This is a genomic window from Meiothermus sp., assembly GCF_025056915.1.
In the GTDB taxonomy this organism is placed as follows: domain Bacteria; phylum Deinococcota; class Deinococci; order Deinococcales; family Thermaceae; genus Meiothermus.
Window position 1 is genome coordinate 1 of the sequence record NZ_JANWVH010000002.1, and the last position, 57671, is coordinate 57671.

A 57671-nucleotide genomic window follows, 5' to 3' on the forward strand; every position below is an offset into this window, starting at 1 on the left:
GGGGTTCTGCGGCTTCTCCACCAGCCGAACCACCTGACCGGCTTCGTTCAGCACCGCCACCCCAAAGGCCCGGGGGTCTTCGACCGGGGTCAAGAGCACAATGGCCTCGGGGCGGGTCTGGCGGTACTCGGCCACCAGGTGCTTGATGCCGCCTGAAAGCAGGTTGTCGCCCAGGTAGAGCACGAAGGGGCTCTCGCCCAGGAAGGGCTCGGCGGTCTTGACGGCATGGGCAATGCCCAGGGGGGCCTCCTGCACGATGTAGGTGAGGCACACCCCCCAGCTCGAGCCATCGCCCAGGGCCGCGCGTACCTCGTCGCCGGTCTCGGGGCTCAAAATCACCCCTATCTCGCGGATACCGGCGGCCACCAGGTCTTCCAGGGCATAAAACAGGTTGGGCTTGCCTGCAATAGGAATGAGCTGCTTGGCGCGGGTGTGGGTTAGCGGGCGTAAGCGGGTGCCTTTACCGCCTGAGAGAATAAGGCCTTTGAGATTCATCCCCCACAAGTTTAGCAGGGGGGGCTATGGTGTAGAATCCCTCTGAAGCGTTGCAGGAGGGTTTTTTATGGTGCAGTCTCACCGCGACACGCGCTTTGCTCAGGCACAAACCCCGCCCAGCTTTATCCTGTTCGGCGAACCCACCCAGGGTTTGCGGCGTATCGCTCAGGAGCTTCCCCTGGTTCTGGAGTCCCAGGGCTACCGTTTTGAGCCGGCTGCGGAAGCCCCCCGGGCGGTGCTCAACTTCATCCAGCCCGAGCGCCCTGTCCCCTACCGACGCAAGGCCCAGGGCACCATGGTGGTCTCGTTTCTTGAGCTGCCCAAGATGCCTGCCGACCCCATCGCGGCCTTGTACGGCTACCTGGTCCGGGCGCTTTCCAACATGCTGGTGGTCTATGTGCCGGGCCAGGGGGCTTACTTCCTCACCCTGGAACTCGGCCAGTACCACGAGCCCGAGGGCCCTGGCTTTACCGAACGGCTGGCAGGGCGCATTCATCCCATTGCCTCTTCAGTGCTGGTGGTCAACAACCTTTTCGAGCCTGACCTCGAGCCCGAACTCTGGCAAGGCGACGCCCTGACCCAGAGCCTGGGCGCCGCCGGGCGCAAGCTGGCCGAGTGGGATCTGCTACCCACGGCCTTCCCCATCGAGGAAATTTTGCCGCCCGAGGACCTGCGCCACGTCAAACGGCTGTATGGCATCGGGGGGCTCTCGTATGGCAACCTTTCAGTGCGCAAGGACGAAAGACGCTTCTGGATGTCGGCCAGCGGGGTGGACAAGGCCAACCTGCGCGAGGTGGGGCGCGACATTCTGCTGGTCACCGACTACGACCCCACCCAAAACGCCATGCGCCTCTCGGTGCCCCCCCACGTGGAGCCCCGCCGGGTGAGTGTGGACGCCATCGAGCACTGGATGATTTACCGCGAACACCCCCAGGTGGGGGCCATCCTGCACGTGCACGCCTGGATGGAGAACATCGGCTCGACCCAGTTCAACTACCCCTGCGGCACCTACCAGCTGGCCGAGGCCGTGGCCGAAAAGGTGCGCGAGGCCCCCGACCCCAGCCGGGCGGTGGTGGGCCTCAAGAACCACGGCCTGACCATCACCGGCCACAGCCTGGAGGAGATTCTGGAGCGCATCGAGGGGCGGCTGTTGCGCCAGGTGCCCATGAGCTAATCGGCGCTGGCCCCGGAAAAACACCGATTCAGCAGCAGACGCCGCTCAGCCGGGCTCTGGCAGGTCTTGGGCAGGAGTCTCCCTAAGGCCCACCTGGCCTCTCCTTGTGGAGCGGGGTGGCAGAAGCTACCTGCTCCGAAGTTTCACCCTCGAGTCCCTCAAAAGCCTGGGCCCGTAATGTTCCGGGCAGTCGAGCATGAAGCGGGCCAGGGTTAGCTTGACTGCCAAAAATACGTGGCACCTGGATTTTGCTGGCCTGGTGGGTTATACCTCGCCCTGCATGGCTTCTAGGCCGGAAGTCCGACCGGCCTGTTCGAGCCGGTCTCTCAGGCGCCTGGCCCGCTCTAAAAGCGGCTCGGCTTTGCCGGCGAGCTGGGCCTGGAATTCCAGTGCGACCACCTTACCGGGGGTAAAGGCCCGTCCGTCGGGGTTGGGAAACAGGCTGTTGAGCAGGGAAAAATCTTCATCGGAGCGCCAGTCTGCTTCCTTTTTGAGCCGATCCAGGTAGCCCCACTGGAAGCGCTCCTCGCTGAGGGCTCCGGCGATAAAGCGATCCAGTAAATCTCGGTAGAAGTGAAGCCCCACCACGGCGGGGTTGTGCACCGGACGGCCAACCTGTACCGGCAGCGCCTGAAGCAGAAGGGGCTCGAGGTGTTCGGGGTTGATTTTCCAGTTGTCGAGGTCGAAGAGGGGCCGGGCCTGCCGGAAGACGATCAACTGCGGGCTCTGGTGCTGAATGCCGGTGCGGGCCTCCACATGGTTGGAAGCCGGGCGGTCTTCGGGGATGCGAATAATCCCGATGGCTACGTCCGGGCGGGGCTCCAGGTACTTCTGGACGTACTGCATGGCCTCGAGGGTCTTGTCGCTGGTGCTGGCCTTGAAAATGGCTGCTAGCTCGTAGCGCTCCAGAAAGGCATCCACATCCTCGGGTGTCTTGAGCGAGAAAACCCGTTCGCGCAGGCTCATGGCCCTATCAAAATAGGCTCTTTTGGGTCAGGTCTCCGTGAGATACACCCCGATTTGCCCTGTGAACCGGTGCCTTGCTGCTCTCTGGACCTGGTCACTGGGCTGGGCCTGGGGCCACGATGGAACTGTGACCGATGGCAAGGGTGATGCACACTCGGTGCGCTACCCTGGGTTGTGGAATGGAACGACTGCTTGCGTTGAGGTCTTTGCCCATCCTGCCCATACTGCTTTTCTTGCTTCTGCTGGCCAGCGCCCTGGTGGGCTCGTATTTTTTGTTTCCGGGCTTCAAAGCGCGCATAGATGCGGCCTATGGCTTGCTTTCCAGCGGCAACCCCCAGGCTCTTCAGGCCTGGGTCGCCGGTCTGGGCTTCTGGGGCCCTTTGAGCATCATCGGTCTGATGATTGCCCAGACCCTGGTCTCGGTGGTGCCGATGACCCTGGTCATGCTCATCTCGGTGCTGGCTTTTGGGCCGGTGATGGGCGGCATTCTGGGCTGGGTGGGGGCCATTATTGCCGCCATGCTGGGCTACAGCCTGGCCCGGATGCTGGGGCCGGTGCTGGTCGACCGCTTTGTGAGCGAGAAAATTCGACGCAGGGTGGAAGAACAGGTTGAACGCTACGGCCCCTGGGCCATCATCGCGCTGCGCTTGTCTTTCGTGGTACCCACCGACAGCGTGAACTTTGTGGCCGGACTGGTGCGGATGCACCCCCTCAAGTTCCTGCTGGCCACCTCGGTGGGGGCAGCCCCGGTGGCGGTGGTGGTGGCCTGGCTGGGCGCCGATTTCTCCCGCCTGGGGCCCTTTCTACTGGTGGCCACCCTGGTGGGCCTTGCCGCGCTGGGCGGCTGGATTCTCTACGACCAGTCCCGCTTGCGTCGCAAGACCCTCTCCGGCGAGAGCGAGGGGTCGGGTTAGCCAATCCCGGTGTCGGTGCGAACAGCTCGAGGTGTCTGGCACGTCTGTAACTCCTTGTGTTGACCGCTCCTCTTCAGCAGCAGACTCCCCGGTGTACTCTGAATGACTCGGAGTTAGAGCCTCTTCGTGTATTTTGTGCCTTGCGACCTCGAGAAAGGTTTGGCCTGGAGGGGCAGCCGCGTTGCGAAGGGCGCAATGGAGCGGGCGGTCAAAGAGCGGCTCAGCCGATTACGGGGTTCTTCCATCCTTGCATGAACACCGGTCAGGGTGTAGCAGGGGCTGGAGACCTTCCCCCGACCGCACAGCCGCACGTTTGCATGATTGAACGCTGGCTGAATGCCTCAGGGTGGCATCAGTTCAAACCAGCCATCAGGGCTTCCATTCCCTCCACCGCGCCCATTCTGAGGATGCAGTCGGCCCAGCTCGAGAGTGGGGTGGGGTCGGGGTTAATCTCTATCAGATAGGCTCCGCTCAGGCGGGCCAGGCGCCCCAGGCTGGCGGCAGGTTCAACCTCAGCGCTGGTGCCTATGACCAGCGCCACCTCGGCCTGGACAAAGGCCTGCTCGGCCTGTTCGAAGGCCCCGAGGGGCAACATCTCCCCAAACCAGACCACATCCGGGCGGCCCCGACCCCCACAACCGGGGCAGTAGGGCGGGGGAACGAACTCGGCGGGGTCGGGGAGGGAGAATCGCTGTCCGCAGCCCTCGCAACGGCCCCTGGCAAGGTTCCCATGCAGCTCGACCAGCTGGCTCGAGCCGGCCCGGCGGTGCAGGCCGTCCACATTCTGGGTTACCAACAAAAAGCCCTCCCCCACCCGCTTTTCGAGCGCTGCCAATAGAGCGTGGGCCCGGTTGGGCTGGGCCTGCATCACGTTCTGGTAGCGCCAGGCGTACCACTCCCAGACTTTTTGGGGATTGCGGGCGTAGGCGCCAGGGGTGGCGTATTCCTCCAGGTCGAAGTCCTTCCACAAGCCCGCCGCATCGCGGAAGGTAGGAATGCCCGAGGGCTTGGAGATGCCCGCACCGGTCAGCACCGCAACCCGCCGAGCCCCGGCCAGGCGTTCTTGAGCAGAGGTCAGGTGGCTCATGTGCTTTTAGTATGACCCGGTTTTTCACTTCCTTCCTAGGGTGAGGGCGCCGCCCGTTCCATTGGTGGAGGCCAAAGACCCGAAGCAACGGAGGGGAAGGGCCGTTGGGCGCGGGGGTGCTGGGTCAGGGCTTGCCGGGCCCATGCGTCTGGTGTGCGCCTTGGCTGCAAACTCAATAGAATAGACGGGATTCGGTTTGAGTTGGAAACCCGAATCGCAGAGATTTGAACGTTCTCCATGCGACTCTTTACTGCCCAGGCTATGCGCGAGGCCGACCAGCGGGCCGTAGCCCTGGGCTACCCCAGCCTGGTGTTGATGGATGCCGCCGGCAGGCGCACGGCCAAGCGGCTGTTGCAGCACTTTCCGGGCCGCAAAATTGTGGTGCTGTGCGGGAAGGGCAACAACGGAGGAGACGGGCTGGTGGCCGCCCGCTGGCTGGCCCACTGGGGCCACGAGGTTTCGGTCTATGCAGCCGACGGCCAGGAGGGCGATGCGGCCATTGCCCGGCAAGCCCTGAGGGCCCACGGCCTGAACCTCGAGGCCCTTGCAGCCTGGAGGCCCGAGGCCCATACCGTGGTGCTGGATGCACTGTTTGGCACCGGGCTGCGGGGGCCCTTGGAAGGCTTTTACGCAGAGCTGGTCGAGCGCATCAACCAATCGGGCCTGCCGGTGGTGGCGGTGGATCTCCCTTCGGGGCTGCCCTACCAACCCCACGTACGCGCCGACCTGACCGTGGCGCTGGCGGGCCTCAAGCACGAGCATCTGTTTTACCCGCACCGGGCTGCGTGCGGGCGCATCCTGCTCGACTCGATTGGGATGCCGCCGCAGGCCCTGGAAAACCCCCAGCTACCGGAACTGTTGGCACACAACAGCCTCAGCCCTCTGCTCCCGGTTCGTCCCGGTAACGCACACAAGGGCTCGGTGGGGCGGGTGCTGGTGGTGGGGGGGTACCACAGCTATACAGGTGCGCCCAGCCTGGCGGCCCTGGGGGCCTACCGAAGCGGAGCCGGACTGGTCACGGTGGCCTACCCCGCCGACTGCGACCTGCAGCCCCCGCTGGAAGCAGTGCGGCTGCCCCTGTTCGAATGGAACACCGCCAACCTCCAGACGGCCCGGGCCGAAGCGGTGGCGGTCGGGATGGGGGCCGGGGAAGGCGGGGTCGAGGCGGCCCTGGCGGCCCTGGGGCTGGCCCTTCCCACCGTGCTCGATGCGGATGCCCTGCATGAGCGGGTGCTGCAAGCCTACGCCCGGGCGGGGCGGCCCACCATCCTCACCCCTCATCCCGGTGAGGCCAGCCGGCTGATGGGGGTTCCAAGCGAGCAGATTGCCCGGTTTCCCCTCGAGGCCGCCCAAAGCCTGGCGCAGCGCTATCCGGGGCTGGTGGTGGTGCTCAAAGGGGGGCCCACGGTGCTGGCCTGGAGGCCCCCCGGCTCGTCCGAGGCCCGGCTGGCCGTCAACAGCACCGGCAACCCCCAGATGGCCACGGGCGGGATGGGCGATGTGCTGGCCGGGGTGATGGCTGCTCTGCTGGCCGCAGGTTTATCGGCCTGGGACGCCGCCCGGCTGGGGGTGTACCTGCATGGGCTGGCCGGAGACCTGGCCCGCAAAACCGGCCTCCTGGCGCACGAGGTTGCCCATGCCCTGCCCACCGCCCTCGAGCAGCTACAAGGGGCGCAGGTCAGGGACTTCTGGGAGCCGGGGTATGACGGGCCCCCAGCCACAGCACGCTCATCGCCAGCATCCACAGAAGGTCATAGGCCACAATAGACCAGTGCGCGGGGGGCGCACCCCCCAGTACATAGACCACTCGAGCCAGGCTGCCCAAAACGAGGGCCCAGACCACCCCTTGCAGGTACCGCCCAATGCGCCCTCCGGCCAGCACCGGGGTCTGCTGGAGGAAAAGCAGGGTCAGGTAAAACGCCACCCCGGCATAAATCAGTTCAACGACCCGCAGGGGACGAATCAGGGTGGTGAGGGCCGCCAGCAGCAGGCCCCCCAGCACCGCCAGAAGCGCCAGACGGGATGCAAACCCCAGCGCATACAAACCCTGGCGCTCCATGCTCAGGGGTAGAAGGGTTCCCATAGCCAGAAACAAGGCCACCCCTGCCAGATAGATTCCCTCACGCACAGCCTGGGTGCTGACGCCGGTGGCCACGTTGTATGTAAAAAGCAGATCGCCCAGCCCTAAAAAAAGCAGCCCCGTTGCCAGACCCCCCAGGGCCCGCTTCAGGATTCCAGGAGAGCGGGCCGCCGCCTGCCAGAGCGCATAGGCCCCCACAAAGTTAGAAAGGCTGACGGCCAGGCTGCGCACAAAGGTGTCGGTGAGCAGCCCTCCCAACCACATCAACCACAGCAAGCCCAGCAGTCCCGTAATCACCATGAACCCCGTTATCATACGCCTCCGGTGCGAGCTACCTGTCAAGAGCAGCAACCCGGCGACTTCGTGTTGCCAGGCTCGCGGTCTGGTTCATCCGCAGGCCGCCTCGTTGGGCCTTTTACAGAACTGGCCGCCTTCCTTCTGTTCAGGACAAAGCCCTCCCGCAGTCGAATGGCCGATAACAGGTGGAAAGCGCTCTATCGCGCTCTTCACAGATGTGGCCGCCCATCCAGGCGGCCATTGCTCTGTTTAGAAACAGGCTTTCTCGAACTCGAATGGTTCATGATATGTGAAGAGCGCTCTAAACTGTGTCGCACAAAAGCCCGTACAACATACACCCGCACGGCGAGCGGATTAAGTCAATCCTGGCCGCGACTCGCCCCCTCCCGACCCCGTACGACTTTGCACTAAAGCGTTGGACGGAGCAGCCGGTCAAAAAGGGTGGCCGCGTTGGGCTCGAGGCTCTCGTTCATCCAGCGGCGCAGGTCTTTCTCCAGCAGGGCGGGGTCGTCGGTGGTGTGGATTCTTTGGAGGCGCTCGAGGGCAGCGGGCGCACCGCGTCCCATGTATTCCCGCAGGACTTCCTGGGTCGCGTTCCACACGACATTCAGGCGGGCCCTGCGCTGCTCCTGGTCCTCCTGCCGGGCCTGCTCGAGCAAGTCGGGTGGCGCCTTGCTGGGGGCCTGCACCAAATGCAGTCGGCCCTCACGAAACTGGGAGGGCAACACCCCACCAAAAAGGTGCTTCCCTCGAGCAAAAAACCAGGCCCGTCCCACCAGGCCATCCTCCAGGATCAGCGCACCGGTAAACTGTTCGCGCACCAACAAGTCCACCAGGTCGGCCACTATAGCGCTGGCGGCCCCGTCCGTCCTGCGCAGGTACCCCTGGGTGAGGGCCACCACCGGGGGCAGGTCGTCGGGTTGAAGGCGGTAGAGCGAGAGCGTTCCCTGTCCCAGCTCACGCTGCAAGGCTCGGTAGGCGGTGGTGCCGGAAAGGTGGCCGTAGGTGGTCTGTCGCCAGGCCTCCAGGAGCCGCCCTCGGTAAAACGCCAGCCAGCCCCGCTCCTCCCCTGGAAAACGGACCAATGCATAGCCGCAAAAATTGTCCTTGCGCAGCCGCTCGACGAGTTCAGAAGTCAACAGGCCCCCCGGCACACTCTCGGCCAGGGGGTCTTGCTGAGGCAAAAAGCTAAGCAAGTAGCCCATCAGCGCCGGCGAGATGTGCTCGAGCAAGCCCCGGTTTGCGCTCACACGGCCCCCTGCAGCGATGCTCGACTTGGCGAGGAAGTACAAATTGCCCCTCGGTAGGAGACCCAATACCAGCGGAGCGCTACCGTCCACATACCGAACAAAACCAGGCCACTACCCTGCTTAAGGTGCTTCATACTCGCCCTGGTTCTGGTGAAAAGGTCTCGGTCTTGAGGCCATTTCTTGGCCCGCAACCAGGCGCACGCAATGTGAAAGGGGCTTTGGCGTCCACAGTAAGCTAACTGGCAGTGTACCACGTGGGCCGATGGGATTATGACCGGAGCACGGCTTTGGCTGTAGAGAACTTCGTCCCCATTTTTTGAGCATTCCACAGGTCGTTCAGAGGTTATGATGTCAGGAGTCGCCCTGGGCGGGAGAAATATGTCCGACGAAACTTTGTACGTCCAAGTTCCGGCCACCCTGGCCAACCTGGGTTCTGGCTTCGACGCCCTGGGGGTCGCACTTGACCTGTACCTCGAGGTCAGCGCCTCGCCAGCCTCCACCGACCAGCTGCACTACACCGGCCAGGGGCAGGTGCCCAATACCCCCGACAACCTGATCCACCAGGGCTACCGGGCCGCCTGGCAGGCCCTGGGCGAACCCAATCCGCCCTCGCTTGTTGTTCACGCCCACAACCCCATCCCGCTGGCGCGGGGCATGGGCAGCAGTTCGGCGGCCCTGGTGGCCGGAGCCGCACTGGCCGATGCCCTATCGGGTCGGCAGCTGGGCCTGGATGGGGTCTTTCGGGTGACAGCGGCGCTGGAGGGTCATCCGGACAATGTGGCCCCGGCAGTATATGGGGGCTTTGTGGCCGCACTGGCCGAACCCCCCCTGGCCTTGCCCCTGCCCGCCCCCAAAGGGCTGCTGTTTGTGCTGGGGGTGCCCGCGTACGAGGTGCCGACTCCGTTGGCCAGGGCGGCGTTGCCAAAAACCATTCCCCATGCGGATGCGGTCTTTAATCTGGCCCGCAGCGCCCTCTGGCCGGCAGCCCTGTACGCGGGGCGCTGGGAGGCCTTGCGCGAGGCTGCACGGGATCGCCTGCACCAGCCCTACCGGGCGCACCTGATGCCGGGCCTCGAGGCGACCCTCGAAGAGGTCTATGCGGCGGGTGCGCTGGCGGCCTTCGTGGGGGGGGCCGGCCCAACCCTGGCGGCCCTGACCGAACCCCGCCATATCGAGGCCATTCGCCGGGCCATGCAGGGCTATGTGGGCCAGGGCTCCACCCTGGTGCTAGGACTAGGAGAGGGGTTGCGGTGGAAGGCAGTTTCAGTACCATCCCACTGAGCGATGTCCTGGAGATGGTTCACGCCAACCGTGGAACCGGGGTCTTGCACCTGACCAGCGGCAAACTCCCCTTGCAGCTGCAATTCGAGGAGGGCGAGGTGGTGGGGGGAGGCATCCTGGACTGGGAGGGCTTCGAGGCCATCTCAACCTTTCCGCTGCACCCCGAGCAGGGCCGCTTCAGGTTCGAGGCGGGCCAGGTCAAGGGTCTGCCCTTGATGCCCTTCAAGGCCTTTATGGGCGAGTGGGCCCGGATGAACGACCAGTGGGCCCGTTTTCGCAGCGTCCTGGACTCCCCCAGCCGGGTGCTGGAGACCCCCCGGGCGGTGGAGCCGTTTGCGGTGTTTGTGGGGGGCAAAAGCGTGCGCGCAGCGGCCAAGAGCTGGGGGGTTCCGCTGATTATCGCCACCGAGCGGGCCTGGCGCGGGCTGCGCGAGGGCGACCTGACCAGGCTGCGCAAGTATGCCTGGTTTGCCCTGCGCATCCGCCACCCCTCGGCCCGCCGCACGCAAGCTGGCATTCGAGACCCCAAGGACCTGACGGTATTGCTCGATGGCAGCCGTAATCTGGGTGAGCTGATCCAGGCCGGTCTACCGATTGCCAGGGTGCGGGACTATTTGATTGAGCGCATCAGCAGCGGCGAGTTGCAAGCCGCTGGCAGGGGCTGGATCTTACGCGATTTGCTGTGGGAACTCGAGGCCGAGCAGCACCCCCCGAAGTGAAGCCCGCGAGGCTTTACCCAACGCCCCGTACGGGGCAAAAAACCTGACGAGAACGGTGCTCTGACCAGCGCAGGCCCCCGTTGATTCGCACAGGCTCGAGTGACCCCGGACAGCATTCTTCGCGGGCGCCGCTGGACTTGCACAAGCCAAGCGCGCCTTGCACTGGGCGGAAACCCGGCGCGCGCGGGCTTTTGACCCTGGTATACCATGCCCTACAATGGCCCTTGTGAGTGTGAGCGCACCGCGTGACTTCTTCGCCGAGCAAGGACTCGAGCCCCTCACCGCCCAGGGCTACCAGCGCGCCGCCCGGGCCGAGGCTTTCCCCTACCTGAAAGCCCTCTCCGAGCGGGTGCTGGTCTTCGACGGGGCCATGGGCACCGAGATTTTCAAATACAGCCTGAGCGACGCCGACTATGGGGGCGAGCAGTACAGCGGCTGCCCCGAGATTCTGAACCGCACCCGGCCCGATGTGATTGCGGCCATTCACCGGAGCTACCTCGAGGCCGGCGCCGACGTCATCGAGACCAACACCTTCGGCTGCCTGCCCCACGTGCTCTCGGAATACGGCCTGGAGGCCGAGGCCGAAGACCTGGCCTATGCGGCGGCCCAAATCGCCCGGCAAGTGGCAGAAGCCCACGGCCAGCAGCCCCGCTTCGTGGCCGGGGCGCTGGGGCCGGGTACCAAGCTCATCTCCCTGGGGCAGATTGGCTGGCGGGAGCTTTTTGAGTCGTACCGCACCGGGGCCAGGGGCCTGGTGCGCGGGGGGGTGGATCTGCTCCTCATCGAGACCTGCCAGGACATCCTGCAGGTGCGCTGTGCGGTGCTGGCCGCCCGGCAGGCCATGCAGGATGTGGGCCGGGAGGTGCCCTTGCAGGTGCAGGTCACCATCGAGGCCACCGGCACCATGCTGGTCGGCACCGACGACAGCGCAGCTTTGACCGTGCTGGAAAACCTGCCGGTGGATGTGGTGGGCATCAACTGCGCCGTGGGGCCCGACCTGATGGACTCCCACATCCGCCACTTCTGCCAAAACAGCACCCGCTGGGTTAGCTGCCTGCCCAACGCGGGCCTGCCCCGCAACGAGGGGGGCCGGGCGGTGTTCGACCTGACCCCCGCCGAGCTGGCCCGCTGGCAGCTCAAGTTTGTGCAGGAGTACGGCCTGAACGCGGTGGGCGGCTGCTGCGGCACCGCCCCTGAACACATCGCGGCGCTGGCTCGGGCCGTGGAGGGCCTGAAAAAGCCCGCCGCGCCCGCCCCCGCAGCCCGGCCCGCCGGGCTGGTGGCCAGCCTTTACCAGAGCGTGCCGCTGCGGCAGGAGACCGGCATTTTGATTGTCGGGGAGCGCACCAACGCCACCGGCAGCAAGAAGTTTCGGGAGCTTCTGTTTGCGGGCGACTTCGACGGGATGAGCGAGCTGGCCGCCGAGCAGGTGGCCGAAGGGGCCCATGTGCTGGATGTCTCGGTGGCCTGGACGGGGCGCGACGAGGTGCGCGACATGCGCGAGGTGCTCAAGCGCTTTGCGACCAGCGTGCCCATTCCCATCATGATTGACTCCACCCAGCCCGAGGTGATGGAGGAGGCCCTGAAGCACCTGGGCGGGCGGGCCATTCTGAACTCGGTCAACCTCGAGGATGGCCTGGAGAAGTTCGACCGGGTGGCGGCCTTAGCCAAGCGCCACGGGGCCGCGCTGGTGGCATTGACCATTGACGAAGACAAGGAAGCCGGCATGGCCAAAACGGTCGAGCGCAAGGTGGAGATTGCCCTCCGCATGTACGAGCGCCTGACCCAGGTGCACGGCATTCCGGGGGAGTCGCTTTTGTTCGACCTGCTCACCTTTCCCATCACCCAGGGCGACGAGGACACCCGCAAGCTGGCCCTCTGGACCATCGAGGGCATCCGCCGCCTGCGCCAGGAGCTGCCCGAGGTGGGCTTTATCCTGGGCGTCTCCAACGTTTCGTTCGGGCTTTCGCCCCAGGCCCGGGTGGTGCTCAACTCGGTTTTTCTGGATGAGTGCATCCAGGCCGGTCTGACCGCCGCCATCCTCAATGCGGGCAAGATTCTGCCCATCCACCAAATCCCGCAGGAGCCCTACCGGCTGGCCCTCGACCTGATTTACGACCGCCGGCAGTGGGGGCCTGCGGGCGAGGTGACCCACGACCCCCTGTTTGCCTTCGTGGACTATTTCGCCAAGCACAAGAGCGACCGGGCCCAGACCCGCGACCCCCTGGCCGGGCTGCCGCTGGAGGAGCGGCTGCAAAAGCGGATTATTGAGGGTCGCAAGGTGGGCCTCGAGGCCGACCTCGAGCAGGCCTTGGCCCGGTACAGCCCCGTCGAAATCATCAACAAAATTCTGCTGGAGGGGATGAAGGTGGTGGGCGATTTGTTCGGCGCGGGCAAGATGCAGCTGCCCTTCGTGCTTCAGGCCGCCGAGACCATGAAGGCTGCGGTCAGCTACCTCGAGCCCCGCATGGAGAAGCTCGAGGGCGTCCACAAGGGCACCATGGTGCTGGCTACGGTCAAGGGCGATGTGCACGACATCGGCAAGAACTTAGTGGACATCATCCTCTCCAACAACGGCTACAAGGTGGTGAACCTGGGCATCAAGAAGCCCATCGAGGAGATTCTGGCCGCCGTGGAGGCGCACCGGCCCGACGCGGTGGGCATGAGCGGGCTGCTGGTCAAGAGCACCGTGGTCATGAAGGAAAACCTCGAGTACATGGCCGCGCGGGGCTACCAGATCCCGGTGGTGCTGGGCGGGGCCGCGCTCAACCGGCACTATGTGGAAAACGACCTGCGCCAGACCTACACCACCGGCCAGGTCTACTACGCCTCCGACGCCTTCGACGGGCTGCAAATCATGGAGGAGCTGACCGGTCATGCCCCGCCCCGCCTGACCAGCCGCGAGGTGAGCGGACACAAATACAAAACCGCCTACGAGATTCTGCAGGAGAAGCTGATGGCCGGTTCGGAGTACATCCCTTCCAACATCCCCCCCGCCCCCCGCATCCCCAGGCCACCCTTCTGGGGCCGGCGGGTGGTGGACGCAGGCGAACTCGAGATTGGGGTTATCTCGCGCTACGTGAACAAAAACGCCCTCTTCCGGGGACAGTGGGGTTTCCGCCGGGGCGAGATGAGCCAGCCGGAGTACGAGGCCTACCTCGAGCGGCTGGCCGAGCCCATGTTCGAGGAGATGGTGCTGCAAGCCATGGGCGAGGGCTGGCTCGAGCCCGCCGTGGTCTATGGCTACTGGCCGGTGGCCTCGGACAAAAACGACCTGATTGTCTTCGACCCGGACACAGGTCTAGAACTCTTCCGCTTCAACTTTCCCCGTCAGATGGGCGCGGGCTCCCGCCACCTCTGCATCGCCGACTTCTTCCGCCCCCGCCACGCCGAGCCCATCGGAGACGAGCCCTCGTGGTTTCCCCCGGCGGCCTGGGCCAACGGCGCGCGGGACGTGCTGGCCGCGCAGGTGGTCACCATGGGGCGCAAGGTTTCGCAGGTGGCCCAGGAGCTATTCAAGGCCGATGCCTACCAGGATTACCTCTACCTGCACGGCTTCTCGGTGGAGATGGCCGAGGCCTTGGCCGAGTACTGGCACAAGCGCATCCGCCAGCAGCTAGGCATCGCCCAGGACGACGCCACCAGCCTGGAAGAACTCTTCCGCCAGGGCTACCAGGGCAGCCGCTACAGCTTTGGCTACCCGGCCTGCCCCCGCCTGGAGGACCAGAAACACCTCCAGGATTTGCTCCAGTGGCAGGAGATTGGCGTGGAACTGAGCGAGGAGTACCAGCTCCACCCCGAGCAGTCCACCAGCGCCATCGTGGCCCATCACCCCTCGGCGCGCTACTTCAACCTCTGACCAGAGTGCTCTTCGGCGGTGGTCTGCATCGCCGCACCGTGCCTGCCCATCCAGCGGCCATTGTTCAGGAAACCGCTCACTCCCCAGTAACGTCCGTCATTATGGCCTCGAGCCGGCCCAGGTGGGCCTCGAGCGCCTCGGGGGTATCGGCGCGCAGGGTGATGTGCCCCACCTTTCTGCCGGGACGGGGTTCCTTGCCGTACAGGTGGAGGTGCGCCCCTGGAACCGCCAGCACCTTTGCTGCTTCGGGCCGCTCTCCAATCAGGTTGAGCATGGCCGCGTGCCCCCTGGCCGCAGTGGAACCTAAGGGCCAGCCCAGCACCGCCCGCAGGTGGTTTTCAAACTGGCTGGTCTCGGCCCCCTCGATCGTCCAGTGGCCGGAGTTGTGCACCCGGGGGGCCATCTCGTTGGCCCAGAGCGCACCCTCGACCTCGAACAGCTCGATAGCCAGTACCCCCACGTAGTCCAGTTTCTCCATCACCCGAAGGGCGATGCTTTCGGCTTCGTGTTGCAGGCGGGCCGGGGTCGCCGGGGCGGGCGCCAGGCTTTTGCGCAGGATGCCCCCGGCGTGGTGGTTTTCCACCAGCGGATAAAACCCCACCTGGCCGCTTCGGCTCCGCACCGACAGGATCGAAAGCTCACGCTCAAACGGCACGAAGGCTTCCAGAATAAGGGGCTGCCCCCCCAGCTGGGCCCAGGCCGCTTCCACCTCGGCAGGCGAACGCAGGAGCTGTTGGCCTTTGCCGTCATAGCCCAGCCGACGGGTTTTGAGCAGGGCCGGAAAGCCGGTGCGCTCCAGGCCATCCAGCAGGTCGTTGTGGGTCTGTACCGGGTAGAACAGCGGGGTCGGAATGCCCAGGCCCTGAAAAAAGGTCTTTTCGGCAACCCGATCCTGGGCAACCTCGAGCGCCCTGGGCGGCGGGTAGACCGGCAGGCGCTCGGCCAGCCAGGTCGCTGCGGCCAGCGGCACGTTCTCGAACTCGTAGGTTACAAGCTCGAGGCCCTCGGCAAAGCGCGCCAGCAAGCTCTCGTCGGTATAATCGCCTACCAGCAGCTCGGCCAGCGGCCCCGCCGGGGCCTCGGCCACCGAATCCAGAAACCGAAAGCGAAGCCCCAGGGGATACCCGGCCAACGCCAGCATTCGCCCCAGCTGTCCACCTCCCAAAACGCCTACTCGCACGCCAATAGCCTACTCGAGGTTGGTTCAAGAGCCCAATAGCACAGCCAGGCATGGTCGGAGGGGTTTGTGCTCCGGCGCTGGCCTGGTGCGCCCGGAGCCCGGTGGGGCCCCAGGTTGCAGGTCCTTTGGCAACCCGACCGCAGCAGCGAGAATATAGCCTGGAATAGGCCCACCGTCCGGCCCCTAGCGATCCGGCCCGAGCGAGGTGAGCAGCAGTCGCTCGTTGGGCTCCGCCGGCGGCCAATGCTCAATCGGGACGGGGTGGCCCACCAGATACCCCTGAACCAGATCGCAGTCGTTCTCGTGCAGCCACTCGAGCTGCTGGAAGGTCTCTACACCCTCGGCCACCACATCGGCCTCGAGGCTATGCGCCAGGTCTATGGCCGCCCGAACCAGTTTCTCATCCCGCACACTGCTGCCCAGATAGCTTATGAAGCTGCGGTCTATTTTGAGCCGATCCAGGGGTAGCTGGCGCAGGTAGCCCAGCGATGCGTAGCCGCTGCCAAAATCGTCAATCGCCACCCGAACCCCCAGGGCCTTGAATACGCTGAGCACCCTGCGGGCCTGGTCGGGGTCGCGCAGCAGGACACTCTCGGTAATTTCCAGGGTGAGCCACTGGGGGTCTACCTGGGCCTCGGTCAGTTGCTGCAACAGTTCCCGAACCACCTCCGGCTGCACCAGCGACTGGGTGGAGATGTTGAGCGACAGGCGATACGGTTGTTTGCGCTGATGCCACTGCCTTAGCTGCTTTAAACCTTTTCGCAAAGCCAGCAGATCCATCTGCTCGACCAGATGAACCTCCTCGGCCAGGGGTACAAACTCCGAGGCGCTCAACACTTTTTCCTGATATGGCCAGCACAAAAGCGCTTCCGCTCCCTCGATGCAGCGCTTCTTGAGGTGCCAGATTGGCTGATATAGCATCTGGAGCTGTTGCTCCTGGGTGGCTTTGCGCAAATCCCCCTCAAATTGCAGTCGCTCATCGGTGTAAGGGCTTTTGGAAGGGTCGTAGATCACCACCCGGCTGCCGGAGTCCTTGGCCTGGTACATGGCGATATCGGCGACCTTGAGCAGTTCGACAAACGAACGTCCATCCTTGGGGAAGCTGGCAATGCCCACGCTCACCCCCAGGCTGGGCAGGTTGAGCGAGGAGTTGCCCACACCCAGGGTGCTGCGAATTGCCTTGGACATACGAAAGGCGACTTGCTGGGCCTGCTCTGCGTCGGTGTTGTACAGAATACAAGCAAACTCATCGCCTCCCAGCCGGGCCAGCACATCGTCGGAACGAAGCTGTTTGCTCAGAATCTGCGAGACCTCCACCAGCAGCTCGTCGCCCACATCGTGCCCCAGGGTATCGTTGACGGTTTTGAAATTGTCCAGATCGAGATAGAGCAGGCTTACCGGGGTTTCCTGCAAGGCCGCTCTGGTCAGCGACTCCTCGGCTGCCCGCCGCAAGGCCCGGCGGTTGGGTAGCTTGGTCAGCTCATCGTGGTAGGCCATATATTCGACATAGGCCTGTTGCCGCTTTCGTTCGCTGATATCGCGCATCCCGACCACAATTCCCTGCAATGCCTCGGTGTCGTCCCAAACAAAGTTGATCAGCGCCTCAATCCAGATGGGGTGTTTGTCTTTATGCAGGCATTCATACTCCACCTTGAAAGCACGTCGCTCTCGTATGGCCTGAAAGGCCTCCTGCCTCAAGCGGCCCCAATCCTTGGCTGCAACCAGGGTTGAGACACGCCGTCCCATCAGCTCCTCGGGCGTGTAGCCCAAGACCTGCCTCACGGATGGCGTGATGTATTGAATGGTTGCTTTCGGGTCCAGCAACAACACCACATCCTGGATGGAGTTGGTGATCTGGCGCAGGCGGTACTCCCGTTCCCGCAGGGTTTCTTCAGCCTGGCGCCGCTCGGTGACATCGCGGCCACTGACCACGCTGCCAATGGGGTTTCCCTGCCCATCGAAGATAAAGTTGACCAGGGTGTCAATCCAGAGGTAATGACCCTCCGCGTGCAAATAGCGAGCCTCGAGGCGGTACGATCTCTCCCCCGCAAGGCTTCGCTCAGCCAGAAGCATGGCCTTGGCCCGGTCTTCGGGAACCAGGTAATCGAAGGCCAGGCGGCCCAGCATCTCTTCCGGCCTGTAGCCCAGCAAGCGCTCCACCGAGGGCGTAACGTAGCGAAAATAACCCGACAGATCGGTCAAGGCCACCACATCCTGCATGGCATCGGTAATTTGCCGCAGCATCTGTTCGCTCTGGCGCACCGCCTGCTCGGCCTGGTAGCGTTCGGTGACATCTCGAATCCCCGTCACCGCACCCCGGTCGCGGCCCTGGGCGTCGAACAGGAAGTTGATTGAGGCTTCCATATGGAGTTCGCGGCCATCGGGTCGCACAAAAGTGAAGCTGGACTGGGCGTGGGGTTGTTCAGGGGTTGCGGCTGCCGACAGATCCCGAAAGCGCTGCGACTGTTCGGCATCCAGCAGGTCATAAGCCGAGCGACCCAGGATGGCCTCAGGAGCCATGCCCACCACTTTCTGCACCGAGGGGGTAATGTAGCGAACGATGGCGTTTTCGTCGGTCAGCATTACGATATCCTGAATGGCGTCGGTAATCTGCCGCAGCATCTGCTCGCTTCGCCGCAGTTGTTCCTCAGCCTCGCGGCGGTCTTGAATCTGGCGAGCACCCAGTACCATCCGCACGGGCCGGCCCTCCGGGTCGTGGATGAAATCGAGGTTGGTCTCGAGCCAGACCCTGAAGCCCTCCCGGTGGCAATGTTGATACTCCAGCCGCAACGAGCGTCTTTCCTCGCGTGCAGCCCGCACCGCCTCCAACACCCATGGTTGGTCTTCTGTGTCGAAGAAGTCAAACGCACTGCGGCCCAGGAGTTCCTCGGGGTCGTAGCCGAGCGCGGCCTTGACTGAAGGCGTGACGTATTCAATCCTGCCGTCCAGGTCGAGCAGCAAAACTACGTCGCGCATGGAGTTGGTCAGCTCGCGTAGCCGCTGTTCACTCTGACGCACGGCCTGCTCGGCCTGATAGCGCGTGGTCACATCACGCACGCCCACGACCGCCCCCTGAAACACATCCTCCGGCCCAAAGAGAAAATTAATGGAAGCCTCCAAAACCCGCGGTCGGCCGTCGGGATGCTGATACACAAAACCCGCCTGCGCCGTGTGCTTTTGTGGCGTGGCGTCACGAATCATCTGCTCAAAAATGCGGGCTTGCTCGGGGTCTAGCACACTGTAAGCTGAACAACCTATCAAATCCTCTGGCTTCAGACCCGCCACAGGGAAAATCGAGGGAGTCGCGTACTGAATGATGGCCTCAGCGTCGGTTAGCAGCACCACATCCTGCACCGTCTCGGCAATCTGGCGGAGTATCCTCTCACTTCTCAGGCGGTCTTCTTCGGCCCGTTCATAGGCCGAAATTTCCTGCCCGATGGCGGTGGTTCCGACCACCCGGCCCTGCTCATCTCGCAGCAGGGAGATATTCCACAAAACCTGCCTTTGTTCGCCCTGCCGGGTCAAAATGTGGGTCTTGTGCTGGGGCGCGACTTCGGCCTGGGCTATGACCTTCGCATAACCCTCCTGGCCGCGCTCCTGGGGTGGAACGAACACCTCGAACCAGTTGCGTCCGGCGACTTCGGGCCATGTCCAGCCGGTGAGCTCGAGCAAATACCGGTTGCAAAAAATGATCCGGCCCTCTCGATCCAGTTTCACAACCAGCAGATCTACATTTTGAAAAACTTCCTCCGACTGTCGCTCGGAAAGGCGGTACTTGCGCTCGAGCCCTCTCAACTGCAAGTACAAAAGCGCTACCAGAACAAAAAAAAGCGAAATCGCCAGCAACAAGTCCCAGGGATGGGGGAGCTGTAGAAATCCCGCAAACAAAAGCCCTGCCGGCACAACTGCCATTGGTGCCCACCGGTAGGCTTGTTTGCTCATGTTCACCCTGCTCATTTTAAGACAACACCTATGCAGGCTTTGCTAAAAACTGCCTGTTGCTGGCAATATCACCCTCCTGGACGGGGGTCTGGCTCGGCCAAAACGGACTCGGTCTGGGTTTTGCGGTACTGCTCCAGGGCGCGCTTGCATTGAGGATATTTGTTACCCAGGATACTAACGGCCAGCAGGGCCGCATTGACCGCACCTGCCCGACCGATGGCCAGGGTGCCTACGGGCACTCCAGCCGGCATCTGCACGATAGACAATAGGGAATCTAGCCCCTTCAGGCTTCTGGATTCCACCGGAACCCCCAGCACCGGAAGGCTGGTTTTGGCAGCGGTCATGCCCGGCAGGTGAGCGGCCCCACCGGCCCCGGCGATGATCACCTCGAGGCCCCGCGCGGCAGCTTCTTCGGCATACCTGAACAGCAGATCCGGCGTTCGGTGGGCCGAAACCACCCGCACTTCGTAAGGAACCTCGAGTTCCTCTAAGGTTTGTGCAGCATGCTGCATGGTCTCCCAGTCCGACTTAGAACCCATAATGATTCCAACCAGGGGATAATCGGGCAGGTTCATTGCATAGCAGTTTAGCGCAAAGGGCTTGGTGCCCCGTCTATCCTGTGCCCCGAATCCAGGTAACAGCCTTCACACCCCATCGCCAATCCTTTTGCCCCAAACCCCTTCGGCGCCTGCTTCCAGAAAAGGGCCCTTCGCCGGCCATCAACCCTGCAGGACGCCCCTTGCGAAGCGGCCCCCCGGGATGGGGGCAGCGGGTTCACCCCTCACAGCCAACTCTCGGGGCCATAGGGGGAACGTCTGTGGAACAGGCGCTCCGCAAAAATGCTGTTATTTCCCAGGATAAATGGAGTTTAGCAGAAATTGACCATAACACAACCCGATTTTTCTTGAACCGGGTTGACCTAGATTGACGGCAAGCGCCCAACGGCGCAAGGAGAAAAAATGAGCAAGACACCCATCACAGTCGCTTTTGGCGATGGCATCGGCCCGGAAATCATGCGGGCGGTGCTGCAAATTCTGGAGGCCGGAGGGGCACAGCTAGAGCCCGAAATCATCGAGATTGGCGAGAGCGTCTATCGCCGTGGGCACACCAGCGGCATCGAGGAGAGCGCCTGGGAGAGCCTGCGGCGCACCAAGGTTTTCCTCAAGGCCCCCATCACCACCCCTCAGGGCGGGGGTTACAAAAGCCTCAACGTGACCGTGCGCAAAACCCTGGGGCTATACGCCAACGTGCGCCCGGTGCAGAGCTACGAGCCCTTTGTGACCACCAAGCACAAGTCCATTGACCTGGTGATTGTGCGCGAGAACGAGGAAGACCTCTACGCTGGCATCGAGTACCAGCAGACCGACGAGGTCACCATGGCCCTCAAGCTCATCTCCAAGCCGGGCACCGAGCGCATCGTGCGCTACGCCTTCGAGTTCGCCCGGCGCAACGGGCGCAAAAAGGTTACCTGCATCTCCAAAGACAACATCATGAAGATTACCGACGGTCTCTTTCACAGGATGTTCGATGAGATTGGGGCCGAATACCCGGAGTTGCAAAAGGAACACATGATCGTGGACATCGGCGCGGCCCGCCTGGCCGAGATGCCCGAGCGCTTTGATGTGATTCTGGCGCCCAACTTGTATGGCGACATCCTTTCCGACATCGCTGCAGAGGTCGCGGGTTCGGTGGGGCTGGCCGGCTCGGCCAACGTGGGCGACGACTGCGCCATGTTCGAGGCTGTCCACGGCAGCGCGCCGGATATTGCCGGCAAAGGCATCGCCAACCCTTCCGGGCTTTTGCAGGGCGCAATCTTAATGCTCGTGCACATTGGGCAGCCCGAGGCCGCCGCCCGCATCAAGAACGCCTGGCTCAAAACCCTGGAAGACGGCATCCACACCGCCGACATCTACGACGAACGGGTGAGCGAGCAAAAGGTGGGCACCGAGGCTTTCGCCCAGGCCGTCATTGAGCGGCTGGGCCAGCTGCCCGAACGCCTGCGCCCGGCTCGGTTTGGCGAGGCCAGCAAGGAGCCCATGGTGCCGCTGATGGTGCGCAACCCCAAACCGGCCCGCAAGGAGCTGGTGGGCATTGACGTTTTCTTCAACTGGCGCGGCACCAAGCCGGAGGAGCTGGCCCGGCTTTTGGAACCCCTTTCTACCGAGAAGCTCAAGCTCCAGCTCATCACCAACCGGGGGGTGAAGGTATGGCCGGGAGGCTTCCCCGAGACCTTCCGCACCGACCACTGGCGCGGGCGCTTTATGGCCCAGAACGATACCCCCACCCACCACGACATTGTGGAACTGATGGGCAAAATTGCCGCAGCCGGAATGGACTTCATCAAAACTGAACACCTCTACAACTTCGATGGCAAGCCGGGGTATTCGCTGGGCCAGGGGCAGTAAAACCAACCAGGGCGTTATTCACTGCCCAGCCGTAAAGATACCCCTGCTCGCCCACAGATTCCAAAGAGCGATAGCCCACAAGCCCCACCCGACCGCGTTGGGGAGGGTATCGGACAAGACCCTCCATCTGCTGGTGGCGTGAAAGGCCAGGCCCGCAACCCCACCTGGCCTACCCTGCGAGGTCGGGGAGGAACCGAGCGAGTCCAGGCGAGGATTGACTTAGAGCGCACTTCACATATTAGGAGCCACTCGAGTTCGAGAAAGGCTGGTTCTGAACAGAACCGTGGCGGCCTGGAAACTCGAAAACATGGGTCGGCCCGGACGCAACGCAGACAGACGTGCCTCACCGAGGTGAGGCACGTCTGCTTGTCCCTTTTTCGTGGGCGGCCACGTCTGGGAAGAGCGCGATGATTCGCTCAGCGTGCGGTGTGGTTGCATGGGCTTTCATGGAACACAGTATCCACCGACCCCGCAAGGAAAGGAGTAGAATCCTGGACAGTGGACACGCTGGAACTGCTTCGCATCAACCTGCTCTCCCCTGCCGTGCTGGCTTTTGCCCTGGGCATCACCGCCACCCTGGTCAAGTCCGACCTCAAAATCCCGGATGCCCTCTACACCACCCTCTCGATCTATCTGCTGCTGGCCATCGGCCTCAAAGGCGGGGCCGCCCTTTCCACCACGCCCTTGGCCGAGTTGTGGAAACCGGCCCTGGCTACGCTGCTGTTGAGTGTTCTTACCCCCCTCCTCTCCTACGCTGTGCTAAGGCGCCTGGGGCGTTTTGATGTGGTCAATGCGGCGGCCATAGCAGCCCACTATGGCTCGGTCTCGGCGGTGACTTTCATTGCGGCCACCACCTTTATGCAGGCAGCCCAGCAACCGGTGGAGGGCTTTATGCCTACGCTGGTGGCCATTTTGGAAGTCCCGGCCATTGTGATTGCCTTGCTGATTGCCCGCCGAAGCCTGGGCGAAGGCTCGCTGGGCGAGGCGGTGCGGGAGATTTTCGCCGGCAAAAGCATTCTGCTGCTCGTGGGGGGCTCTTTGATGGGCTTTCTGGCGGGCCCGGAGGGCCTCAAGCAAATTGCTCCGGTGTTCGTAGACCCCTTTCGCGGCGTGCTGGTGTTGTTTTTGCTCGAGCTTGGCATGGTGGCGGCCAAGCGCCTGCGTGATTTGCAAAAGGTGGGGGTTTTCCTGATTGGTTTTGGCATAGGCATGCCCCTCGTACAGGGGTTTTTGGGCGTGTGGTTGGGGAGCCTGGCCGGCATGTCGGTGGGGGGCGCGATGGTCTTGGGCACCATGGCGGCCAGCGCCTCGTACATTGCGGCCCCTGCCGCCGTGCGCATCGCCCTGCCCCAGGCCAATCCCAGCTACTACCTCACTGCCTCGCTGGGTGTTACCTTTCCCTTCAACCTGACGCTGGGCATCCCCCTCTACTTCGCCCTTTCCCGCTGGCTGCACGGAGGTAGCTAATGGCCCTGGTCTCACTTAAACTGGTCACCATCATTGCGGAAGGCTTTCTGGAAGAGAAGCTCGTCCGGGAGGTCAAGAAGCTCGGCGCCAAAGGCTATACCATCACCCCTGCCAGGGGTGAGGGCAGCCGGGGGGTGCGGGCCAGCGAGTGGGAGGGAAACAACATCCGCCTCGAGACCATCGTGAGCCCTGCCGTGGCCGAAAAAATCCTGAACCGCCTGGCTGAGGTGTATTTTCCCAACTACGCCGTGATTGCGTTCGTGGAGAACGTAGAGGTGGTTCGCGGCGAAAAATACACTTGATGGCCTCCAATCAACCTTCAAGAATACACAAGGTGGTGGGTGGGACGTGAACACCTGCCCCGACTCCCAAACCCCTGCTTTCTGCCTCACCGCTCCCAATAGCGTGCAAAGTGGCCGCCCGCGAAAACCTGAAGGGACAAGCAAACAGGCCTCACGGAGGTCAGGCACGCTCGTCTGCGTTGCGCCTGGGCCGAGCCGCAGGTTACGCACCCAAGCGGGGGCTGGGCCCGGCCCACAGGTGCCTGGGTTTCGAGTATCCAGAAAGCCAAGGCTCTGCCACAAAGCTTTCTTGAACTGGGTAAGCGGAGGGCGCTCAGAGCTTGGGGCCTCTGGTGTAGCACCGGGTTTCAGCCAATGGGCTGGGGCAGGCCCGCGGAGTGAAACACCTGGCCTGCTTTCATCACCAGCTTCAGGTGGCGCTCGGGGCGGGCGAGAATCCGGATGTCCTCGAGGGGATTCCCCTCCACCGCTATCAGGTCGGCATAGGCTCCTGGAGCCACTTCCCCCAACTGACCCTCAGCCCGGAGCAGTCGGGCGGCGTACAGGGTGGCGGCCCGGATGACCTCGAGGTTGGGTTGCACCTGCGCCCGAATGGTGAACTCCTCGAGCTGCCGCCGGTGCATGGCCCCCAGCAGGTCGGTTCCATAGGCCAGGTTCACCCCGGCCCTGGAAGCCATCTCCAGCGCGGCCAGACCCTTGTCCAGAACCAGGTAAATTTTGTGCTCCACCTCTTTGGGCAAGCCCGCCGCGACCCCCTCCTCGGCCAGCGCCTGATAGGTGACCAGGGTGGGTACCATCCAGGCTTTGTGCTTCAAGAACAGCTCCACACTGTGCTCGTCAATCAGGTTGCAGTGCTCGAGGCTGCGCACCCCGCACTCTAGCGCCCGGTTGACGGTGCGGGCCGTATAGGTGTGGGCCATCACGTAAAGGTCGGCCATCTCGGCCTCCTCAACCGCCGCAAGGATTTCCTCCCTGGAAAACTGGTCGTTGGTCAGGCGGTCGGTCGGCGAGGCAACCCCTCCCCCCAGCATCAGCTTGAGGTGGTCGGCCCCCCGGCGAATCTCCTCCCGGGCTGCCCGCCGCACTTCGGGCACCCCGTCCACCACCGTTCCGAAGGCCACAGGCGAGCTCACCGTCTCAACCCGGGTCTCCCCCGCCGCCCGGCTGTCGGCATGGCCCCCGGTCTGGCTCAGGGCGCGCCCGCAGATGTAGAGCCGGGGCCCCACTACAAGCCCTTCCTCCACAGCCCGCTTGAGGCCAAAGTCGGCCCCGGCAGCGTCGCGCACAGTGGTGAAGCCCCGCAGCAGCATCTCGTGCATGATTCTGGCCGCTTGCAGGGCGTTGTAGTGCGGCGAAGCGTTGGAGAGCTCACGCAGATTGGCCGTCCAGGCCATCACATGTACGTGAGCGTCCATCAAACCGGGTAGCAGGGTCAGGCCCCTCAGGTCGAGCGTCACCGCTTCGGCTGCCCGGGCCTCAGGGGCCTCAAGCTGCATGGGCTCGAGGCGCTCAATCTTGCCGTCTTTGATGACCACCCGACGACCCGGCAAAAGCTGACCCGAACGAACATCCAGAACCGTCGCATTTTGGAGCAGCGTGATGGAAGGCATGCGTCAGTCTATCGCTCGGAGCGTGCAGAAACCATCCCTCTGGCCGTTGTTGGTCGCGCCGCTGGGAAGGCATCGGAGGAAAAAGATGCAATCTATCCTGAACCCATCCATCTTGTGCCACATTTCCCATGAAATAGGGCCTAAAGTCACTCAAGCACCCGCCCAAATTCCGATAGGATAGTGAAGCAGACCAATGCTGGCCTGACCAAGCACTAGGAGGTGCCATGAGCGTTCTGGAACGACAGCAAGAGGCGGGCTATGCCACGCGCTCACCGGTGATCAACGACTTCTCCCTGGTTGTGGCAACCGCCAACGGTACCGGCAGTCAGACCGCCAACCTCACCCTGTTGCGGTCTTTTTTTAAGCTGGGCATTCCGGTACACGGCAAGAACATTTTTCCCTCGAATATTCAGGGCCTGCCCACCTGGTACCACATCCGGGTCAGCCACAAGGGCTACATCGCCCGTAAAACCTCTGAAATTCTGGTGGCCTTCAACCCGGCCACCGCTGCCGAGGACGTAAGGGAGCTTCCGGCTGGGGGGGTCTGCGTTTACAATGCCGACCTGAAGAACCTGCCCCAACGCGATGACCTGATCTACTACCCCGTTCCGGTCAACGAGCTGATCGCCGGGGTAGAAGTGCCGGTCAAGCGCAAGCCCTACATTGCCAACATGGCCTACGTGGGGGTGCTGGCCTGGATGCTGGCGTTGCCCCTGGAGGTGGTGGAAGAAGCCCTGGGGGCGCAGTTTGGCTACCGCCAGAAGCTCATCGAGAGCAACCTGCAGGTGGTGCGGAGGGCTCATGAATGGGCCACCCAGAACCTCCGCAAGCAAGACCCCTATCGCCTCGAGCCCATGAACAAAACCGAGGGGCTCATCATCATGACCGGCAACGAGGCCGGGGCTTTAGGGGCGGTGTTTGGCGGGGTGAGCGTGGCGGCCTGGTATCCCATCACCCCTTCCACCAGCTTCATGGACGCTTTGCGCGAGTTTTTGCCCAAGCTACGTAAAGACCCTGGCGGCCACCCCACCTACGCCGTGATTCAGGCCGAGGACGAACTCGCCGCTGCCGGCATCGTGATGGGCGCGGGTTGGGCAGGGGCCCGGGCCCTGACCGCCACCAGCGGCCCTGGCATCAGCCTGATGGCCGAATTCGTGAGCTATGGCTACTTCGCCGAGATTCCCGCGGTGATCTGGGATATCCAGCGGGTCGGCCCCAGCACCGGTCTGCCCACCCGCACCAGCCAGGGCGATGTGTCGTTTGCCTACACCCTGGGCCACGGCGACACCAAGCACCCGGTCTTGTTCCCCTCCTCGATTGAGGAGTGCTTCGAGTTTGGCTGGAAGTCGCTCGACTTAGCCGAGCAGTTGCAAACCCCGGTGTTTGTGCTCTCCGACCTCGACCTGGGCATGAACAACTGGATGGGACGGCCCTTCGACTACCCCGACCGGCCCCTGGAGCGGGGCAAGGTGCTCGATGCGGCGCAGCTCGAGGCCCTGGGGGGCTTCGCCCGTTACAAGGATGTGGACGGCGATGGCATCCCCTACCGCACGCTGCCCGGCACCCCCCACCCCCTGGCCGCCTACTTCACGAGGGGCAGCGGCCACAACGAACAGGCCCAGTACAGCGAACGGGCCCAGGATTACGAACGCCTGATGGCCCGACTGGCCCACAAATTCACCACCGCCCGCTCCCTGGTGCCCGAACCCGCCGTCGAGCTGCACCCCTCGGCCAAGGTTGGCATCATTGCCTACGGCACCACCCGCTACGCCATCGAGGAGGCCCGCGACCGCCTGGCAAGGCAGCTCCCCACCAGCTTCCTGCGTCTGCGGGCCCTGCCCATGGGCCAGGCCGTGCGGGAGTTTGTGGCGGCCCACGAACGGGTGTACGTCATCGAGCTCAACCGCGACGGCCAGCTGCACAGCATCCTGCAAAACGAGATGCCGGAGTATGCTGCCCGGCTCTTCTCGGTAGCCCACCTCGACGGCCTGCCCCTCACCGCCGAGTGGGTGCAGAAGCGCTTGCTACAGGAAGAGGCCCGTCTCAGATAGGAAATCGCCATGGAAAACCCGTTGACCTCCGAACGCACCCCGCTCAAGCTCAACACCGTGGGCCTGAGCAAGAAAGACTACGACGGCGCCCCCAGCACCCTTTGCAAGGGCTGTGGGCACAACAGCATCTCCAGCCAGATCGTGCAGGTCGGCTACGAGCTGAACCTCCGGCCCCACGAACTCATCAAGCTCTCGGGCATTGGCTGCTCGTCCAAATCGCCCGCCTACTTTTTGGGCATGTCCCACGGCTTCAACGCCCTGCATGGCCGGATGCCCAGCGTGGCCACGGGCGCGCTGCTGGCCAACCATACCCTCAAAGCCATTGGGGTTTCGGGCGATGGCGACACCGGCAGCATTGGAATGGGCCAGTTCAAGCACCTCATGCGCCGCAATGTGCGGATGGTCTACATCGTGGAGAACAACGGGGTGTACGGCCTGACCAAAGGCCAGTTCTCGGCCACCGCGGAGGAGGGCCTCGAGCTCAAATACGCCGGGCACAACGAGTTTCCCCCCATAGACCTGTGCATGGAGGCCATCGTGGCCGGGTGTGGCTTTGTGGCCCGCAGCTTTGCCGGCGATGCCAAACAGGTGCGCGAGCTGCTCAAGGCGGCCCTCTCCTTCCGGGGTACGGCACTGCTGGACATCATCAGCCCCTGCGTGACCTTCAACAACGAAGACGACAGCCCCAAAAGCTACGGCTACGGCACCAAACACGAAAAGCCCCTGCACGAGCTTGGCTTTATCCCCTATGCGGAGGAAATCCAGATTGCGCCCATGGAGCCGGGCGAGCTTCGCACCGTCCGGCTGCACGACGGCTCCTTGATCAGCCTGCGCAACCTGGACAGCGACTACGACCCCACCCACAAACTCGCGGCCCTCGAGCGCCTCCAGAGAGCCCAGGAAACCGGCGAGTTCATCACCGGCCTGATTTACTACAACCCCGACCGGCCCAGCCTGGCCGAGGTCGAGGAGCTTCACACCCCGCTGGCGCAGCTCCCCCCCGAGCAACTGCGGCCCGGCAGGGAGAGCCTCGAGGCGTTCTTGCAGGCTTACCGCTAGTAGGCGCTCGGAGGCTTTCCGGCTAGATCCAACCGTTCAGGCGGTACTTGAGCAACCCCAGATACTCCCGCGCCAGGGGGGTGAGGGCCTGTAATCGGTCGGCAGGGGCGGCAAGGGCCAGGTCGAAGCGGGGTTCGCTCGAGACCACGCTCACCACGTCCAGCCCCAGCTTTCGAAAAGCCCCCACCGAGCGGCGGCTATGGGCCGGGGTGGTCACCAGCAAGATTCGCTTCCAGCCCCGCGCCCTGACCACCTCGGCCACCGCCAGGGCCTCGGTGCGGGTGGTGCGCATCTTCGGCAGCAGCACAATCTCCGGGCCTTCCGCGCCGTACAAAGCCTGCACCCGCGCACGGGCCTCGAGGCCCAGCGAAGGGCAGCGGGCATCGCCGAAAATTTCGCCCACGGTGTCGGAGAGACTGATGCGGGGGGCAAAGCCAGCCCGCCAGAGCTCGAGGCCCTTCTGCAAGCGGGCCAGCGAGGAGGCCTCGAGTTCCCCCGCCCCGCAATGCATCCCACCCCCCAGCACCACAATCAGGTCGGCTTTTTGCGGAGCCTCCTGCACGACCAGCCAGTCTGTGAGCCACTTGGTCAGCGGGGTAAAGACCACTGCGGCCACCAACAGGGCACAAAGCCCACTCCCAAGCAGCAAAATCCGAAAAGTCGGGCCGAACAAACCCGCCAGCGTACCCCCCAGCCAAAGCCCCAGCAATGGCCCGAGCCCAATGTCGGGATTGATGATGAGTCCAATCGGCAACAGCAGCAGGCTTAACCCCGCCGCTATGAGCAATCGCTTTGTTTGCGTCCACATCTTCCCAATCTTACGAAACCTTTCGGCTCCCTGGCTTGCGCCTCAGACACCTGGTTTCATAACGCTTTTTCAACACAAGCCGCATGATACGATATATTTATGGCTGTTCTGACCACCGACCAAAAGATGGTGCTGGACATGGTGCGGGCTGTTTCCCGCGAGGTGTTGTGGCCCCTGGCGCCCGAGTACGACCGCACGGGGCAGTACCCCTGGCCCCAACTGAAAAAGCTGGGCGAGCTGGGCCTGCTGGGCATGACCACCCCGGAGGCCTGGGGCGGGGCCGGCCTCGACTCGGTCACCTGGGCCTTGGCCATGGAGGAAATCGCAGCCGCCGACCCCAGTGTGGCGGTAATCCTTTCGGTAACTTCGGGCCTACCTCAGTACATGCTGAACAAGTTTGGCACCGAGGCCCAGAAAAAGAAGTACCTGGTGCCGCTGGCCAGGGGGGAGTGGATTGGGGCCTTCTCGCTCACTGAGCCGCACGCCGGTTCCGACCCGGCCTCGCTCAAAGTCTCGGCCCGCAAGGTGCCAGGAGGCTGGCTGCTCGACGGCCTCAAAAGCTGGGTGACCTCGGGGGGTCAGGCCCAGCTTTATGTGGTGATGGCCCGGAGCGAGGGCGGCATCAGCAGCTTTATTGTGGAGAAGGACACGCCTGGCCTCAGCTTTGGCCGCCCCGAGGACAAGATGGGCCTCCACGCCGCACACACCTGCGAGCTGCGCCTGGAAGGGGTTTTTGTGCCCGAAGAAAACCTGCTCGGCGAGGAGGGCCGGGGGCTGGCCCAGGCTTTGGCCGGGCTCGACTCCGGGCGCATCGGGATTGCAGCCCAGGCCGTAGGCATGGCCCGTGCGGCCTTCGAGATTGCCAAGCAGTACGCCGATGAGCGCACCCAGTTCGGCCAGAAGATTCGGGCCTTCCAGGGGGTCGGCTTCAAACTAGCCGAGATGCACACCCAGATTGCCGCGGCGCGGGCTTTGGTGCTCGAGGCCGCCGCCAAGAAAGACCGGGAGGAGAAGTACACCCTGGAAGCCTCCACCGCCAAACTCTTCGCTTCCGACGTGGCTGTCGGTGTAACCCGCCAGGCCGTGCAGATACTGGGCGGCTATGGCTACCACCGCGAATATCGGGTGGAACGCTACTACCGCGACGCCAAGATTACCGAGATTTACGAGGGCACCAGCGAAATTCAAAAGCTGGTGATTGCCCGGGAACTGTACCGATAAAGGCGCCCGTTGCAGCCCTGGGGCCTTTAGCCGTAGGCTTTGAGCCGATGAACGTACTGATTATCCACGCGCATCCCAATCCTGATTCGTTCAATGCGGCCCTGCGGGATACGGCGGTTCGAACCCTGAGCCGTGAGGGACACAGTATTTTGCTCTCAGACCTCTACACCATGCACTTCAACCCGGTGCTGAGCGCCCAGGAGCTTCAGGGCGATTTGCAGGAGATAGAGCCCGAGATGGACAAGGTACGCCGGGCCGACCTGCTGCTGTTTCAGTTTCCCAACTGGTGGTACGGGATGCCCGCCATCATGAAAGGCTGGATAGACCGGGTGTTTGCCTTTGGCTTTGCCTACGACGATGAGCATTCTTTTGAAAATGGCCTCTTGAAGGGCAAAAAGGCCATGCTGAGTCTGACCGTGGGGGCCCGCGCAGACTACTACCGCGAGGCCCCCCAGCGCGACCTGATGCGGGTGCTCGAGCCCATCCACTACGGCATCCTGGCCTACTGCGGCCTGGAGGTGCTGCCTCCCTTCATTGCCTACGGGCCCGGAGAGATGAGCGAGGCCGAGCGCAAAGCCACCCTCGAGGCCTTCCGCGAACACCTGCAAAACCTGCCGAAGCTCACCCCCCTCCGCTTCAGCTAAACTTCAGCCGGGGCCCCTAGGCTAAAGCCATGCACCGCCGCACCGTCCTCAAGGGTCTCGCTGCCTGGGTGGCCTCGAGGGGGTTCGCCCACGCAGCCCAGCCCAACAACCCCCTGTTTCACCAGCGAGCCGCCGCCTATTCCGCCCAAAACCGGGGCCTTGCCCTTTTGGTGATGGTGGACGGCCAGATTGTGTTCGAGGACTACCCCGGAAGAGGCAGCCCGACCCGCGCCCACGAACTCGCCAGCGGCACCAAAAGCTTTTGTGGGGTGATGGCGGTGGCGGCAGCACAGGACGGGCTGCTCGTGCTGGACGAGCCGCTGGCCCAGACCCTGACCGAGTGGCAGAACGACCCCCTGCGCTCGCAAATCACCCTGAGCCAGCTCCTGCACCTGACCAGCGGCATTCCCGGCGGCCCCCTGGCCCGCCCCCCGACCTATCAGGCCGCCATTCAAACCCCTGCCGAGGCCCCCCCCGACACGCGGTTTTCCTACGGCCCCATTCCCTTTCAGATTTTTGGCGAGTTCATGCGGCGAAAACTGAAGGGCGACCCCCTTCGCTACCTGGAGCGGCGCATTTTTGAGCCGATTGGCCTCGAGTACGCCTTCTGGCGCCGGGGGCCCGACGGCCACCCCCACCTGCCCTCCGGGGCTTTCCTGACCGCGCGCAACTGGGCCCGGTTTGGAGAGCTGCTGCGAAACCAGGGGGTCTGGCAGGGACAGCGCCTTCTGGATGCTGGGCTTTTGGAGAGGTGCTTCGAACCCTCAAGGGTCAACCCCATCTACGGCCTGACCTGGTGGCTGGGCCGCCCCATCAGCCCGGCGCAGCGGGCCGCCATTGGGCGGGTGGGGCGGGAGATTGACGCGCTGGGGGGTACCCCGGGCCTGCCCGACGACCTGGCGGTTGCGGCGGGAGCCGGCGACCAGCGGCTCTACCTCAGCCGCCAGCTCCGACTGGTGGTGGTCCGGCAGGCCGAGGGCATTGTCGAAAGCCTTGCTGGGCGTCGAACCGCTTTTTCAGACGCCACATTTCTGCGCCTCTTGCTGACCGGCCAGCCCTGATACCGGTCCTCTCCGGCCAATCCACTCCAGATGTGCGAAGCGCTCCATCATCCGGCAAACCCCCGAAGCAGCCAGGTTCACCGCGATGGATGGTTTGGGCCAGACCTTCAGCCAGTGGAAGCTTGTGGCTTCCAAATCAGTATGAATCGTCATGCGATACACTGCGCTCGTGACGCAAGGTGAAGTACGCGAAATGGTCTGGAGCGCCCTGGCGCAGCACCGGGCCGCCACCTACCCCACCCCGCCCCACGGACACCATCCCAATTTCGTGGGGGCCAGCCGGGCCGCCGAGCGCTTGATGGGCCTGAAACTCTGGCAACAGGCCAGGGTGGTGCTTTCCGGCCCGGATCAGGTGCTCAAGCCCTTGCGGGAGGCTGCGCTAAAGTCGGGCAAACTGGTGCTCATGCCCCACCCGGACAAAGCCGGGCGGTATCTGAGCCTGGAGGGCCTCCTGCCCCATCAGCTCAAGCGGGTGCGGGAAGTTGCCCAGCTGGGCAAACCCATAGAACTAAGCCTGACCGCCATTGACCTGGTTTTGGTGGGCTGCGTGGCCGTGGACGAAGAGCGCAACTGGATTGGCAAGGGCTACGGTTTTCCCTACAAAGACCTCCAGGTGGCCGCCCCCTGGGCCACCCTGGCCCATACCCTGATGGTTTTTGACAAACTGCCCTGCCCACCGGAGCGTACGGTAGACCTGGTGGCCACCCCCCATCAGGTGATGGGCGCTTGAACGACTCGGTTCTTTTTGTGGTTTTCCCACGCGTGAGGCACGGGTTTGCGCACATCCAAAAGCCGCGCCGCCCATCTCCGCCCCAGAGCCGGCCCCCACAACCGACCCTAGACGATAGACCATTGACAATGAATCGCTAGCCCTCCCCCAACCCCCATATCGCCGCAGGCGCCAGCTCGACCAGGTTTCCGGCGGGATCGCGCACGTACAGGCTTTGGCCCGCTTTCCACTTGGCCCAGGTGACAGCGTAGCCGTGGGCCTCGAGGCGTGCGGCCCAGCCGGGCAGCTCCTCGGCGGCCACGCGAAAGCATACATGCACGCTGCCCGCGGCGCCGTGCGGCGGCAGGGCGGTTTCCTGCCGGGTGGCTTCGGGGTTGAAGACCAGAAAGACCCCTGACCCGGTACGAAAAAACAGATGCCGCCCCGGCTGCTCGGCGAAAAGCTCGAGGCCCAGCAACCCCTGGTAGAAGCTTTTGGCCGCTTCCAGGTCGGGCGCGTACAGGCAGGTCTCGAGCACCCCCGCAATCTTCATCTAAACCCTCGCTAAACCCGCCGATTGGCTCTGGCCAGGGCACTCAGTCCGGCGGCCAGGCCGGGCTCGAGGGCCTTTTCGGCATAGCGCCAGGCCCAGTTGCCCCCCAGCCTGCCGGGGAAGTTCATCCGGGCTTCGGGGCCCAGCCCCAGCACATCCTGCAAAGGCACCACTGCCAGCCGGGCCGGGCTCTTGAAGGCCAGCTCAATCAAGGCCCCGGCCACCTCGTACTCCGACAGACAGCGAACCCCAGAGCGGGCCAGGTAGTCGCGCATAAAGGCCCGTTCGGCCTCGGGGGCAGTGCGGAACCACCCTAAGCTGGTGTCGTTGTCGTGGGTTCCGCTGTACACAATCACGTTGCCGTGCGGGGGGTAGTTGTGCGGCAGGAACACATTGGTTTCATCGGAAAAAGCAAACTGCAAAATTTTCATGCCGGGAAAACCAAAACCATCGCGCAGGGCCTCCACTTCAGGCGTAATGACCCCCAGGTCTTCGGCCACAATCGGGGCCTCCCCCAGCAGAGCCCGCACCGCCTGGAAGAGCTTCTCGCCCGGCGCCTTGACCCACCGGCCTTTCACGGCATTGGGCATGCCAAAAGGAATTTCCCAGTAGGCTTCAAAACCCCGAAAGTGGTCAATGCGTACCAGGTGGCACTGCTTGAGCGCCTGTCGGATACGGGAAATCCACCAGGCAAAGTTCTCCTGCTCCATCACTTCCCAGCGGTACAGCGGGTTGCCCCAGAGCTGGCCGGTTTCGGAGAAGTAGTCGGGCGGTACACCCGCCACCACGGTGGGGTTGCCACTGGCATCGAGGTAGAAATACCTCTGGTTGGCCCACACATCGGAGGAGTCGAAGGCCACAAAAATGGGCATATCTCCAATAATCCGAATGCCTCTGGACTCGGCATAGGTCTTGGTCTTGTCCCATTCGCTGTAAAACAACCACTGCACCCACTCGTGCAAAGCCACCTCATAGGCCAGCTCTTCGCGGGCTTTGGCCAGGGCTGCGGGTTTGCGGTCGCGCAGCTCGGGGCTCCACTCGTTCCAGGGTTTGCCGCCAAAACGGGTCTTGAGGGCCATAAAAAGAGCAAAGTCTTCCAGCCAGGACTGCTCGGCCTGTATAAAAGCCTCCAGCATGGCTTTGTCCTGCTCGGTAGCCCGGGCCAAAAACCCGGTGAAAGCCCGCCGCAGCAGGGGCCAGCGGGTCTCATAAAGCCAGCCGTAGTTCACACTGTCGGCAGGATACTGCGGGGGCTCTTCGGTTTTTTCCAGCCAACCCTTTTCTATGAGCATTTCCGGGTCAACCAGATAGGGGTTCCCGGCGAACGCCGAAAAAGACTGATAGGGCGAGTCGCCGTAGCTGGTGGGGCCCAGCGGCAAGACCTGCCACCACTTAGCCCCGGCAGAAGCCAACCAGTCTAAAAACTGCTCAGCGGCACGGCCCAAAGCCCCAATCCCCCATCGGCCCGGAAAGCTGGTGGGATGGAGCAAAATCCCAAACGAGCGCTCAATTTGCATAGTAAGACCAGTCTATCCCACCTGGGCACAGGATGGAAGCGCTTCTACAGCGGAAGACACCCCATGCCTCTCTTCCTGAAGAAGCACATCATGCAATCAGACTTCTGGCCAAGCCTGCCCTTATACCAAATCTACGACGAGGTAACACATATCGCGCTCTTCACAGACGTGGCCGCCCACGAAAACGAGAAGGGACAAAGAGACGTGCCTCACCTCGGTGAGGCACGCTTAACTGCGTTCTGTCTGGGCCGAGACGCATGTGTTCGAGTTTCCAGGCGGCCACTGTTCTGTTCAGAACCAGGCGTTCTCGAACTCGAGTGGCTTTAAATATTGTGAAGAGCGCCCTAGTCGGCAGCCGCCCCCACCACGCCCAGGGCTTCATCCACCAGGGCTAGGCCCTCTTCAATCACGTCCAGGCCGTATTTTAGCTCCTCGCGGTTGATGACCAGGGGTGGGCAGACCCAGAGCATGTTGAAGCGGCTGAAGGCGTAGATATGCCTGGACTTGAGGTAGCCCGCCAGCTTTTGCATCTCGGGCGAGGTGCCGTTGAAGGTGGACAGGGGCTATTTGGTGGCCTTGTCCCTGACCAGCTCGAGCACGCTGAAAAGCCCGATATAGCGCACATCACCCACACAGGCGTACTTCTTGCGCATGGCCTCGAGGCGCTCGCCTAGGTACCGGCCCTGTTCCTCGGTGTTTTCAAACAGGCGCTCCTCCTCGTAAACCGAGAGGTTGGCCACCGCAGCGGCGCAGGAGACCGGGTGGCCGGAGTAGGTCAGGCCCCCCCAGAGCATGTGGTCTTCGAAGAAGTCGGCAATCGGCTTGGAGACAATCACCGCCCCCAGGGGCATGTAGCCGCTGGTCAGGCCCTTGGCGCAGGTCACGATATCCGGCATGATGCCGTAGTGCTGCGTGGAAAGCCACTTGCCGGTGCGGCCAAAACCGCTCATCACCTCGTCGGTGATGAGCAGGATGCCGTACTTGTCGCACAAGGCCCGCAGCTTGGGGTAGTAGTCGTCCGGGGGCACCAATAGCCCGTTGGAGCCGGTGATGCCCTCGACCATGATGGCCGCAATGGTGTGGGGGCCTTCCATCTGGATGATTTCCTCGATGTGGCTCACGCACTCCCGCCGGCAGCTGTCCGGGGTCTTTCCGAAGGGACAGCGGTAGCAGTAGGGGTCGAAAGCCCGCACAATGCTGGGAATGCCCGGCTCCACCGGCCAGCGCCGGGGGTCGCCCGAGGCGGTCATGGAACCCATGGTGGCCCCGTGGTAGCTGCGGTAGCGGGTGATGATTTTGTCGCGGCCCGTGTAGAGGCGGGCTATCTTCATGGCGTTTTCGTTGGCCTCGGCCCCCCCCAGGCAGAAGAACGACTTGGCCAGCCCCGTGACCTCAGCGAGTTTCCGGCCCAGTTGTCCTCTGGGCTCGGTGGCAAAGCTGGGGCCTGCAAAGCAGAGTTCGTCCACCTGCTTCTTGATGGCCTCGAGCACCTTAGGGTGCTGGTGCCCCACGTTGATGTTGATGAGCTGGCTGCTAAAGTCCAGCCACTTGTTCCCCTCGCCGTCCCAGAACCACACCCCTTGCGAGCGAACCATGTGGATGGGGTTCGAGGTGCTCTGCACCGACCACGAAAACAAGGTGTAGTCGCGGTTCTCCTGGATAACTTCCTTGGATGTGCGTTCCACGCTGAGCCTCCTTCTTGGCTTTGTGATTATGGTAGGGCCGCACCCCACCCCATGCAATGGACAATATGTCCAAGAGTCATAAGGATTTCTTAGCTTTCAAAAAATCTTTTTCAAACTTAAAAGCAAGTCCCGGCGGTCAGTGGCTAAAAGAACCGTCGGGGCCAAGCCTGGGGCAGCTAGAAATCTCGGTTGTGCTGTTCGGAGCATGAAATATTGACCCATGAGCGCATCTTGCAAAAGGCCCCGTCCGGCCAACCCTTCATATCGCGCTCTTCACAGACGTGGCCGCCTATGAAAACAAGAAGGGACAAAGAGACGTGCATCACCTAGGTAAGACACGCTTGTCTGCGTTGCGTCTGGGCCGAGACGCATGTTTTCAAGTTTCCAGGCCGCCACTGTGCTGTTCAGAACCAGGCTTTCTCGAACTCGAATGGCACATAATATGCGAAGAGCGCTCTAGCTGCTGCGCAACGGGTTGGGCGTCAGCTTCAGCTCGATTTTTAGAATCTGGCTGCCCCGGCGAATCGTCAGGGTCACGCTCTCGCCCACCTCTTTGCTGCGGATGTACCTTTGCAGGGCGGTGACATCGTTGAAGGCCCGGCCATCGGCCTCGAGGATCACGTCAAAATCGTAGACTTCCTGGCCGTTTTCGCGGCGAACCACAAAACCGCGCAGACCGGCCCGCTCGGCGGCCCCCCCGCGCAGCAATCCGCGAATCAAAACGCCTTCTTTGGGGATGCGCAGGGTGGCAGCCGTTTCGTCGTCAATCTGGAAAAGCTGCACACCAATGTAGGGCACATCGCGTTTGCGACCCGCCTGGAGCTGGCTTATCACCTCGCTCAGCCCCAGCAGGGGCGACAAATAGCTCTCAAAAACGCCGTTGGGCTGGCCAATCGCCACCACCACGGCAACCACCTTTCCGGCCTGGTTGAGCACCGGGCCGCCCGAGTCGCCGGGCGCCAGGGGGATGGTCGTGGAGATGGCAATGGAGTTGAAGAAGGGGAAAATGTCCCGCTCAACGGTATTGACCAGGCCGTAGCGCGGCGCAATGAAGGCCCCCCTCGAGTTTCCAATCGCCAGCAATGGTTCACCCGCGCGGGGGCCCTGCTCGGTCTCGAGGGTCAGAAAGGGCACCGGGGCGTTGACCCGGGCCCGCAAAATGGCGATATCGCGGAACTCATCGTAGCCCAACAGCTCGGCAGGGAACGATTCGTTCCTGGAGTTGACCACCCGAACACTGCGGGTGTCCTCGATCACGTGGTATGCGGTCATGACCAGCCCATCGGCGCTGATAAAAAAGCCGGAGCCCGTGCCTTCGGGAACCGTTTCAATGCGAAGCGCTGCCGGCAGGGCGCGGGTGTAGACCGGCTCGAGGGCGCTCCGCATCTCGGCGCTCAGGGTGCGGGGGGTCTGTACCGGCTGTGCGTGAATCACCGCAGCCAGTGTGCCGAGGTAGGCCAATACCACGAAAATCAACCAGGAACGCCGCATTGAAGGACTCCTGTTCGTGCGCCAGGGCGCAGCTATGAAAAATAGAGTAGCTTATTGGCCCAGAATTTCGATATCGGAACGCACACTTTTTCCTCTCATCTGCCCCGCAATTCAAACCCCCTTCAACCGAAGGGGGTTCTGGCCAGGGTTCACGCCTTCGCACCTTTCGCGGTGGGACGTAGAACGCTCTTCACATATTGTGAGCCATTCGAGTTTGAGAAAGCCTGGTTCTGAACAGAACAGTGGCCGCCTGGATGGGCGGCCACGTCTGTGAAGGGCGCGATGAACTTTTCAGCGCAGCAATGGCGGCTGTAGCGGGGACTCGGGGAATCGCCGTGAGTGCTGTTTATCGGCCCGAAAGACCCCGGTTAATTTCATTGACCATGGCCGTCACAATCTGGGCCACGTTGGTGTCGGCCTTTTGAACCGCCTGCGAAAGGGCGTTCCCCCAGGGCCCCCAGACCTTGCCCATCTCCGGGATGTTGGGCATGGGCGAACCCAGGGCAATGGTGGCCGAGAAGCCCGCCACCACTGGGTCGTTGCGCAGTTGCTGAACGGCTTGCTTGGAAACCGGCAGACGGCCACCGGCCTTGTTGAAGGCAATCTGGTTCTGGGTGCTGACCAGCAGCTTGGCGAAGTTGGCGGCGGCGGTCTTGTTGCGCGAGTAGGCGTTCATGGCCACGCCCTGCACCCCCACAAACGGACGCCACTGCCCACCACCTGGGGGGTTGGGCAAGGGGGCAATGCCAAAGTCAATGTTGGCCTTCTTGTAGTCGCCAATCGCCCAGGGGCCATTGAGAATCATGGCCAGGGCTCCCTCTTTGAAAGCACTGTCGGCCACGCCGTAATCCACACCCTCGGGAATCAGGCGGTAGCGGTAGCGCAAGTCTTTGATGAAGCTGACCGCGCGGTTGCCCGCCTCACCCCCCAGCCGGGTCTGGCTCGCGTCCACCCCCTGGGCCGTGCGACCGAACACCGAGGCGCCAAAAGCGGTAAACCAGCCGTAGTTGAAGTAGGGGTTGCCCAGGTCGTAGAGGAAGCCGAAGGAATTGCCCTTGGTGTTGTCCTGGGCAATTTTTAGAAACTCGTCCCAGGTCTTGGGAGCTTCCTTGACCAGCTTCTTGTTGTAGATAAGGGCCACCGACTCGGCAAACATGGGCAGCGCGAAGAGCTGGTTGCGGAAGGTGAGGGCTTCCACCGCTACATCCGAGAGGCCTTGCAAATAACTGCTGGTGGCGTACTTGCCCATGGGCTCGAGCACACCTGCCGCCGCCATGGCCCCCACCCAGTCGTGGGGAATGCTCACCACCAGATCGGCGGCCTGGCCTTGGGGCGCTCCAAGGATGAACTTGTTCTGGATATCGCCAAAGGGCACCTCGACAATCTCCACCTGGGTTCCGCTGCTCTTGCTAAAGCTGGCCGCGGTTTGCTTGAGCCAGGCCAGTTCAGGGCCCCCGTAGTGCGTCCAGACCGTCAGCTTGCCCTGCGCCATAGCCGAGCCCAGCATACCCAGGGCCGCTACGGCTGCGATCAGTAGACCTTTTTTCATGTTCTCCTCCTCGTTTCAAGCCATGCCCGGGGCCATACCCGGGATTTGAGCCACGACGGCAGTTATGGCAGCGTTTCCACGACGTTCCATACGTCAATTTGCAACCCTCTGCCTTCTGCGTCAATCGGTATCTTACTACAATCCTATGCGAAGTAAAGAGTCTGGAATCACCCCAGGACACGGTTAAGCATTGGCTCAAGTTGATCCGTGCCGGCGTTATTTTCCGGTGAGCTGAGCCTGAAGAACCCGTAGGCTTGCATGGGGGACATTTGTCCGGTTTGATTGAAGCTGACCACACTGTTTTCCTCATGGAGCCCACTAACCAATACCGTGGTGCTCGAGACCCTGGGCTCTTGTATCTCACATCGCCAGCATTCACAGGGCGGTTTCCTGCCTGGTGAGCGAAATAATACCGAATCCACAGACGAGGTAACATAAAGCCTCCTGAATCCAAGACCAGAACCAAAGCTATCTGACCCTGGAGCTATCTGACCCTGGCAAGCTGGACGAGATGCCACTCGGCAGAAGGCGTTGGGGCTCCAGCCAAGGGTACCCATTGCCTTTAGTGTTCTGCCTGCTCCTTGAAGGTCGTATCGCCCAATTGTGGCTTTAGGCCTCTCTTTCAGGGAGATTTGGTATTTGTGCTGTCGTTCCGAGGAGCACGCAGTGTGGCGAGAATCTGATACTGCACAGGGGTGGTGAAGGCGGGGGGACGGTAGCGCATCCGATTCCTCGCTGCGCTCGAAATGACACCTTACATAGCCCCATTCTGGCTTTAGGTGTCGCTATGAGGGAGATTCGCTATGGGCGAGATTTGGTATAAGTCAATCCTTGCCTGGACTCGCTCGGTTCCGTCCGGACCAGGTAGGGTGGCCGACCTGGCAGCAGGTGGGGGGTTCTGTCCGATACCCTCACCCAACCCTACTTGCACGTTAGGGAGGGGCTCGAGGGCTATCACGTTTTGGAATCTGTGCAAGGCTATGGGTATCTTTTCGAGTGTGCACCAGGAGGTTGAACTTGTACGGGGCAATGGGTTGGGACGTGCAGCGTATCACGGCTCCTGAGGGTGGTTCGTGATTGGCGGGATGCCGGAGTTTCGAGAGACAGCAGAATAAACCTTGAGTGCGGTATGCTCAAGTAGCCTAAGTGTAAGATTTGACCCTATCCATGGAGCAACACCTTATAAAATCAAACCATATATCGCTCCCATCCCGCCGAGAGAGCGACGAACCCCAGGCGGAACTCAGGAGATAGATACCCTATGCGCTTAGAACTGCCGGTCATTCCACTGCGAAATACTGTAATCCTGCCGCATACCACTACGCCAGTGGATGTGGGCCGTGCCAAAAGCAAACGGGCGGTTGAAGAGGCAATGGGCGCCGACCGGTTGATCTTCCTGGTCGCACAGCGCGACCCGGAAGTGGACGACCCCACCCCGGACGACCTGTATGAATGGGGGGTGCAGGCCGTGGTCAAGCAGGCCATGCGCCTGCCCGACGGTACTTTGCAGGTGATGGTGGAGGCCCGCGCCCGCGCTGAAATCAAGGACTATATCGCCGGGCCCTTCCTGCGGGCTCGAGGCGAAGTCTACGCCGAAGCCTTTCCCGCCGACGAGACCGTAACCCGTGTACTGGTCGAAGAGCTCAAGGATGCCTTCGATAAATACGTGGCAAACCACAAGTCGCTGCGGCTCGACCGCTACCAGCTCGAGGCGGTCAAAGGCACCACCGACCCCGCCGTACTGGCCGATACCATTGCCTATCATGCCACCTGGACGGTGGCCGAGAAGCAGGAGATCCTCGAGCTAACCGACCTCGAGGCCCGGCTGAAAAAGGTGCTTGAACTGCTGAGCCGCGACCTCGAGCGCTTCGAGCTCGACAAGAGGGTCGCTCAGCGGGTCAAGGATCAGATGGACACCAACCAGCGCGAGTACTACCTGCGTGAGCAGATGAAAGCCATCCAGAAGGAGCTGGGCGGCGAGGATGGCCTGAACGACCTGGAGGCGCTCCGCAAAAAGATCGAAGAGCTGGGCATGCCGGAGGTGGTCAAGACCAAGGCCCTCAAGGAGCTGGATCGCCTCGAGCGCATGCAGCAGGGCAGCCCCGAGGCCACCGTGGCCCGCACCTACCTGGACTGGCTGACCGAGGTTCCCTGGACCAAAGCCGACCCCGAGGTGCTGGACATCAACCACACCCGGCAAATACTGGACGAAGACCACTTCGGCCTCAAGGATGTCAAGGAGCGCATCCTGGAGTACCTGGCGGTGCGGCAGATGACCGCCCACCTCGAGGTGCGCAACAAGGCCCCCATCCTGGTGCTGGTGGGGCCGCCAGGGGTCGGCAAGACCTCGCTGGGGCGCAGCATCGCCCGGAGCATGAACCGCAAGTTCCACCGCATCTCGCTGGGCGGGGTGCGCGACGAGGCCGAAATCCGGGGCCACCGCCGCACCTACATCGGGGCCATGCCGGGCAAGCTGATTCACGCCATGAAGCAGGTGGGGGTGGTCAACCCGGTGATCCTGCTGGACGAGATTGACAAGATGAGCTCGGACTGGCGCGGCGACCCCGCCAGCGCCATGCTGGAAGTGCTCGACCCCGAGCAGAACAACACCTTTACCGACCACTACCTCGACGTGCCTTACGACCTTTCCAAGGTCTTCTTCATCACCACCGCCAACACCCTGCAAACCATCCCCCGCCCCCTGCTGGACCGGATGGAGGTCATCGAGATTCCCGGCTACACCAACCTCGAGAAAGCCGCCATCGCCCGGCAGTACCTCTGGCCCAAACAGGTCAGGGAAGCCGGCATGGAGGGCAAGATCGAAGTGACCGACGCCGCCATCATGCGGGTCATCAACGAATACACCCGCGAGGCCGGGGTGCGGGGCCTGGAGCGCGAGCTGGGCAAGATTGCCCGCAAGGGGGCCAAGTTCTGGCTCGAGGGCAGCTGGGAAGGCCTGCGCACGGTGGACGCGCCCGACGTGCCTGCCTACCTGGGCATCCCCCGGTTCCGCCCCGACAAGGCCGAGACCGAGCCCCAGGTGGGCACCGCCCAGGGCCTGGCCTGGACCCCTGTGGGCGGCACCCTGCTGACCATCGAGGTGGCTGCGGTTCCCGGAAGCGGCAAACTCTCGCTGACCGGCCAGCTCGGCGAGGTCATGAAGGAGTCGGCCCAGGCAGCCCTCACCTACCTGCGGGCCCACGCCAGCACCTATGGCCTTCCCGAAGACTTCCACAACAAGGTAGACCTGCACGTGCACGTCCCCGACGGGGCCACCCCCAAGGACGGCCCCAGCGCCGGCATCACCATGACCACCGCCATCGCCAGTGCGCTCAGCCGCCGCCCTGTCCGCATGGACATCGCCATGACCGGCGAGGTCAGCCTGCGCGGCAAGGTGATGCCCATCGGCGGGGTCAAGGAGAAACTCCTGGCCGCCCACCAGGCCGGCATTCACAAGATTGTGCTGCCCAGAGACAATGAGCCCCAGCTCGAGGATCTGCCCAAAGAAGTGCTGGAAGGGCTAGAAATCAAGCTGGTGGAGGACGTGGGCGAGGTGCTGGCCTACCTGCTGCTGCCCGAGCCCGTAATGCCCCCTGTGGTTCAACCCTCGGACAACCGCCAGCAACCCGGCGCGGGCGCCTAGGGCCCGAAAAACAACCCCCCTCCCAGAAGCCAGGGAGGGGGTTTTTGCTCGAACCCTTTGCCAGCTGTGGGAGCCGTCAGGCAGGGAGCGATGGTTTGGGGCAAGGTGGGCTGTTGTGAACCCACCCACCAGCCCACATGACCGGCTATTCGTTGAGGGCTTCCCAGAAGCTTCGCTGCAACTCCGGGGCCGTCATCAGGCGGCTGCCCTGCTTGCGCCGCACCCTGGGCTGTCCCCGCATCCCCCGCTCAGCCAGTTCCCGCGCTACTGCTTCCAGGGCTTGCTTGAGGTTCTGGGTGGGCCGGTAGAAGACCTCGCGCCGCAGTCGGCCCAGATGGTCGAAAAACTCCACCTGCACCACGGCCCGGCCCTGCTCCTGCCAGACCAGCACCTGATCCAGTCGAGGCTCCACCAGTCCAGGATAACGGCTCGCCTGTGGATTCGGACGACCCCATCCAACCCTTCGGTAAGACCATCCGCAGGGCCCTACCCGGTACAGCCTTTGCTGACCGGCACACCATGCGCCGTCCGGGCAAGGCTAATGGAGAAAAGCGCGGTTAGAGCATCTCTACGGGATGGTATCACCCGCACTTGCTATACCCACAGCTATAGCACTTCGTGCATCCTTCCTCGCGCACCAGGTTTTCGTCGCCACACTCTGGACACCTGCCCAGGCCCGTGTTGCCCCTGGCAGACGGGCTGTTGTGGATGGGTGCGGTCATGGCCCGCTGCATGGCCTGGGGCACCCTGTTGTCGTCCAGGGGCATCTGGGCGGCCTTGCGCTCGCCTTCTGCAATCTGGATTTTGCTGGTGGTCTCCAGGGCGACTGCAATCAGGTCGGCCTTGCTGGTGACGAACCGGCCCTGGTAGCTGCCATACAGGCCGCCGTTGATGCCGCGCAGGGTCTTGACCAGCTCGGCCACCGGCACCCCATATTGCAGGGCTTTAGAAATGATGCGGCCCAGGGCCTCGCTGTCGGCGTTGGCTTCATCTCCGGCTTTGCCTGAGGTCAGGATGACTTCTACCGGATGCTCACCCTGCATGTTCACCGTAACCAGAAAGCCCCTGCGGGTGCCATCGGCGGCGGTGAGCTTGACCATGTCGGTGTACCCGACCAGGCGGCCCGTGCGCTCGAAGATGGGGCGGGCCGGGAGCTGACCCCCATGCTCGGTCGCAGGGCTCGAGGGGACCTCAAGCAAAGCCGGCTGCACGGCTATGGTCTCCTGGTTTTTATCCTCGGCTTTCTTTTCTTCTTTGCTCACCGAGAGCACCTGGTATTCGCGACTGCCATCGCGGTAAACCGTGATGCCCTTGCAACCGGTTCTGTAGGCCTCGGTGTAGGCCGCCTCCACATCCTCTACGGTGGCCTGGTTGGGCAGGTTGATGGTCTTGGAGAGCGAGTTGGCCGCGTAGCCCTCAGCGTCGAAGGCGGTCTGCACCACCCCCTGCATACGCACGTGATCCAGCGGCGGCACGTCGTGAGCGCCTTCAAACACATTGCCAATGGCGCTGGGGATGCCCTCCAGCCCTTTCACGCTGCCGTGGTGGGCCTGAATGGCTTCAATAATGGCATCCCAGTCCCAGGCGCCGTTCTTGGCAAACCGCCCCTCGGCGGGGAACTGCTCCATCATCTCCACAAACAAAGGGTGCAATAAAGCCTTGTACTGACCGCCAATACGCCGCCACATGAAGGGGGAGAACATCGGCTCTATACCGCTGGAAACCCCCATCAGCATGCTGGTGGTGCCGGTGGGGGCCACCGTCAGCACCGCCACGTTGCGGCGGGGGCGGATGCCCAGCGCCTCGAAGGCTGCACGGTTTTGCTCATAGACCGGAAACACGCCCCGCTCCTGCCCCAGCCGCTCCGACTCGGCGATGGCCTCCTCGCGCATGACGTTCATCACCTGAGCCACCACCCGACGGGCCGCCTCTGAGGAGTAGGGCAGCCCCATCTTGATCAGCATGTCGGCCAGGCCCATGACCCCCAGGCCCAGGCGGCGCAGGGTCTGACTGGCCACGCGGTTGTCTTCCAGGGCGAACACATTCACGTCCAGCACGTTGTCCAGGAAGCGGATGGCAGTGTGGACATCTTTGCGGAAGGCCGCATAGTCAAACTCGCCGTTTTCTACATAAGCCGCCAGATTAATGGCCCCCAGGTCGCAGGGCTCGCCCACGGTGAGGGGAATCTCACCGCAGGGGTTGGTGGAGCGAATCTGATACCGGGGCCCCAGGTTCTTGAGGGCTGAAAGCTCGTTGATGCGATCCACGAAGATCAGGCCGGGCTCGCCGGTGGCCCAGGCGTGCCAGGCAATCTCGTGCCAGAGCCACTTGGCCGGCACCTTACCACCGTAAACCGGAATGGGACGGGCGCCGTCCTGGGCGCGTTCGGGCAGGTCGGGCAAAACCCCGTTGTACGCGCCCTGCACGGGATGAGGGTAGTACTTGCCCGGCACCTCGGAGGGTTCGACCGCCCACAGACCATCGGCCTGCAATACCTGCCAGAAGGCTTCGGTGACCAGGATCGAGATGTTGAAGGTGGAGATATCGCCCTCGCTGGCCTCACGGTCGAGGTCTTTGGCGGTCAGGAAGTCGAGCAGGTCGGGGTGGTCAATGGCGATGGTGGCCATGCCGGCTCCCCGCCGGGTGCCACCCTGGCGCACAACCCGCAGCACCGGGGCGTACACGTAACGCAGAGTGGCGACGGGGCCAGCTTTTTCGGCCCCCAGGTTGGCCCACTCCAGAAAGTTGTCGAAAATTTCCACTAGAAAACTCACCGGGCCACTGCTGGTGCCCCCACTGCCCTTAATCTCAGCACCTTCGGGGCGCAGGCTGCTGAAATCCACGTGCGGCTCCTGGCCCTTGACCGCCAGGCTCAGGGCGGCCTTGGCAGCCTCGATAATGCCACGCATATCATCGGGCACCCCCAGCACGTCGCTGGGTTTTTCCCGCACAGTCATAACCCCGTTGCGCCGGGCCAGTGCGGCCAGTTCCGGCTTCAATAGTCCATAGACCACCCGTGTCCAGTTACGCACGGTGATGTTTTCCTTTTCGCCATCGGGGTTGATGGGGGGGCGCATGAGGCCCTTGATGAAGTCTTCGACGTCGGCATGATCGGCAGCAATGTAGGCAAAACCACGCACGGTTCCGCGGGAACCGGCGTTCTTGCGCGAGACGTAGGGGTCGAGGTTGACCCCATTGCCCCCACCCACCTTGGTGACCAGGGCCAGCTTGGTGGCCACTTCCAGCACCCCATCAAAACTGCTGGGCTCGTGCTCGGTCGCTCCCTGCACGAAGCAGTTGAGCACGTTGCCATGCTGGGTGCCCGCCCCTGCCAGTACCCGCCCACCCGGGCAGAAGCGTTTGGAGGCCATCAACTGGTAAAACTGCTCGGCCCAGTATTTTTTGTCCTGGTCAGATTTTTCAGGCGAGGCCACCCAGTTGGCCACCCGGCGAAACATGCCAAACACGTCCCCATCGCCTGGCTGCATGTACTGGCGCTTGGCGATGGCTTGAGCGTGGTCATCAAACGGTGCGGGCGAAAAGCTATTCATGATGTCCTCCAATGTGAACCAGAAATCCCCAGCCACCTAAGTGGCACAAGATATGGGGGGTTTCGGGTTAGATGCTACTACTTGTTGTATGTTTTTGGCAAGAGGTTTTGATTTTGGTACAGGCAGAATACTGTAAAAGCTAAGAAATAATCAAGCCTCGAGCCCACATATATTTAGGATTTAGGGCAATGGATACTACTATACGTAGTATTTGTCGGTCAAATCTATTCTGCTATGTTCAGAAACTGGCTTCAGATTTACTTCGGTGCTATGAGCAAACAGGGCCTTAGTGTCCAAATTCATGTCGCGTCAGTAAGCGAGCAGCGCTTACGTAAAGAGCCGGTTTTTATCCACCAGCCCCCCCCGAACACTTTGCGGGCTCGAGCGCATTGCTGGCTCCACCTCGAAATTTTCAAACCTGAAGGGTCTGCCAGACCGCCAGCGAGAATGGCTCCAGAACGCCGTCCTCGAGATAACCCCGCACACACCGGCCCTCCTTGCCCGATAGCAGGTCTGTGGCCTGCTCTCCACGAGGCCAGAGGCCGTGCAGCGGAACGCTGATGCGCCAGGGCTCGGGCGAGGCGTTGATGGTCACCACCACGCTGCTTTGTCCAAGGGTGCGGGCAAAGGCCAGATGGGCATCCTGGGCATAAAGGTACTGGTATCGGCCCCGCCGCAAGACCGGCAAGGACTGCCGCAGGGCCGCCATCCGCTGAATGGTTTGCATCAGGGGTTTATGCCAGCGGGCCTCATCCCAGATCATCCCCCGGCGGTTGTCGGGGTCGTGGCCCCCGGCCATGCCTATTTCGTCGCCGTAATAGACCGTGGGCGCCCCCGGCAGGGTAAAAAGCATGGCAAAAGCCAGCTGCACCCGCTCGAGCTGCCCCCGCAGGAGGCTGAAAATGCGGGGCGTGTCGTGCGAGGTCATGATGTTCATCTGGGCGGTTACGATATCCCAGTCGTAGCGGCGAAAAAGCTCCTCGAGGCGGTTGTGGCAGGCCATAGCCCCCAGGGTTTCCAGCCGCCCCAGACCGCTCCTGGCAGCCAGGTCTTTGTCCAGCACCTCGCCCCCCACAAAACCCAGAATGGCCCGCCCCAGCGGGTAGTTCATCACCGCATCGAACTGGTCACCCTGTAGCCACCGGCTTGCGTCGTCCCAAATTTCGCCCACGATGTAGGCCTCGGGGTTCTGGGCCTTGACCCGGCGGCGAAACTCGCGCCAGAACTCGTCGTCGTCAATTTCGTTGGGCACATCCAGCCGCCAGCCATCAATGCCATACTGAAACCAGTATTCCCCCACCGACAGCAAATACGCCCGACACTCGGGGTTGGCGGTGTTGAATTTGGGCAGCTCGGGGTTGTTCCACCAGGCCGCGTAGTTGGCGTGTTTGGCATAGGCGTTCAGGGGAAACCTGTAGATGTGGAACCAGTCGCGGTAGGGCGAGGCGGCCTCGTTTTCCATCACATGCTGAAAAGCAAAGTGGGCCCGCCCGCAGTGGTTGAAAACGCCATCCAGCACCACCCGCAGGTCTCGCCGGTGGGCTTCCTCGACCAGCTTCCGCAAGGCCACATTGCCGCCCAACATGGGGTCTACCTGGAAATAGTCGCTGGTGTGGTAGCGGTGGTTCGCGGTCGAGCTGAAAATGGGGCAAAAATAAAGTGCACTAAAGCCCAGCTCCTTGATGTAGTCGAGCTTCTCGATCACGCCCCACAGATTGCCCCCCTTAAAGCCGCGCAAGGTGGGCGGAGCGTCCCAGGCTTCAAAACCGCTGTGTACCGGCGCAGGGCTGGCCGGCGGCCCGGCCCCAATGCGAAAACGATCTGGAAATATCTGATAGAAAACTGCGTCTTTGACCCACTCTGGTGTCATCCAAGCTCCCACAAGAAAACGCTTGCACGTTGCCAGGGGTTAGTCTAAACCTTACAGGCAAAATCTCAAGTGTAAGCAAACAGAAATTCGTTATGGGGATATTTGCAAAGGTTCGCAATGTGCTTGCGATAGGCTCCATCGCTGATGTAGAACCTGCCGTACCCCAAAGCGCCGCGATTCACACCGCCACCGATGGGCCCTTCACAGGGTGGCCTTTTCCCCTGCCGAACAAGCTTTGTTCGTTTCCCAGTTTCTTTTTGGGCGCAGGCGGCCACACCCGCCAACGCAGGTTCGATGTTCGCAGATAGATACCCATACACCCCCACAGATTCCAAAGAATGATAGCCCTCAAGCCCCTACCAACCGCGCAGGTAGGGTCGGGGAGGGTCTCGGACAAGACCCCCCATCTGCTGGCAGGTCAGCCACCACGCCTGGCCCCGCGCCTTACACGTCTCTCGGCTTATCGCGTTCTTCACAGACGTGGCCGCCCACGAAAACGAGAAGGGACAAAGAGACGTGCCTCACCGAGACGCATGTTTTCGAGTTTCCAGAGCGGTCACTTTTCTGTTCAGAACCAGGCTTTCTCGAACTCGAATGGCTCATAATTTGTGAAGAGCGCTCTATACCTCAAAACGAAGGGGGAATCTTTGGTTGATTTGTTACCCTATGTGCTGCCAGGACAGCCCTTTTCAGCCGTTGCGGTGGCCTTGCCGAGCGGGGCCAGGGCTTGAGGGCCTCTGCAAAGAGGCGGCTGCAAGATAAAGAAGACGAGCGGGACAAGGTGGGTTCGGTATGATACGATGCCCCAGTTATGCCGCGTGGGAATCTGTTTGTTATGACCGGAGCTTCGGGGGTGGGCAAAGGCACCATCCGCGGGAGGCTCCTGGAATATCACCGCATGTACTACTCCATTTCGATGACCACCCGGCCCCCCAGGGTGGGGGAGCGTCATGGGGTGGACTATTACTTCGTCAGCAAGGCCGAGTTTGAAAGCAAAATCGCTCAAAACGGCTTCCTCGAGTGGGCCCAATACGTGGACGATTACTACGGCACCCCGCGCGAGCCGGTGGAGGAAGCCCTGGCCAACGGACGGGATGTCATCCTCGAAATCGAAGTGCAGGGTGCCTTGCAGGTCAAGCAGGCCATGCCCGATGCAATCCTGGTCTTCATCATCCCCCCCTCCCTTTCGGAGCTGCGCCGAAGGCTCTTGGTGCGGGGAACCGACAGCCTGGCCAAGATTCATAAACGGCTCAAGCGGGCCGAAGAAGAGATTCGCATGGCCGACCAGTTCAAATACGTGCTGGTCAACGACCAGCTCGACAAGGCCGTCTCTGATTTTGCCGCCATCATTCAGGCCGAGCGGCTGCTGCAACCGCGTATGGGCGAGGCACTGGCCCAAGCCCTCTCCAAAGACCCCGTGCTGGAACGCGAACTCGATGAGCTGGAACGCAGGCGGCTCGAGGCCGGCGAGCAGAAAGGCAAGTAAACATTTTTCACACTCTGATGTACAATCGGAGCTTAGTTGCAGAGGTAGACCTATGGCAGAACCTGGCATTGACAACCTCTTGGCCCTAACCGACTCCAAATACCGTCTGACAGTGGTCACGGCGAAGCGAGCCCAGCAGCTTCTGCGTTATGACTTCAAGAATACCGTGCTGAGCAACGACGAAATACCCCGCATGCGCACTTTGGAGGGCGAGAAACCCGATCCCAACGCGGTCACCTGGGCCATGCAAGAGCTCCAGACCCGGCGTCTTCAGATTGGCGAAAACCTGATGGCCGAGGATCGCCTGACCAAGCTCCTCGACCAGATGTACCCCCGCGAGGTGATCGAACCTTCGGACTGAACCTGCCGAGACCAGACGGCGCATAAGCCCGCATCTTCATGCAGGGGTCGAGCGGGCCAGAAGGGTGGCCACCCACCCGTTCACATCGCGCATTTACGCTGGGAAGCCGTCTGTTTCCAGCCGTATAACAATAGCCCGGCGCCCTGTATAATCCCGAATTGGGACCGGGAGAAAAAGAGGCTATGGCAAGTAAAGAACAGCGGCATCGAGCCATCCAGGAAATCATCAGCCGGGAGAGCATATCCACCCAGGCCGAGCTGGTAGAACGGCTGCGCAAGCTGAACTACGAGGTGACCCAGGCCACCGTGAGCCGCGACATCAACGAAATGCGCCTGGTGCGGGTTCCACTGGGGCGGGGCAAACACAAGTATGCCCTGGCCCAGCTCAACCTGGCCGAAGATGTCATGGAAGAGCTGCGGCGTATTTTCCCGACCTTCGTGCGGGATGTAGACCGGGGTGAGAATATCCTAATGCTCAAAGTGTCCGAAGGCCACGCCTCGGGCATCGCCTTGCTGATTGACCGCCTGCGCCGGGACGATATTGTGGGCACCATCGCCGGGGAGGATTCGATTTTGGTGGTGGGCCGCACGGTTCGGGATGCAGAAGCCTTGCAGGAGGAATTCGAAGAAATGCTATTCCCCGCAACCGAGCGACCTAGCCGGTAACTCCACCCCTTGCACCCCTTCCTTGAATCGCCATGGTTGAATTTGCCCTGCAGGCCTTCCTTACCCTATTTGTGCTGATTGATCCCATCGGCCTGATTCCGCTTTTTCTGGCCCTGGTCGGTAGCCGCAGCTACCAGGAGCAAAAACGCATTGCGCTCCGGTCTACCCTGGTGGCGGGCCTCCTGGTGCTGGCCTTTGCCCTGCTGGGCGGAATGATATTGCGCTACCTGGGCATCAGCCTCGAGGCCCTGAAAGTGGCCGGCGGATTGCTGCTCTTCAAGATTGCCCTGGACATGATCAACGCCCAGCTCGAGCGCGAAACCGACGAAGAGCATGCCGAGTCGCAGACCCGGGCCGACATTTCGGTCTTTCCCCTGGCCATTCCCCTGATTGCCGGGCCGGGCACCCTGGCCGGGGTGCTGATTCTGGCCGGAACCGCCCCCCAGGGCGTTGGTGGGTTCGTGTTGGTGCTGGCCATGGCAGCACTGGTGCTCTTTATCACCTACTGGTCGCTCAGGGCCGCCCTGAAATTCTCGAGCTCGCTGGGCCGCACCGGTATCAATGTGATCACGCGGGTTCTGGGCATTTTGCTGGCCGCGCTGGCGGTGCAGTATGTGGCCGATGGGGTGCGTGTACTGCTAAAGCTCGAGTGAGTTGCGCACCCGGCGCTTGTCCACGTACATGGCCTGGTCGGCCTGGCTGAGGGCAGCCGACAAATCCTGCAGGGCGGAGACTGCCACCGCTCCGGCGCTCACCTCCACGTGGATGGCCGAGCGCACCCGCCGAACCATCTCCGGCACATCGGCAAGGTGCAGCCCCAGATGCAGGCTCACAAACTCGTCGCCCCCAATACGAAAAATCTGGTCTTCCTGACGGAAAACGCTGCGAAGGGTGGTGGCTAGAATCTTGAGGGCCTGATCGCCTGCGGCATGTCCGTACTGGTCGTTGATCCGCTTGAGGCCGTCCATATCCCAGTAAATCAGGGTCAGGGGCATATCCAGGCGTTCGGCCTGGGCCTTTACTTTGGGAAAGTTCTCTTCCAGGGCGTGGCGGTTGCCCAGTCCGGTGAGCGCGTCGCTCAGGGCCCGCTCGGACAGGTTCCGGCGCGTAAGCAAGCCGTACAGCACCGTGGCGGCTTGCAAGGCAAAGGTCTGGGCAATCACCAGGCTTTCGGATCCAAAAGCCTCGGTAGAGCTGAGCGAGTCCAGGTTCAGGGTGCCCATGACCCGGCCCTGCAGAACAATAGGAACCGTGATGGTGGCTTTTAGTTCCTGGAGCTTTCCGGCCTGCTCAAACAATTCGAGCTCGTGGGAGATGTATTGCTGTGTTCGCTCCTGGATGTGGGGGGCCACCAGCAGCCGGGGCTTGCCCAGCAGCCAGGCCTCTTCTCCAAGTCCGTACCAGGCCAGTTCGTGGTTGTAGCTCAGAGCATGCCGGGTCAGCTCCTCAGCAAAGCCAATCTGGGCCACAAAGCGAAACTCGCCCTGTTCCAGCAAGGTCAGGCTCCCGGCCTCGGCCCCTGGAACCACCGCAACCGCGGTTTGCAGCACCCGCATGAAGAGGGCCTCGAGCTTTTCTTCCTGGGTCAGCAGGCTGGAAAGCACCTCGAGGGAAGAGTGGTAGGCCAGGGCCTGGTTGTACTCACGGGTCACCTCGTTCAGGATGCATAGTTGGCCGTTTTTGAACGGGGCCTGGGTCACCTGAAACCAGCGCCATCGCTTGCCGGCAAGGCCGACCAGATTGCGCTGAGGGTGGCCCTGCCACCAACCGGCGTTGATTAGCTCTTGCAGGCGTGACTCGTTCACCGCCGGTTGGAACCAGTCTTCCAGCCGCCTGCCAAGCGGCTTGGGGTCGGGAAAGAGGGCGGCGGCTGCCGGGTTGTACCAGGCCATCTGCCCCTTTTCATCCAGCCACACCACCGCCTCCGGCAGGTGCTTAAGCCAGGTCAGGGTTTCTGGCTCGAGAGGAGGAGCAGTCGCATCCATAGGCGAACGAACTCGAAAATATTAACTCAGTGTATGGGCGCCCTTTCCTCTATGCAATGGGCTTTAACGGGTCACGTGACCGAACCCAACAAGAGTTCACGGGCATGCTCGAGGGCTGCTTCGGAGTAGCTACCCGAGAGCATACGGGCCAGCTCGCGCACCCGCTCTTCGTTTTCTACCCGCTCCACCTGTACCGCCGGGCCGCTTTTGACCACCCGGTAGTGGGTTTTGGCCCTGGCCGCAATCTGCGGAAGATGGGTGACCACCAGCACCTGGCGGTGCTCGGCCAGACGGGCCAACCGCTCGGCCACCTGCCAGGCCGCCTCGCCCCCAACCCCCGCATCAATCTCGTCGAAAACCACCGTATCGGCCTCGGAGCCGGTGAGCAAGGCCAGCGCCAGCATCACCCTGGAAAGCTCGCCGCCCGAGGCGGCTTTCTCGAGGGGCGCTTGACCCAGGCCGGGGTTGGCCGAAAACAACAACTGGACTTCCTCCAGCCCCTCGGGGCCAGGTTTTTCCAGCGGTAGCAGCGCTACCTGGAAGCGGGCAGCGGGCATCCCCAGGGCGCGAATCTCTTCGCTGGCCTTTCTGGAAAGCCGATCGGCGGCCTGAGCCCGGGCCTCGCTAAGCCGCTTGCCTGCGGCCAGCAGGGCGTTCCAGGCCGTTTCTTTTTGGGCGTGGAGCTCGGCCAAGCGATCCTCGGCGCCCTCGAGCTCGGCCAGCTCGCGCCGCGCGGCCTCGGCAAAGGCCAGAATCGCCGGGATGCCCTCGCCGTACTTGCGCCCCAGCTTCTCAATCAGGGCCAGCCGGGCCTCGACTTCATCGAGGCGGTGGGGGTCGGCCTCGAGGCCCTCCAGATAGTCCTCCAGTTCACGGCTGACCGCCCGCAGGCCATCCAGGGCGCTCTCGAGGTCCCGGCCCAGGGGCTCCAGCTGCGCATCGTGGCGCCCCGCCGCTTTCACCTCCCGCGAGGCCAGCGTGACCAGCCCCAGGGCGTCGCCATCTCCGCTGAGGGCCGCAATGGCGGCTGAAACCCGCTCGCGTAGGGTCTCGAGGTGGCGCAGGCGCTCGGCCTCCTGCAGGAGCTGCTCGTCCTCCCCGACCTCCAGTCGGGCCTGGTCTATTTCGCTGGTTTGAAAGCGCAGAATATCCAGCTTGCGCTCGCGTTCGCGGGCGGCGGCCTCGAGGCGTTCGGTCTCGCTCAGGATGGCCTGATAATGGGCGTAAGCCTGCTGATACTGCTCCAGCAAGCCCGTCTCCAGCTGCGAATCGAGCAGCCTGCGCTGGGCCTTGCGGCTGAACAGGGCCAGGGCAGCGTGCTGGGCATGGATGGTGAGGTGCTGCGCGGCCTCCTCGCTGAGTTCTTTGAGGCTCACCACCTCGCCCTCAATGCGTGGGGTGCTGCGCCCCTGAGAAACCTTGCGCGACAGGCTCTTGCCATCAAAGAAAGCTGTAACCAGCAGGGTGTCGGCCCCGGGCCGCATCAGGCCCTCGGCCTTCTCGCCCAGCAGCAACGACAAAGCATCCACCAGCACGCTCTTGCCTGCGCCGGTTTCACCCGTGAGCACCGTCAGGCCGGGGCCAAACTCGAGCGCCACCCGCTCCAGCACCGCCAGGTTTTGCACCTCGAGGCGTTCCAGCATACTCCTAGATTAGGGTATCACAATCATTTTGTTGGCAACAGAATGCAGGGTGATTGGGCACCCAGCCGGTTCACCAAAGGCAGGGGTTGCAGGCCGAATGTTTCCTGATAACCAAGACGAATTCTCGTTTTTCGTGGGCGGCCACGTCTTTGAAGAGCGCGATATAGGGGGAGACACCCGACCAACCTCCGCTCAGGCTCACCTTGTGGGCCCTGCAAAGTCGCTTGTGCGCCCGAAGTTGGTATCGAAACTGGGTTTGGTAGAGGCTCGCTTTACAAACCCCGTTCGCGCCGAACCCGTTGCCGGCTTCCAGCCAGGATTGTTTAGAGGTTATGCAGTGCGCTCTGGAGGGCCTCCGCAAAAGCATAGGGCTGGTCAATCCAGGGGTAATGCCCGGCCCCCTCGATTAGTTCGAGCTGCCCACCGACCAGGTCGGTGATGGTCTGGGCTTCGGGGTAGCTGGTTCCATCGAGTGAGCCCAGCAGAACGGTGGTGGGGGTGTGAACCTCGAGCAGAAACGGGGTATAGTCCAGTCGCCACAACCCGTTCAGCACAAACATCCGCCCCGGCGTGTCGGCCCCGACAATGTTCAGACCCTCGGCCACCCATTCGTACTCCATGCGGCTATGCTGGCTGGGAAACATGAGCCTGTCGAACGCCGCTTTGGGCTCCACGTGGGCAAAGGCTTCCTGCAACAGACGAACGCCATCCTCCGGCACCTTTGGCTCGTCCGCCTGGTCTGCCAGGCCCCGCAGCCCCAGCGAGGCCCGGTAAAGCTGAGTGGCCAGCCAGGGAAAATTGGTCCAGGGGTTGATCAGCACCAATCGCTCGGCAGTCTGGGGGAATCGGCGGGCATAGTCCAGGGCCAGCAACCCCCCAAAGCCGTGGCCCAGCAAACACCAGGTATCGAGGCCCAGGTGATCGCGCAGGTGGGACAAATCGCCAACCAGGGCATCTATGGTAAAGAGGCCGGGCTCCTCCGGCAGCGCGGGGCTGCGCCCCCCACCCCGCTGGTCGAGGTAAAGCACCCGGAAGCCGTCCAGGTATTCTTCCAGCCCTTCCCGCAGGGCATAGCTACTGCCCCCTGGCCCCCCGTGCAACACCACAATGGCCGGGGCCTCGAGGGGGCCGGTGTCCTCGAGGTACACCTCGACGCCGTCCGCCACCGCAATCAAGTCTATTTCTTCACGCATAAGGTTCCTTGTCGGCCAAAAGCTCAAAGCGGGGCCCTAGCCGGATTGCCGGCTCCCCTCCTCCAGCAGCTCAAAACTCCAGCTACGAAACCCCTCCAGCTCCGAGGCCGCCTGCTCCATCTGGGCGGCATGGGCCCAGACCTCGAGCAGATAGAGTTCCTGCTCCGCCCGGTAAAGCAGCCGATAGGGATGGGGAAACCGCCGGGCCAGCTGCCGCAGGGCTTCCAGGTTTCGACCCTCCACAAAGAGCACCTTCATCGGCTTATACTTTATCTTCTGGTGCGGCGACAAGTCTTGAGCCAGGAATCGTCTCGGGTCAAGGTTGTGCGCCCAAACGTGGCCTGCCACACTCGGGGACTCCCTTTCGCCCGCTTGTTTCGAGGAAGCTCAGCCGCTGTCTCCTCGCCACAGGCGTTCCAGGAATTTGACCTCACAGGCTTCCTCGAGGCTGGTCATCAGCGAATAGGCTTGTAAAAGCGCTTTTTCCGGAGCCTCTTGGGTGCCCTTGGTAAAAGCCCCATGGCCGCGCACCACACAGGCTTTGTGGCTTCGCAGGGCTTCGGCCACCGCGCGGGCGGCCTCTTCCGTGCCGGAGGTGGTGGGGGGGGCCACGACGGGAATCTGGTCGAAGTAGTAGCGCCCCTCGAGGTCAATGGGCAGAATGGCCCCTAAGTGAAACGAGAGCGCAATGGCGTGCCGGGGGTGTGCGTGAACAATTGCCGTGGCATCGGTCTCGCGGTAGACGGCACGGTGAATCACCCGCTCCACCGAGGCGCCCTGGTCGCGCTCGGGGTCGGGCTTCAGGGGCAGCCAGAGCAGGTCGTCCGGGGTCAGGTGGGCTTTCTGGACGCCCGAGCGGGTGATCCAGAGTCCCTCCCGTTCCCTCACCGAATAGTTGCCCGAGGTGGCCGAGGCCAACCCGGCGGCAAACAGGTCGGCTCCCACCTGTTGAAACGCGAGAAAGAGTCGGGCCTTCATGGGCGGGCTACTCTCCTGGCTTGAGCACCTTCCAGACTAAAGGCAGGGCGCAGGGGTCTGGGGGCAGGAAGCAAATCGTAGAAACCCACGACCCCCCGCTTCCTTCTGAGTTTGAGCAGGGGTCAGGGCGTAGGAGGCAGATGCTGGAGACCCACCACCCACCTCCGACCACCCACTCCTCTATTTCATCGAAAGTTGCCTGTGGGCCCAAGGTTGGTAGCAGAGAGTTCAGGGCGCGACCCACAGGGCGCCCAGGGGCAAGGGCCATTGGCCTTAAGCCAGCGCCTCCAGCCCAGGGCTAGGCTTCCCGCCCCGGCTGTTCCGGGCGCACACCGGGCCGGCGGGGCACCCCCACGGGTGCCTGTTCGGCCTCGCGGCGGGCTTCCTCGAGGCGCTTGAGGGTCTTTTGGTCCACCACCTGGGTGTTTCGCACAAAGTCCGAACCGGTACCGGCGGGAATCAGCTTGCCCAGAATCACGTTTTCCTTCAGGCCGATGAGCTCGTCCATTTTCCCGGCGATGGAGGCCTCGGTGAGCACGTGGGTGGTGTGCTGGAAGCTGGCCGCCGAGAGCCAGCTCTTGGTGGAGAGGGCGCTCTTGGTCACCCCCATCAGCATGGGCTTCCAGCTCGCGGGGGTTTTACCCTCGGCCATCAGGGCCTCGTTGGCCGACTCCACATCCCACTTCTCGATGACCTGGCCCTCGAGGTAGCGGCTGTCGCCGGAGTCGGTGATCTCCACGTATTTGAGCATCTGCCGCACAATCACCTCGATGTGCTTGTCGTGGAGCTTTACCCCCTGGGCCCGGTAAACCCGCTGAATCTCGTCGGTCAGGTAGCGCTCGACCGCCTCGGGGCCCTTGGCCTCCAGAAGCTGGTGGGGGTCAATGGCCCCGCGGGTCAGGGGCTGGCCGGCCTCCACG

The 57671-nt window shown here is 62.7% G+C and carries 45 protein-coding genes (1 of these 45 running past the window's edge); 20 read left to right on the forward strand and 25 right to left on the reverse strand.

Features of this window, described 5'->3' with window-relative positions:
• Positions 1-495, reverse strand: a 495-nt coding sequence (locus tag NZN28_RS00610; protein ID WP_295394571.1) for a sugar phosphate nucleotidyltransferase, incomplete at its 3' end; no start/stop codon positions are given.
• 67 nt (positions 496-562) lie between these two features.
• On the opposite strand from NZN28_RS00610, the gene NZN28_RS00615 reads away from it, so the two are divergent.
• Positions 563-1669 (forward strand): class II aldolase/adducin family protein, encoded by a 1107-nt coding sequence (locus NZN28_RS00615; protein ID WP_295394574.1) that lies wholly within the window; start codon positions 563-565, stop codon positions 1667-1669.
• A gap of 264 nt (positions 1670-1933) precedes the next feature.
• Here the strand turns inward: NZN28_RS00615 and NZN28_RS00620 are convergent, their stop codons facing one another.
• Positions 1934-2635 (reverse strand): monothiol bacilliredoxin BrxC family protein, encoded by a 702-nt coding sequence (locus tag NZN28_RS00620; RefSeq protein ID WP_295394576.1) that lies wholly within the window; start codon positions 2633-2635, stop codon positions 1934-1936.
• Between the two features lie 179 nt (positions 2636-2814).
• Between NZN28_RS00620 and NZN28_RS00625 the strand changes: the two genes are divergently transcribed.
• Complete coding sequence (locus tag NZN28_RS00625; RefSeq protein WP_295394579.1) at positions 2815-3549, forward strand: TVP38/TMEM64 family protein; 735 nt, start codon at positions 2815-2817, stop codon at positions 3547-3549.
• Positions 3550-3901: 352 nt separating this feature from the next.
• Here the strand turns inward: NZN28_RS00625 and NZN28_RS00630 are convergent, their stop codons facing one another.
• Complete coding sequence (locus tag NZN28_RS00630; protein WP_295394582.1) at positions 3902-4636, reverse strand: NAD-dependent deacylase; 735 nt, start codon at positions 4634-4636, stop codon at positions 3902-3904.
• Between the two features lie 237 nt (positions 4637-4873).
• Between NZN28_RS00630 and NZN28_RS00635 the strand changes: the two genes are divergently transcribed.
• Entirely contained in the window at positions 4874-6403 is a 1530-nt protein-coding gene (locus NZN28_RS00635) for an NAD(P)H-hydrate dehydratase (protein WP_295394585.1), read from the forward strand.
• Here NZN28_RS00635 and NZN28_RS00640 read toward each other — a convergent pair.
• Entirely contained in the window at positions 6315-7016 is a 702-nt protein-coding gene (locus NZN28_RS00640; protein WP_295394588.1) for a hypothetical protein, read from the reverse strand. The genes NZN28_RS00635 and NZN28_RS00640 overlap by 89 nt on opposite strands.
• Before the next feature lie 404 nt (positions 7017-7420).
• Positions 7421-8263, reverse strand: coding sequence for a hypothetical protein (locus NZN28_RS00645; protein WP_295394590.1), 843 nt, complete (start codon positions 8261-8263; stop codon positions 7421-7423).
• 378 nt (positions 8264-8641) lie between these two features.
• On the opposite strand from NZN28_RS00645, the gene thrB reads away from it, so the two are divergent.
• The 3 genes from thrB (at position 8642) to metH (ending at position 14122) form a co-directional block, all read left to right on the forward strand.
• Positions 8642-9544 (forward strand): homoserine kinase, encoded by a 903-nt coding sequence (gene thrB / locus NZN28_RS00650; RefSeq protein WP_295394592.1) that lies wholly within the window; start codon positions 8642-8644, stop codon positions 9542-9544.
• Positions 9514-10263 (forward strand): DUF4388 domain-containing protein, encoded by a 750-nt coding sequence (locus tag NZN28_RS00655; RefSeq protein WP_295394595.1) that lies wholly within the window; start codon positions 9514-9516, stop codon positions 10261-10263. Before thrB ends, NZN28_RS00655 begins: the two co-directional genes overlap by 31 nt.
• 217 nt (positions 10264-10480) lie before the next feature.
• The gene (gene metH, locus NZN28_RS00660; RefSeq protein ID WP_295394597.1) at positions 10481-14122 is read left to right on the forward strand and encodes a methionine synthase; all 3642 of its coding nucleotides are present in this window, start codon (positions 10481-10483) and stop codon (positions 14120-14122) included.
• Between the two features lie 76 nt (positions 14123-14198).
• On the opposite strand, the gene NZN28_RS00665 is transcribed toward metH, so the two are convergent.
• From NZN28_RS00665 to purE, 3 genes are all read right to left on the reverse strand, one after another.
• Positions 14199-15302 carry a 5-(carboxyamino)imidazole ribonucleotide synthase gene (locus tag NZN28_RS00665; protein WP_295394599.1) on the reverse strand — a complete coding sequence of 368 codons (1104 nt, stop codon included), beginning with the start codon at positions 15300-15302 and terminating at the stop codon, positions 14199-14201.
• A 183-nt stretch (positions 15303-15485) separates the two neighbouring features.
• A complete protein-coding gene (locus tag NZN28_RS00670) occupies positions 15486-19244 on the reverse strand; it encodes a PAS domain S-box protein (RefSeq protein ID WP_295394601.1) in 3759 nt (1252 codons plus the stop codon).
• Between the two features lie 68 nt (positions 19245-19312).
• Positions 19313-19819 (reverse strand): 5-(carboxyamino)imidazole ribonucleotide mutase, encoded by a 507-nt coding sequence (gene purE / locus NZN28_RS00675; RefSeq protein ID WP_295394603.1) that lies wholly within the window; start codon positions 19817-19819, stop codon positions 19313-19315.
• A gap of 384 nt (positions 19820-20203) precedes the next feature.
• On the opposite strand from purE, the gene NZN28_RS00680 reads away from it, so the two are divergent.
• The 3 genes from NZN28_RS00680 to NZN28_RS00690 all read left to right on the forward strand — a co-directional run bounded on the left by NZN28_RS00680 (position 20204) and on the right by NZN28_RS00690 (position 23418).
• Positions 20204-21649: an NADP-dependent isocitrate dehydrogenase gene (locus NZN28_RS00680; RefSeq protein ID WP_295394606.1), complete on the forward strand. Its 1446-nt coding sequence runs from the start codon at positions 20204-20206 to the stop codon at positions 21647-21649.
• 498 nt (positions 21650-22147) lie between these two features.
• The gene (locus NZN28_RS00685) at positions 22148-23116 is read left to right on the forward strand and encodes a sodium-dependent bicarbonate transport family permease (protein WP_295394608.1); all 969 of its coding nucleotides are present in this window, start codon (positions 22148-22150) and stop codon (positions 23114-23116) included.
• Positions 23116-23418, forward strand: a complete 303-nt coding sequence (locus tag NZN28_RS00690) for a transcriptional regulator (RefSeq protein WP_295394610.1) — start codon at positions 23116-23118, stop codon at positions 23416-23418. Before NZN28_RS00685 ends, NZN28_RS00690 begins: the two co-directional genes overlap by 1 nt.
• 347 nt (positions 23419-23765) lie before the next feature.
• Here NZN28_RS00690 and NZN28_RS00695 read toward each other — a convergent pair whose 3' ends face one another.
• A complete protein-coding gene (locus NZN28_RS00695) occupies positions 23766-25028 on the reverse strand; it encodes an amidohydrolase family protein (protein WP_295394612.1) in 1263 nt (420 codons plus the stop codon).
• Positions 25029-25252: 224 nt separating this feature from the next.
• Here NZN28_RS00695 and NZN28_RS00700 point away from each other — a divergent pair, with 224 nt between their 5' ends.
• Together NZN28_RS00700 and NZN28_RS00705 are read left to right on the forward strand one after the other, a co-directional pair.
• A complete protein-coding gene (locus tag NZN28_RS00700; RefSeq protein ID WP_295394614.1) occupies positions 25253-27079 on the forward strand; it encodes a 2-oxoacid:acceptor oxidoreductase subunit alpha in 1827 nt (608 codons plus the stop codon).
• Positions 27080-27088: 9 nt separating this feature from the next.
• A complete protein-coding gene (locus NZN28_RS00705; RefSeq protein ID WP_295394616.1) occupies positions 27089-28138 on the forward strand; it encodes a 2-oxoacid:ferredoxin oxidoreductase subunit beta in 1050 nt (349 codons plus the stop codon).
• A 22-nt stretch (positions 28139-28160) separates the two neighbouring features.
• Here the strand turns inward: NZN28_RS00705 and NZN28_RS00710 are convergent, their stop codons facing one another.
• Entirely contained in the window at positions 28161-28946 is a 786-nt protein-coding gene (locus NZN28_RS00710; RefSeq protein WP_295394619.1) for a YdcF family protein, read from the reverse strand.
• 99 nt (positions 28947-29045) lie between these two features.
• Between NZN28_RS00710 and NZN28_RS00715 the strand changes: the two genes are divergently transcribed.
• The 4 genes from NZN28_RS00715 to NZN28_RS00730 all read left to right on the forward strand — a co-directional run bounded on the left by NZN28_RS00715 (position 29046) and on the right by NZN28_RS00730 (position 32602).
• Entirely contained in the window at positions 29046-30167 is a 1122-nt protein-coding gene (locus tag NZN28_RS00715) for an acyl-CoA dehydrogenase family protein (RefSeq protein ID WP_295394622.1), read from the forward strand.
• A gap of 47 nt (positions 30168-30214) precedes the next feature.
• Positions 30215-30811 carry an NAD(P)H-dependent oxidoreductase gene (locus tag NZN28_RS00720; RefSeq protein WP_295394624.1) on the forward strand — a complete coding sequence of 199 codons (597 nt, stop codon included), beginning with the start codon at positions 30215-30217 and terminating at the stop codon, positions 30809-30811.
• Positions 30812-30840: 29 nt separating this feature from the next.
• A complete protein-coding gene (locus NZN28_RS00725; protein ID WP_295394627.1) occupies positions 30841-31872 on the forward strand; it encodes a serine hydrolase in 1032 nt (343 codons plus the stop codon).
• 169 nt (positions 31873-32041) lie between these two features.
• Entirely contained in the window at positions 32042-32602 is a 561-nt protein-coding gene (locus tag NZN28_RS00730; RefSeq protein WP_295394629.1) for a 5-formyltetrahydrofolate cyclo-ligase, read from the forward strand.
• Positions 32603-32738: 136 nt separating this feature from the next.
• On the opposite strand, the gene NZN28_RS00735 is transcribed toward NZN28_RS00730, so the two are convergent.
• The 6 genes from NZN28_RS00735 to NZN28_RS00760 all read right to left on the reverse strand — a co-directional run bounded on the left by NZN28_RS00735 (position 32739) and on the right by NZN28_RS00760 (position 39376).
• Positions 32739-33134, reverse strand: a complete 396-nt coding sequence (locus NZN28_RS00735; protein WP_295394631.1) for a VOC family protein — start codon at positions 33132-33134, stop codon at positions 32739-32741.
• 11 nt (positions 33135-33145) lie between these two features.
• A complete protein-coding gene (gene malQ / locus NZN28_RS00740) occupies positions 33146-34651 on the reverse strand; it encodes a 4-alpha-glucanotransferase (protein WP_295394633.1) in 1506 nt (501 codons plus the stop codon).
• A gap of 344 nt (positions 34652-34995) precedes the next feature.
• Complete coding sequence (locus NZN28_RS00745) at positions 34996-35181, reverse strand: hypothetical protein (protein ID WP_295394635.1); 186 nt, start codon at positions 35179-35181, stop codon at positions 34996-34998.
• 33 nt (positions 35182-35214) lie between these two features.
• Positions 35215-36336 (reverse strand): aminotransferase class III-fold pyridoxal phosphate-dependent enzyme, encoded by a 1122-nt coding sequence (locus tag NZN28_RS00750; RefSeq protein ID WP_295394637.1) that lies wholly within the window; start codon positions 36334-36336, stop codon positions 35215-35217.
• Between the two features lie 456 nt (positions 36337-36792).
• Positions 36793-37827, reverse strand: a complete 1035-nt coding sequence (locus NZN28_RS00755; RefSeq protein ID WP_295394638.1) for a S1C family serine protease — start codon at positions 37825-37827, stop codon at positions 36793-36795.
• 346 nt (positions 37828-38173) lie between these two features.
• Positions 38174-39376, reverse strand: coding sequence for a maltose ABC transporter substrate-binding protein (locus NZN28_RS00760; protein ID WP_295394639.1), 1203 nt, complete (start codon positions 39374-39376; stop codon positions 38174-38176).
• 1261 nt (positions 39377-40637) lie between these two features.
• Here NZN28_RS00760 and lon point away from each other — a divergent pair.
• Positions 40638-43019, forward strand: a complete 2382-nt coding sequence (gene lon / locus NZN28_RS00765) for an endopeptidase La (RefSeq protein WP_295394642.1) — start codon at positions 40638-40640, stop codon at positions 43017-43019.
• Between the two features lie 145 nt (positions 43020-43164).
• On the opposite strand, the gene NZN28_RS00770 is transcribed toward lon, so the two are convergent.
• The 3 genes from NZN28_RS00770 to NZN28_RS00780 all read right to left on the reverse strand — a co-directional run bounded on the left by NZN28_RS00770 (position 43165) and on the right by NZN28_RS00780 (position 48440).
• Positions 43165-43431, reverse strand: coding sequence for a hypothetical protein (locus NZN28_RS00770; RefSeq protein WP_295394646.1), 267 nt, complete (start codon positions 43429-43431; stop codon positions 43165-43167).
• Between the two features lie 169 nt (positions 43432-43600).
• Entirely contained in the window at positions 43601-46570 is a 2970-nt protein-coding gene (locus tag NZN28_RS00775) for an adenosylcobalamin-dependent ribonucleoside-diphosphate reductase (RefSeq protein WP_295394649.1), read from the reverse strand.
• Between the two features lie 412 nt (positions 46571-46982).
• Complete coding sequence (locus tag NZN28_RS00780) at positions 46983-48440, reverse strand: glycoside hydrolase family 13 protein (protein ID WP_295394651.1); 1458 nt, start codon at positions 48438-48440, stop codon at positions 46983-46985.
• Between the two features lie 811 nt (positions 48441-49251).
• On the opposite strand from NZN28_RS00780, the gene gmk reads away from it, so the two are divergent.
• From gmk to NZN28_RS00800, 4 genes are all read left to right on the forward strand, one after another.
• On the forward strand, positions 49252-49926 hold the full coding sequence (gene gmk / locus NZN28_RS00785; RefSeq protein ID WP_295394655.1) for a guanylate kinase: 675 nt from the start codon (positions 49252-49254) through the stop codon (positions 49924-49926).
• Positions 49927-49978: 52 nt separating this feature from the next.
• Positions 49979-50287: a DNA-directed RNA polymerase subunit omega gene (rpoZ, locus tag NZN28_RS00790; RefSeq protein WP_295394659.1), complete on the forward strand. Its 309-nt coding sequence runs from the start codon at positions 49979-49981 to the stop codon at positions 50285-50287.
• Between the two features lie 182 nt (positions 50288-50469).
• Positions 50470-50952 (forward strand): arginine repressor, encoded by a 483-nt coding sequence (gene argR / locus NZN28_RS00795; RefSeq protein ID WP_295394662.1) that lies wholly within the window; start codon positions 50470-50472, stop codon positions 50950-50952.
• Positions 50953-50984: 32 nt separating this feature from the next.
• Entirely contained in the window at positions 50985-51605 is a 621-nt protein-coding gene (locus tag NZN28_RS00800; protein ID WP_295394665.1) for a MarC family protein, read from the forward strand.
• Here NZN28_RS00800 and NZN28_RS00805 read toward each other — a convergent pair.
• The 6 genes from NZN28_RS00805 to NZN28_RS00830 all read right to left on the reverse strand — a co-directional run.
• Entirely contained in the window at positions 51591-52937 is a 1347-nt protein-coding gene (locus NZN28_RS00805) for a diguanylate cyclase (protein WP_295394667.1), read from the reverse strand. The genes NZN28_RS00800 and NZN28_RS00805 overlap by 15 nt on opposite strands.
• Before the next feature lie 71 nt (positions 52938-53008).
• A complete protein-coding gene (locus NZN28_RS00810; RefSeq protein WP_295394670.1) occupies positions 53009-54580 on the reverse strand; it encodes a DNA repair protein RecN in 1572 nt (523 codons plus the stop codon).
• 323 nt (positions 54581-54903) lie between these two features.
• Positions 54904-55773, reverse strand: a complete 870-nt coding sequence (locus tag NZN28_RS00815; RefSeq protein WP_295394673.1) for an alpha/beta hydrolase — start codon at positions 55771-55773, stop codon at positions 54904-54906.
• Positions 55774-55809: 36 nt separating this feature from the next.
• The gene (locus tag NZN28_RS00820) at positions 55810-56031 is read right to left on the reverse strand and encodes a hypothetical protein (RefSeq protein WP_295394676.1); all 222 of its coding nucleotides are present in this window, start codon (positions 56029-56031) and stop codon (positions 55810-55812) included.
• 129 nt (positions 56032-56160) lie between these two features.
• The gene (locus tag NZN28_RS00825; protein WP_295394679.1) at positions 56161-56751 is read right to left on the reverse strand and encodes a class II aldolase/adducin family protein; all 591 of its coding nucleotides are present in this window, start codon (positions 56749-56751) and stop codon (positions 56161-56163) included.
• Between the two features lie 298 nt (positions 56752-57049).
• Positions 57050-57671 carry the 3' portion of a DNA-directed RNA polymerase subunit beta' gene (locus NZN28_RS00830; RefSeq protein ID WP_295394706.1) on the reverse strand. Its footprint extends 3959 nt past the window's final position, so only the last 622 of its 4581 coding nucleotides appear in the window; its start codon lies off the right edge, out of view — the gene reads right to left on this strand; the stop codon is at positions 57050-57052.

Bases quoted from the DNA above. Each gene is read 5' to 3' on its own strand.
- metH (WP_295394597.1), top strand. From the start codon at position 10,481: ATGGCCCTTGTGAGTGTGAGCGCACCGCGTGACTTCTTCGCCGAGCAA.
- NZN28_RS00735 (WP_295394631.1), bottom strand. From the start codon at position 33,134: ATGAAGATTGCGGGGGTGCTCGAGACCTGCCTGTACGCGCCCGACCTG.
- lon (WP_295394642.1), top strand. From the start codon at position 40,638: ATGCGCTTAGAACTGCCGGTCATTCCACTGCGAAATACTGTAATCCTG.
- NZN28_RS00800 (WP_295394665.1), top strand. From the start codon at position 50,985: ATGGTTGAATTTGCCCTGCAGGCCTTCCTTACCCTATTTGTGCTGATT.
- NZN28_RS00755 (WP_295394638.1), bottom strand. From the start codon at position 37,827: ATGCGGCGTTCCTGGTTGATTTTCGTGGTATTGGCCTACCTCGGCACA.
- NZN28_RS00625 (WP_295394579.1), top strand. From the start codon at position 2,815: ATGGAACGACTGCTTGCGTTGAGGTCTTTGCCCATCCTGCCCATACTG.
- NZN28_RS00710 (WP_295394619.1), bottom strand. From the start codon at position 28,946: ATGTGGACGCAAACAAAGCGATTGCTCATAGCGGCGGGGTTAAGCCTG.
- malQ (WP_295394633.1), bottom strand. From the start codon at position 34,651: ATGCAAATTGAGCGCTCGTTTGGGATTTTGCTCCATCCCACCAGCTTT.
- NZN28_RS00780 (WP_295394651.1), bottom strand. From the start codon at position 48,440: ATGACACCAGAGTGGGTCAAAGACGCAGTTTTCTATCAGATATTTCCA.
- NZN28_RS00815 (WP_295394673.1), bottom strand. From the start codon at position 55,773: ATGCGTGAAGAAATAGACTTGATTGCGGTGGCGGACGGCGTCGAGGTG.
- NZN28_RS00825 (WP_295394679.1), bottom strand. From the start codon at position 56,751: ATGAAGGCCCGACTCTTTCTCGCGTTTCAACAGGTGGGAGCCGACCTG.
- NZN28_RS00670 (WP_295394601.1), bottom strand. From the start codon at position 19,244: ATGAGCAAACAAGCCTACCGGTGGGCACCAATGGCAGTTGTGCCGGCA.
- purE (WP_295394603.1), bottom strand. From the start codon at position 19,819: ATGAACCTGCCCGATTATCCCCTGGTTGGAATCATTATGGGTTCTAAG.
- NZN28_RS00810 (WP_295394670.1), bottom strand. From the start codon at position 54,580: ATGCTGGAACGCCTCGAGGTGCAAAACCTGGCGGTGCTGGAGCGGGTG.
- NZN28_RS00630 (WP_295394582.1), bottom strand. From the start codon at position 4,636: ATGAGCCACCTGACCTCTGCTCAAGAACGCCTGGCCGGGGCTCGGCGG.
- NZN28_RS00620 (WP_295394576.1), bottom strand. From the start codon at position 2,635: ATGAGCCTGCGCGAACGGGTTTTCTCGCTCAAGACACCCGAGGATGTG.
- rpoZ (WP_295394659.1), top strand. From the start codon at position 49,979: ATGGCAGAACCTGGCATTGACAACCTCTTGGCCCTAACCGACTCCAAA.
- NZN28_RS00775 (WP_295394649.1), bottom strand. From the start codon at position 46,570: ATGAATAGCTTTTCGCCCGCACCGTTTGATGACCACGCTCAAGCCATC.
- NZN28_RS00760 (WP_295394639.1), bottom strand. From the start codon at position 39,376: ATGAAAAAAGGTCTACTGATCGCAGCCGTAGCGGCCCTGGGTATGCTG.
- NZN28_RS00805 (WP_295394667.1), bottom strand. From the start codon at position 52,937: ATGGATGCGACTGCTCCTCCTCTCGAGCCAGAAACCCTGACCTGGCTT.
- NZN28_RS00705 (WP_295394616.1), top strand. From the start codon at position 27,089: ATGGAAAACCCGTTGACCTCCGAACGCACCCCGCTCAAGCTCAACACC.
- NZN28_RS00695 (WP_295394612.1), bottom strand. From the start codon at position 25,028: ATGCCTTCCATCACGCTGCTCCAAAATGCGACGGTTCTGGATGTTCGT.
- NZN28_RS00820 (WP_295394676.1), bottom strand. From the start codon at position 56,031: ATGAAGGTGCTCTTTGTGGAGGGTCGAAACCTGGAAGCCCTGCGGCAG.
- gmk (WP_295394655.1), top strand. From the start codon at position 49,252: ATGCCGCGTGGGAATCTGTTTGTTATGACCGGAGCTTCGGGGGTGGGC.
- argR (WP_295394662.1), top strand. From the start codon at position 50,470: ATGGCAAGTAAAGAACAGCGGCATCGAGCCATCCAGGAAATCATCAGC.
- NZN28_RS00745 (WP_295394635.1), bottom strand. From the start codon at position 35,181: ATGCAAAAGCTGGCGGGCTACCTCAAGTCCAGGCATATCTACGCCTTC.
- thrB (WP_295394592.1), top strand. From the start codon at position 8,642: ATGTCCGACGAAACTTTGTACGTCCAAGTTCCGGCCACCCTGGCCAAC.
- NZN28_RS00715 (WP_295394622.1), top strand. From the start codon at position 29,046: ATGGCTGTTCTGACCACCGACCAAAAGATGGTGCTGGACATGGTGCGG.
- NZN28_RS00635 (WP_295394585.1), top strand. From the start codon at position 4,874: ATGCGACTCTTTACTGCCCAGGCTATGCGCGAGGCCGACCAGCGGGCC.
- NZN28_RS00725 (WP_295394627.1), top strand. From the start codon at position 30,841: ATGCACCGCCGCACCGTCCTCAAGGGTCTCGCTGCCTGGGTGGCCTCG.
- NZN28_RS00700 (WP_295394614.1), top strand. From the start codon at position 25,253: ATGAGCGTTCTGGAACGACAGCAAGAGGCGGGCTATGCCACGCGCTCA.
- NZN28_RS00720 (WP_295394624.1), top strand. From the start codon at position 30,215: ATGAACGTACTGATTATCCACGCGCATCCCAATCCTGATTCGTTCAAT.
- NZN28_RS00690 (WP_295394610.1), top strand. From the start codon at position 23,116: ATGGCCCTGGTCTCACTTAAACTGGTCACCATCATTGCGGAAGGCTTT.
- NZN28_RS00680 (WP_295394606.1), top strand. From the start codon at position 20,204: ATGAGCAAGACACCCATCACAGTCGCTTTTGGCGATGGCATCGGCCCG.
- NZN28_RS00615 (WP_295394574.1), top strand. From the start codon at position 563: ATGGTGCAGTCTCACCGCGACACGCGCTTTGCTCAGGCACAAACCCCG.
- NZN28_RS00640 (WP_295394588.1), bottom strand. From the start codon at position 7,016: ATGGTGATTACGGGACTGCTGGGCTTGCTGTGGTTGATGTGGTTGGGA.